Origin of the sequence: Brachyspira suanatina, from assembly GCF_001049755.1 — a bacterium.
Taxonomy (GTDB): Bacteria; Spirochaetota; Brachyspiria; order Brachyspirales; family Brachyspiraceae; genus Brachyspira; species Brachyspira suanatina.
Genome location: NZ_CVLB01000001.1, coordinates 1,153,283 through 1,210,953 on the forward strand (window position 1 = coordinate 1,153,283; position 57,671 = coordinate 1,210,953).

Annotated in this window: 48 protein-coding genes (2 of these 48 running past the window's edge); 28 read left to right on the forward strand and 20 right to left on the reverse strand. The window is 26.8% G+C overall.

Translation table 11 applies throughout. The features are described from left to right. On the forward strand, positions 1-928 hold the 3' portion of the coding sequence (locus tag BRSU_RS05075) for a glycogen synthase (RefSeq protein ID WP_048594202.1). Its footprint begins 569 nt before the window's first position; 928 of the gene's 1,497 nt are visible here — the last part of the coding sequence; its start codon lies off the left edge, out of view; its stop codon occupies positions 926-928. Positions 929-1,013: 85 nt separating this feature from the next. Next, positions 1,014-1,511, forward strand: coding sequence for a YajQ family cyclic di-GMP-binding protein (locus tag BRSU_RS05080; protein WP_048594203.1), 498 nt, complete (start codon positions 1,014-1,016; stop codon positions 1,509-1,511). A gap of 61 nt (positions 1,512-1,572) precedes the next feature. Here the strand turns inward: BRSU_RS05080 and lexA are convergent, their stop codons facing one another. Continuing rightward, positions 1,573-2,199 (reverse strand): transcriptional repressor LexA, encoded by a 627-nt coding sequence (gene lexA / locus BRSU_RS05085; protein WP_048594204.1) that lies wholly within the window; start codon positions 2,197-2,199, stop codon positions 1,573-1,575. Between the two features lie 324 nt (positions 2,200-2,523). On the opposite strand from lexA, the gene BRSU_RS05090 reads away from it, so the two are divergent. Then, entirely contained in the window at positions 2,524-3,201 is a 678-nt protein-coding gene (locus BRSU_RS05090; RefSeq protein ID WP_014488107.1) for an N-glycosylase/DNA lyase, read from the forward strand. An 18-nt stretch (positions 3,202-3,219) separates the two neighbouring features. On the opposite strand, the gene BRSU_RS05095 is transcribed toward BRSU_RS05090, so the two are convergent. Continuing rightward, positions 3,220-4,461: a tetratricopeptide repeat protein gene (locus tag BRSU_RS05095; RefSeq protein WP_048594205.1), complete on the reverse strand. Its 1,242-nt coding sequence runs from the start codon at positions 4,459-4,461 to the stop codon at positions 3,220-3,222. Between the two features lie 179 nt (positions 4,462-4,640). Here BRSU_RS05095 and BRSU_RS05100 point away from each other — a divergent pair, with 179 nt between their 5' ends. From BRSU_RS05100 to BRSU_RS05110, 3 genes are all read left to right on the forward strand, one after another. Beyond that, the gene (locus BRSU_RS05100) at positions 4,641-5,411 is read left to right on the forward strand and encodes a hypothetical protein (RefSeq protein ID WP_048594206.1); all 771 of its coding nucleotides are present in this window, start codon (positions 4,641-4,643) and stop codon (positions 5,409-5,411) included. A 102-nt stretch (positions 5,412-5,513) separates the two neighbouring features. Further along, positions 5,514-6,629, forward strand: coding sequence for a sialidase family protein (locus BRSU_RS05105; protein WP_048594207.1), 1,116 nt, complete (start codon positions 5,514-5,516; stop codon positions 6,627-6,629). Between the two features lie 72 nt (positions 6,630-6,701). Continuing rightward, positions 6,702-7,130 (forward strand): hypothetical protein, encoded by a 429-nt coding sequence (locus BRSU_RS05110; protein WP_048594208.1) that lies wholly within the window; start codon positions 6,702-6,704, stop codon positions 7,128-7,130. A 263-nt stretch (positions 7,131-7,393) separates the two neighbouring features. Here BRSU_RS05110 and BRSU_RS05115 read toward each other — a convergent pair whose 3' ends face one another. Further along, complete coding sequence (locus BRSU_RS05115) at positions 7,394-8,461, reverse strand: M42 family metallopeptidase (RefSeq protein ID WP_048594209.1); 1,068 nt, start codon at positions 8,459-8,461, stop codon at positions 7,394-7,396. A gap of 347 nt (positions 8,462-8,808) precedes the next feature. Here BRSU_RS05115 and BRSU_RS05120 point away from each other — a divergent pair, with 347 nt between their 5' ends. The 3 genes from BRSU_RS05120 to BRSU_RS05130 are packed head-to-tail and all read left to right on the forward strand — an operon-like array spanning position 8,809 to position 11,351. After that, positions 8,809-10,062 carry a hypothetical protein gene (locus tag BRSU_RS05120; RefSeq protein ID WP_048594210.1) on the forward strand — a complete coding sequence of 418 codons (1,254 nt, stop codon included), beginning with the start codon at positions 8,809-8,811 and terminating at the stop codon, positions 10,060-10,062. A 12-nt stretch (positions 10,063-10,074) separates the two neighbouring features. Then, positions 10,075-10,650 carry an OmpA family protein gene (locus tag BRSU_RS05125; protein ID WP_048594211.1) on the forward strand — a complete coding sequence of 192 codons (576 nt, stop codon included), beginning with the start codon at positions 10,075-10,077 and terminating at the stop codon, positions 10,648-10,650. Positions 10,651-10,679: 29 nt separating this feature from the next. After that, the gene (locus BRSU_RS05130) at positions 10,680-11,351 is read left to right on the forward strand and encodes a hypothetical protein (RefSeq protein ID WP_048594212.1); all 672 of its coding nucleotides are present in this window, start codon (positions 10,680-10,682) and stop codon (positions 11,349-11,351) included. A 63-nt stretch (positions 11,352-11,414) separates the two neighbouring features. Here the strand turns inward: BRSU_RS05130 and BRSU_RS05135 are convergent, their stop codons facing one another. From BRSU_RS05135 to BRSU_RS05150, 4 genes are all read right to left on the reverse strand, one after another. After that, positions 11,415-12,530 (reverse strand): M24 family metallopeptidase, encoded by a 1,116-nt coding sequence (locus BRSU_RS05135; protein ID WP_048594213.1) that lies wholly within the window; start codon positions 12,528-12,530, stop codon positions 11,415-11,417. 20 nt (positions 12,531-12,550) lie between these two features. Then, positions 12,551-12,994 carry a type II 3-dehydroquinate dehydratase gene (aroQ, locus tag BRSU_RS05140; RefSeq protein WP_014488121.1) on the reverse strand — a complete coding sequence of 148 codons (444 nt, stop codon included), beginning with the start codon at positions 12,992-12,994 and terminating at the stop codon, positions 12,551-12,553. A gap of 144 nt (positions 12,995-13,138) precedes the next feature. Beyond that, positions 13,139-14,026 carry a tRNA pseudouridine(55) synthase TruB gene (gene truB, locus BRSU_RS05145; protein ID WP_048594214.1) on the reverse strand — a complete coding sequence of 296 codons (888 nt, stop codon included), beginning with the start codon at positions 14,024-14,026 and terminating at the stop codon, positions 13,139-13,141. Between the two features lie 9 nt (positions 14,027-14,035). Next, positions 14,036-14,779: a hypothetical protein gene (locus tag BRSU_RS05150; RefSeq protein ID WP_044555212.1), complete on the reverse strand. Its 744-nt coding sequence runs from the start codon at positions 14,777-14,779 to the stop codon at positions 14,036-14,038. An 87-nt stretch (positions 14,780-14,866) separates the two neighbouring features. Between BRSU_RS05150 and BRSU_RS05155 the strand changes: the two genes are divergently transcribed. The 5 genes from BRSU_RS05155 to thrB all read left to right on the forward strand — a co-directional run bounded on the left by BRSU_RS05155 (position 14,867) and on the right by thrB (position 22,296). Beyond that, positions 14,867-15,496, forward strand: coding sequence for a hypothetical protein (locus BRSU_RS05155; RefSeq protein ID WP_048594215.1), 630 nt, complete (start codon positions 14,867-14,869; stop codon positions 15,494-15,496). Positions 15,497-15,626: 130 nt separating this feature from the next. Further along, entirely contained in the window at positions 15,627-16,436 is an 810-nt protein-coding gene (locus BRSU_RS05160; RefSeq protein ID WP_048594216.1) for an undecaprenyl-diphosphate phosphatase, read from the forward strand. A 24-nt stretch (positions 16,437-16,460) separates the two neighbouring features. After that, positions 16,461-20,048: a DNA translocase FtsK gene (locus BRSU_RS05165; protein WP_048594217.1), complete on the forward strand. Its 3,588-nt coding sequence runs from the start codon at positions 16,461-16,463 to the stop codon at positions 20,046-20,048. Positions 20,049-20,299: 251 nt separating this feature from the next. Continuing rightward, a complete protein-coding gene (gene thrC / locus BRSU_RS05170) occupies positions 20,300-21,355 on the forward strand; it encodes a threonine synthase (RefSeq protein WP_048594218.1) in 1,056 nt (351 codons plus the stop codon). Then, on the forward strand, positions 21,352-22,296 hold the full coding sequence (thrB, locus tag BRSU_RS05175) for a homoserine kinase (protein ID WP_048594219.1): 945 nt from the start codon (positions 21,352-21,354) through the stop codon (positions 22,294-22,296). Before thrC ends, thrB begins: the two co-directional genes overlap by 4 nt. Before the next feature lie 66 nt (positions 22,297-22,362). Here the strand turns inward: thrB and BRSU_RS05180 are convergent, their stop codons facing one another. The 4 genes from BRSU_RS05180 to pepF all read right to left on the reverse strand — a co-directional run bounded on the left by BRSU_RS05180 (position 22,363) and on the right by pepF (position 26,475). Beyond that, complete coding sequence (locus tag BRSU_RS05180) at positions 22,363-22,566, reverse strand: TM2 domain-containing protein (protein WP_048594220.1); 204 nt, start codon at positions 22,564-22,566, stop codon at positions 22,363-22,365. 68 nt (positions 22,567-22,634) lie between these two features. Next, entirely contained in the window at positions 22,635-23,213 is a 579-nt protein-coding gene (locus BRSU_RS05185) for a hypothetical protein (protein WP_048594221.1), read from the reverse strand. Between the two features lie 16 nt (positions 23,214-23,229). Next, positions 23,230-24,549: a PDDEXK-like family protein gene (locus tag BRSU_RS05190; RefSeq protein WP_048594222.1), complete on the reverse strand. Its 1,320-nt coding sequence runs from the start codon at positions 24,547-24,549 to the stop codon at positions 23,230-23,232. A gap of 105 nt (positions 24,550-24,654) precedes the next feature. After that, on the reverse strand, positions 24,655-26,475 hold the full coding sequence (pepF, locus tag BRSU_RS05195) for an oligoendopeptidase F (RefSeq protein ID WP_048594223.1): 1,821 nt from the start codon (positions 26,473-26,475) through the stop codon (positions 24,655-24,657). A gap of 194 nt (positions 26,476-26,669) precedes the next feature. On the opposite strand from pepF, the gene BRSU_RS05200 reads away from it, so the two are divergent. The 4 genes from BRSU_RS05200 to BRSU_RS05215 all read left to right on the forward strand — a co-directional run bounded on the left by BRSU_RS05200 (position 26,670) and on the right by BRSU_RS05215 (position 30,615). Beyond that, entirely contained in the window at positions 26,670-27,026 is a 357-nt protein-coding gene (locus BRSU_RS05200) for a hypothetical protein (protein WP_048594224.1), read from the forward strand. A 74-nt stretch (positions 27,027-27,100) separates the two neighbouring features. After that, positions 27,101-28,951, forward strand: coding sequence for a bifunctional metallophosphatase/5'-nucleotidase (locus BRSU_RS05205; protein ID WP_048594225.1), 1,851 nt, complete (start codon positions 27,101-27,103; stop codon positions 28,949-28,951). Positions 28,952-29,111: 160 nt separating this feature from the next. Then, positions 29,112-29,693: a nicotinate (nicotinamide) nucleotide adenylyltransferase gene (gene nadD, locus BRSU_RS05210; protein WP_048594226.1), complete on the forward strand. Its 582-nt coding sequence runs from the start codon at positions 29,112-29,114 to the stop codon at positions 29,691-29,693. Between the two features lie 22 nt (positions 29,694-29,715). Continuing rightward, positions 29,716-30,615 carry an ABC transporter substrate-binding protein gene (locus BRSU_RS05215; protein ID WP_048594227.1) on the forward strand — a complete coding sequence of 300 codons (900 nt, stop codon included), beginning with the start codon at positions 29,716-29,718 and terminating at the stop codon, positions 30,613-30,615. 64 nt (positions 30,616-30,679) lie between these two features. Here BRSU_RS05215 and BRSU_RS05220 read toward each other — a convergent pair whose 3' ends face one another. From BRSU_RS05220 to gyrB, 3 genes are all read right to left on the reverse strand, one after another. Next, positions 30,680-30,982: a PTS sugar transporter subunit IIB gene (locus BRSU_RS05220; protein WP_048594228.1), complete on the reverse strand. Its 303-nt coding sequence runs from the start codon at positions 30,980-30,982 to the stop codon at positions 30,680-30,682. A gap of 26 nt (positions 30,983-31,008) precedes the next feature. Further along, the gene (locus tag BRSU_RS05225; protein WP_048594229.1) at positions 31,009-31,980 is read right to left on the reverse strand and encodes an NAD(P)-binding domain-containing protein; all 972 of its coding nucleotides are present in this window, start codon (positions 31,978-31,980) and stop codon (positions 31,009-31,011) included. A 92-nt stretch (positions 31,981-32,072) separates the two neighbouring features. Further along, positions 32,073-33,983 (reverse strand): DNA topoisomerase (ATP-hydrolyzing) subunit B, encoded by a 1,911-nt coding sequence (gene gyrB, locus BRSU_RS05230; protein ID WP_048594230.1) that lies wholly within the window; start codon positions 33,981-33,983, stop codon positions 32,073-32,075. 215 nt (positions 33,984-34,198) lie between these two features. Here gyrB and BRSU_RS05235 point away from each other — a divergent pair, with 215 nt between their 5' ends. From BRSU_RS05235 to BRSU_RS05275, 9 genes are all read left to right on the forward strand, one after another. After that, positions 34,199-36,739 (forward strand): helicase C-terminal domain-containing protein, encoded by a 2,541-nt coding sequence (locus BRSU_RS05235; RefSeq protein WP_048594231.1) that lies wholly within the window; start codon positions 34,199-34,201, stop codon positions 36,737-36,739. 11 nt (positions 36,740-36,750) lie between these two features. After that, positions 36,751-37,371: a GNAT family N-acetyltransferase gene (locus tag BRSU_RS05240; protein WP_048594232.1), complete on the forward strand. Its 621-nt coding sequence runs from the start codon at positions 36,751-36,753 to the stop codon at positions 37,369-37,371. A 101-nt stretch (positions 37,372-37,472) separates the two neighbouring features. Then, entirely contained in the window at positions 37,473-38,513 is a 1,041-nt protein-coding gene (locus tag BRSU_RS05245; protein WP_048594233.1) for an alcohol dehydrogenase, read from the forward strand. A 98-nt stretch (positions 38,514-38,611) separates the two neighbouring features. Beyond that, positions 38,612-39,814 (forward strand): hypothetical protein, encoded by a 1,203-nt coding sequence (locus BRSU_RS05250; RefSeq protein ID WP_048594234.1) that lies wholly within the window; start codon positions 38,612-38,614, stop codon positions 39,812-39,814. A gap of 31 nt (positions 39,815-39,845) precedes the next feature. Beyond that, a complete protein-coding gene (locus BRSU_RS05255) occupies positions 39,846-40,934 on the forward strand; it encodes an ankyrin repeat domain-containing protein (protein WP_048594235.1) in 1,089 nt (362 codons plus the stop codon). Between the two features lie 138 nt (positions 40,935-41,072). Then, positions 41,073-42,173 carry an ankyrin repeat domain-containing protein gene (locus tag BRSU_RS05260; protein ID WP_048594236.1) on the forward strand — a complete coding sequence of 367 codons (1,101 nt, stop codon included), beginning with the start codon at positions 41,073-41,075 and terminating at the stop codon, positions 42,171-42,173. 133 nt (positions 42,174-42,306) lie between these two features. After that, positions 42,307-44,001, forward strand: a complete 1,695-nt coding sequence (locus BRSU_RS05265) for an ankyrin repeat domain-containing protein (RefSeq protein ID WP_048594237.1) — start codon at positions 42,307-42,309, stop codon at positions 43,999-44,001. 170 nt (positions 44,002-44,171) lie between these two features. Then, positions 44,172-45,422, forward strand: a complete 1,251-nt coding sequence (locus BRSU_RS05270) for a hypothetical protein (RefSeq protein ID WP_048594238.1) — start codon at positions 44,172-44,174, stop codon at positions 45,420-45,422. A gap of 31 nt (positions 45,423-45,453) precedes the next feature. Beyond that, complete coding sequence (locus tag BRSU_RS05275) at positions 45,454-46,557, forward strand: ankyrin repeat domain-containing protein (RefSeq protein WP_048594239.1); 1,104 nt, start codon at positions 45,454-45,456, stop codon at positions 46,555-46,557. Positions 46,558-46,571: 14 nt separating this feature from the next. On the opposite strand, the gene BRSU_RS05280 is transcribed toward BRSU_RS05275, so the two are convergent. The 5 genes from BRSU_RS05280 to BRSU_RS05300 are packed head-to-tail and all read right to left on the reverse strand — an operon-like array spanning position 46,572 to position 51,217. Next, positions 46,572-47,360 (reverse strand): riboflavin biosynthesis intermediates N-glycosidase, encoded by a 789-nt coding sequence (locus tag BRSU_RS05280; protein WP_048594240.1) that lies wholly within the window; start codon positions 47,358-47,360, stop codon positions 46,572-46,574. Positions 47,361-47,408: 48 nt separating this feature from the next. Then, a complete protein-coding gene (locus BRSU_RS05285; RefSeq protein ID WP_048594241.1) occupies positions 47,409-48,578 on the reverse strand; it encodes a CapA family protein in 1,170 nt (389 codons plus the stop codon). 38 nt (positions 48,579-48,616) lie between these two features. Beyond that, entirely contained in the window at positions 48,617-50,008 is a 1,392-nt protein-coding gene (locus BRSU_RS05290; protein ID WP_048594242.1) for a hemolysin family protein, read from the reverse strand. Positions 50,009-50,032: 24 nt separating this feature from the next. Beyond that, entirely contained in the window at positions 50,033-50,707 is a 675-nt protein-coding gene (locus BRSU_RS05295) for a peptidoglycan recognition protein family protein (protein ID WP_048594243.1), read from the reverse strand. 9 nt (positions 50,708-50,716) lie between these two features. Further along, positions 50,717-51,217, reverse strand: coding sequence for a chemotaxis protein CheX (locus tag BRSU_RS05300; RefSeq protein ID WP_008726787.1), 501 nt, complete (start codon positions 51,215-51,217; stop codon positions 50,717-50,719). 282 nt (positions 51,218-51,499) lie between these two features. Here BRSU_RS05300 and dnaE point away from each other — a divergent pair, with 282 nt between their 5' ends. Then, the gene (dnaE, locus tag BRSU_RS05305) at positions 51,500-55,210 is read left to right on the forward strand and encodes a DNA polymerase III subunit alpha (RefSeq protein WP_048594244.1); all 3,711 of its coding nucleotides are present in this window, start codon (positions 51,500-51,502) and stop codon (positions 55,208-55,210) included. A 93-nt stretch (positions 55,211-55,303) separates the two neighbouring features. Here dnaE and clpB read toward each other — a convergent pair whose 3' ends face one another. Then, positions 55,304-57,671, reverse strand: the 3' portion of a protein-coding gene (clpB, locus tag BRSU_RS05310; RefSeq protein WP_048594245.1) for an ATP-dependent chaperone ClpB. 212 nt of this gene lie beyond the right edge of the window; only the last 2,368 of its 2,580 coding nucleotides appear in the window; the start codon falls outside the window, past its right edge; the stop codon is at positions 55,304-55,306.

Here is a 57,671-nt window from a genome sequence, read left to right on the forward strand (position 1 = left end):
TATATATACGCTTCTTAATGTATCTTGGAAATTTTTTGTTCATAGCAGATTAGAGTTTTATGGAAATGTAAGTTTTATTAAAGCTGGTATTATACTTTCAGATATAGTTACAACAGTTAGTCCTTCTTATGCTAAGGAGATACAGGGAGAAGAATTCGGATGCGGAATGAATAGTCTTCTTGAAGGAATATCTCAAAAATTATACGGGGTGCTTAATGGAATTCATTATGAATCTTGGAATCCCAAAACTGATAAACTTATAAAAAATAATTATGATATTAATTCAGTAGAGAAGAAAAAACTTATAAGAAATTCTTTATATAAAGAATTAGGATTTGCCAATAAAAATTATCCTCTTGTAACTATGATATCAAGATTCGATACGCAGAAAGGTCTTGATTTAATATATTCTTCATTCTTTGAAATTTCTACTTATGATGCCAACTTTATTTTTCTTTTCAGTAAGAATAATTATTTCAAAGATTTTGAAAATGAATTTACTAAAAGAGCTAGCAGAGCTAAAAATATAAAAATACTATTTACATTTGATGAATCATTAGCGCATAGATTAACAGCAGGAAGTGATATGTATTTAATGCCTAGCCGTTTCGAGCCTTGCGGGCTCAATCAAATATATAGTATGAAATATGGAAGCATTCCTATAGTTCATGCAGTAGGCGGGCTTAAAGATACAGTTGTAAATTACAGCGGAAATAAAAGTGTTAATAAAGCTACAGGATTTGTTTTCAATGAATATTCTGTAAAAAGTTTCGTTGATACTATGGACTTAGCTTTTGATTTATATTATAATAAAAAAGATGTATGGGATAAGCTTATATTTAATGCTATGAGTAAAGATTATTCTCTTCATAAAACCGTTTTGGAATATACTAAACTTTATAAAAAATTATTAAATACCGAAAAGTAATATTGCTTTTATATAAATATTATTGTTTGAATTAATATAATTCTATATTAGAGTTATAAATATTATATTTTAAAGGAGTTTAAAGATGGCAAAAGATCCAAGTTTTGATATAGTTTCTGAGGTTGATATGCAGGTTATAGATGACTGCGTTAATGTTGCTGTTAAAGAAATAGATAATAGATTCGATTTCAAAGGACAGAATATACAAATTGAATTAAATAAGGGTGAAAAAACAATAACTATATTAGCACCTGCAGATTTTGTTCTTAATCAGGTTAGAGATATTTTATTTCAGAAATTCATTAAAAGAGGCTTAAATCAAAAGTGCTTAAGAGAAAAGAAAAAAGAAAAAGCTGCTGGAGATGCTATTAGAGAGATTAATGAAATAGTTCATGGTATAGATAAAGATTTAGCTAAGCAAATAGTTAAAGATATTAAGGATATGAAATTAAAAGTTCAGGCTAGCATACAAGATGAACAAATCAGGGTATCAGGAGCTAAAAAAGATGATTTGCAGGCTGTTATTAGTATGATTAAAGGAAAAGATTATCCTATACCTTTACAGTTTACAAATTACAGATAATATTTATAAAAATGCAAAATTAAAGGGAGCTTTTAAAAGCCCCCTTTTTTATTATTATCAATCATATTTTTAATCTTATTAATCCTATTACTTTACCGACTATAGATACGCTTTCTTTTTCTATAGGAGGATAATTATTGTTTTCAGATACTAATTTAATACAATCTTTTTCTCTGAAAAATCTTTTAATAGTTATTTCTTCATTTCCATTATCATCTATTTTAGCAACTACAATATCTCCATTATCAGCCTCATTTGAAGGGTGAACCAAAACCATATCACCTTCTTTTATATGGGCATTTATCATAGAATCGCCAATTACTTTCATAAGAAAATTATTCTCATCTTGTGCTATAGATTTAGGAAGCGAATAAGTTTCTTCTACAGTTTCATCTGCAACATCCATTAAAAGACCTGCTTTAACTTCATTAGCTAGAAGCGGTATTTTTATCATATTATGATTACCTTTACCAGATGTGTCTATAGGTACACTGCCTCTTGCTCTTTTACCTGTTTTCTTTACATATCCTTTTTTTTCCAATGCTGTCAAATGTGTTGTTACTGCAGTAGGAGAAGCGAAATTAAAATGAACCATTATTTCTTTAACAGTAGGAGGATAGCCGTTTTCATTGGTGAATTTTTGCAGAAAATTAAAAATATCTCTTTGTTTATCTGTCAATTCAGTCATATTATACCTCTTTATATTAACATACCGTATTTGTTATTATACTATACAAAAATATGATGTCAAGTTTTAATATAAAAAAATAATATTAATTAATAAAAAATTACTTTTTGTTAATTAATATTACATAATAACTTAAAAATAATTTTTTATAGTATGAAATTAATTTACATTTTATAATGAATAAATAGAATTATTTATTAAAATTATTTAAGCTATATAAAAAATTTTTTTATGTATTTTTATTATAATTTTATATATTGAAATTTAATTTATATAATAGTATCATCTATATAATTTTATATAGTTTCAATATAGGGGCTGATTATGGATAAGGAATATGCTAAACATTTGATGGGAATATATAAAGATAAAGTACTTCATGAAAGAATGAAAAGAAGACTTGAATATTTTGAAAGAGTTTTTAAAAGAGATAATGATAAAAGATTATTTGCTGAATTGGCATTTTGTATATGTACACCTCAGACAAAGGCAAGAAGCGGTGCTGCTGCTATAATTGATTTATATAATAATAATTTGCTTTTCAAGGGAAGTGCTGAAAAAGTAGCGAATATATTAATAAAGCATGTAAGATTTCATAATATGAAGGCTGAAAATATAGTATTGGCTAGGAAATTATACTTTCCGAATGAAAAGTTTGTATTAAAAGATAGAATTAATGAAGCTTTAAAAAATGATACTATGGTAGAATTAAGAAATGAGCTTGCCAAAGAAGTAAAAGGCTACGGACTTAAAGAGGCTAGTCATTTTCTTAGAAATATAGGATTCGGACAAAAGATTGCTATACTTGACAGACATATAATGCGTGTAATGGATAAATTAAGTATTTTGCCTGAAGGTATGACTCCTAAAACAAGCCTTACAAAAAATAATTATCTTCAATGCGAATCAAATTTAGTTGAATATTCAAAAAGCGAAAAAATACCAATGGAATATTTAGATTTCGTATTTTGGTATGATGCCACTAATGATATTTTTAAATAAATATTATAATTAAAATAATTAAGATAGAATATTTTTTATCCTATCAAATAATGATTGCTTTTCTTCTTTCTGCTGTAATGATTTATAATCTATATTTTCATTATCGCAGAAGAGTATTGCAATTTCTATATTATTATTTGCAAGTTCTATTATATTTGTTAATATTAAACTTTTTATTTCATTTGATTTATTATTATTGTATAATGTTATAAGTTCAAATGCACATTTAGTATAATTGTTAATATAATAATAGGCTATTGCTCTATTATAAATTGCATGTGTAACACTATTGTTTAGCTCTAAAACTTTATCATAATAAGATATGGAAGTGTTATAATCTTTATTATCAAACGCAATATTTGCTAAGTTATAAAAACTATTTATTTGCAAATTGTTTTCACTTTCTTTTTTTAGTTTTTTAAACTCAATTACTTGTTTTTTCATTGTGTTTAATTTTTTATTGTATTCTCTATTAAATTTATTAATTCTTTTTTTGGAAGTTTTTATTATTCTATTGTTTATTATTATTCCTAAAAGAGTGAATATTATTATTATTATACTTAAAAATGCAAACCAGAAATTAATAATATTAGTAGATGATTTTATAGTTTCATTTAATGAAGTTTGAAGATTTCTATTATAATTATCTAGTACGTTTTTTAATGATTCTTCTAAATCATTAATAGATGAACTTTTTAATATTATATTATTAGTAGCAGTTTTATTACTTGATATTTGTCTTATTATCATATTTGTGTAATAATCTTCTTTCGCTACTATTATATTATTCAATGATTGGTTATAATTTGTAATTGAATAATTCAAGTTTTTTTCTACTTCTTGGTTATGAGTGATATATATATTTCTGAATACTAGTATTGCTATTATAAATAAAATAGAAAAATTAAGTATATAATGTTTGTGTAAAAAAATTAATAATCTGCTTATATATCTTTTTTTTGAATGCTCTTTTATTTTATCCATTCCAGCATTTGCCATATTTTGAAACTTTTCTTTAAAATTTTGTTCATCCAAATATTTTTGAAATTTATCTATATTTTCTGATGTGAAATTTTTTGCTTTTTCAAAACTTTTTCCAGCAGTATCTTTTATTTTTTGTATATTTTCTTCATTTATGTATTCTTTTGCTTTGCTTGCAATATTTTCCTGTAAGTTTTTTATTTTATTATTTTTATTATTTTTTTTATGATGTTTTTTTCTTCTTTTGGGATTTACTATTTTTCTATTTTTTCTATTCATAAAAGTATCCTTAAAATATTTTACTACTAAAATGTATTTGATATTAATAATTTATGCAAATGGAATTTAATTTTTTTGTATTTATATTATTATTTTTATATTTTAGATATTATGCTATATTGATTTTTTTATGATTTAATATATTATTGCACTATGTAATTTTATAATGGAGATTTTTTATGAAGAAGGTTATTTTTTTAGTGATGCTTATTTTTACTATAAGTACTACATCATTATTTTCTCAGAATATAGGAGAGCCTACAGGAAATGCATTTTTAGATTATATGCACGGAAGGAGTTTATTTGGTATTAACTTTGGACCTACTTTGTATGCAGGTTTATTTGATATAGGTATTGGCATACTTGAACCTACATTTCAGGAAGCTATTAATAATATGACTCAAGGTCAGGCTAATAATTATATTAATACTAAACTTAAACATTATGCTTTTGGTTTAGGATTCAGCTATGATTTTGCCCCTCTTGATTTTATTACTGTAGGACTTGATATAGGTTTTGCAGTGGGTGAAATAAAAATGGATAAATATAATGTTGCTTTCAGTACAGTTCCATGGTCTTTAAATGTTAAATTTTTCTTTTGGAGAAATGCTCCATTTGGATTTTTCTTATCTCCTAGATTCGGAGGTACAGCACTTTCTATAAGCGGAAGTGCATTGGAAGCTGGAGGACTTTCTGATATATATTCACATGGAGGTTTTTACCTGTCTCTTGAACTTGGATGGAGAATACAACTGTTCCCTAAAACAGGAGCTAATTGGCCTGTACAGGTTGGCATAGATATTTCATTATTTGATATAGGTTACTATGTTGCTCCTTGGACTTCTCCATTATTTGCGGTATCCCATCTTAATAGCTTTAAACAGTATGAGCCTTTTGCTAATATAAGAGCTTTACTGCTTCCTAGAATTGGTATAACATTGAGATTTTAATTTAATATATCTATCTATCATATTTTTTTGGGCCTGTATATATTTTTATATATGCAGGCTTTTTTATACCGAAAATTATTCTATAAAAAATAAGGTTTTTTTATGAAAATTAATATTTTAAATGAGAATGTTATATTTGAAAATGAAAATTTATATCCTTCTTTTCCTAGCATTATTAAACTCAATAATAACAGATGTCTGATAAGTTTCAGAACAGCTCCAAAAATAAAAAAGCATTATTCGCATCTTCATTCATTGAGTAAAGCTATGCTTGCAATTGTAAATATAAAGAATAATATAGTAGAGAAAGTATTTGAATTTGGTGAGTATGATGAAGCAGCAAAACAGGATGCACAGCTTTTTAGAATAGATGAAAAAACTATAATGGCATACTATTTCAGATATACATTTCACCCTATGAATGAAAAAGAATTATTTAAAGATTATACTTTTATAGAATATAATAATACTATAGCTCTTTTAAGTGGAATAGGCGTATGCATAAGCTATGATAATGGAAAAACTTTTTCAAAATCGTATATTATAGAAGCTGATAATATGAAGCATTTTGCAGTTAGAGGAAGTATATGCAAAATTAATGATGAAATACTTCTTCCTATATATGCTTATAAAAAAAATATCAATAAAAATAACTGTAAATATCAATGTCATATAATATCTTCTAAAGATTCAATTAATTGGAAGTTAAAAAGTTTTTTATGCGAAACAGAGTTTAAAAAGATAAACGGAAAAAATTCAAGGATAGAATATGTTGAACCTTCTTTGCTTAATTATAAAAATAATATAATAGCATTTATAAGAACTCATATAAATAATGAATACGGACTTACATCTATAAGCTATTCAAATGATAAAGGAAAAACTTTTTCAAAACCTATGTTTACAGATATTAAAGGATATCCTCTTAATCCTATTATTTTAAATGACGGAAAATTACTTCTTACTTATGGATACAGATTAAAACCTTATGGAGTGAGGGCTATTGTTTTAGATAATATAGATGATGTATTTGATATAAATAAAATTAATTATAAAGCAAACAATGAAGAAATTATAATAGATTCTGATATGAAAAGCACAGACTGCGGTTATCCTTGGTGTGTTGAAAATAATGGTGTAATATCATGCGTATATTATGGTTATAAAGATAAGAATAAAATTAGAAAAATATATATGAAAAGGTTTACATTAATTTAAAAATATTGTATAAAGTAAATATAACTATATAATAATGAATATTAATAGTGATTTTACAGGAGGTATTTATTTATGGATGATAAAGATATTATGGATCCTAATGTTTATCAAATAAAAGAAAATGATTGGAAAGTGGAAGAAATCGGAGATATTATTATTTATAAACTTTTAGCGTACAAATTATCATCTTGGAGCGAGGATACATATTTAATTGTTAAGGTTAATAAAGAAAATAATACTAAAGAAATTATAATAGATTGGAATAGTAAAGATTTTGTATTTGCTGAACATAAAGCATTTTTCAGATTTGATGATGATTTGCCTGATAATTTAGATTGCAAAGCTAGTGGGGATAGATTAAGTTCTATAGTTTTAAAACCTGATTATGTTTATGATAATATTCTTGATTGCAATATGCTTATAATAAGGGCTTCACTTGAAAAGAGTAAAACTACTAGAATGTTTGATGTTTCAAAATTTAAAGATATAGTAAAAAAATAAATTATAAAATTTAAACTATAAAAAATGGTATTAGGTTTAAAAACTTAATACCATTTTTATTTTGTATATACCTAAACAAATATATTTTCTCAATAATAAATTTAATTTTTGTTTTTATATATGGGGCTTTGATAACCACGCTGTGTGCTTACGCAAGCTCCCAACTTCTTTTGTTGCCACAGGCGAAGACCGCCTAGCTGTGCGTGCGTTGGGAAAAAGAACAATAAAAACATTTACAAACTTAAAATTTTTTAGTATATTTATTAGAATTCTTTTATTTTTTCTTTGTTTAAAGTCTTTATTAATGCTTTTGCTATTTCTACAGAAGCAATTATATCATCATAAGATGCATAACAGTAATGACTATGAGCATATCTTGTTGCAACACCCAATACTACGCTTGGAGAACCTAAATTAGTTTTATGATAAACAGCTCCATTAGTAGAACCTTTTTCACGAACTATAACCTGATGAGCTAAATTATTTTTTTTAGCTATATCTATTGTGTATTTATTTAATCTAGGATTTGTTATCATACCTCCGTCAATAACTCTAAGCTGAGAGCCCCTTCCTATAGCACCATGAGCTCTATCTCCATAGTAGAAAGTATCATCTGCAGGAGAACCTTCAAAAACTATAACTAAATCCGGTTTTACTTTATTGGCAGCAACAGCAGCACCTCTAGTACCAACTTCTTCCTGAGCAGTCATCATTCCCACTAAATTAACATCTAATTTTTCATCTTTTAAAGCTTTTAAAGTTTCTATTACACATAAAGCACCGACTCTATTATCTATTGCTTTTGCACATATACTTTTAGTTCTGTCATCGTATCTGAAGTTAACATCAGGTACAATAGGGTCTCCTATTTGTATGCCGAATACTTCTTCTGTTTCTTTTTTGCTTCTAGTACCAACATCAATGTACATATCTTGTAGGGTAGGTAAGCGTCTTTTATCTTCATCAGTCATAAAGTGAGGAGGTTTTGATCCTATCACTCCTTTAACATATTCTCCTGAAGAAGATTTTATTACAACAGAATTTGATACTATATTTGGTATATGCCATCCTCCTAAAGGTATAAAAGATATTGTACCATTATCATTTATATGTTCTGTCATAAATCCTATTTCATCTATATGACAATCTAATCCAACTATAGGCTTACTGCTGTCTATTTTTTGAAGCCCTAAATATAAATTATTAATTGAATCTCTTTCATTGTCTATAAATGAAGTGTTCTTTTTTATAACTTCTATAACATCATCTTCAAAACCTGAAGGTCCGAATGCATTAGTTAAATCTTTCATTAAATTTAAAACATCATTCATAAAAAGTCCTTATATAAAATTAAATTTTAATTGCAAATATAATAAATCATTTGAATAAAATATCAATTATTAAAGTACAAATATTAATTTTTTATTAGAAAATTATTAAGCAGCAATTTTTATATTTACTTAGTAAATGTATAACTTTTATAAATTATGTTAATTAATACAAAAGGTATATCATCCCTGATCATTATACTGTATAGTCTATGTACTTATACGTTTATTGTAATTTTTATTGAAATAAAATTTCATATTATCTTGCATTAAATTAATATTAAAATATAATAAAAAATTATTTTATTAATTGATTTATTCATACTTGTTTTTTAATTATTTGTTTGTTTATGAAAAATATATATATAATATTTTCTTTGATGATTATTCTAGGCATCAATTTATATTCTCAAGTTATTCCAACTATTGATTATAAAACTTTTATTAATACTTATATAGAATATACAGCTACATATAATAATATTCCAAAAGAAACATTGAATATTTTAACCGACAGCAAACAAATGAATCAGCTTTTTAATGAAGGTATAAAAACTTTTACATTTGCTGAGCTTATAACAATAGCTCAAAATCCTGAAAAAATTCTTGATACTACAACTAATGAATCTGTTATACTGTTAGTAGGTACTACTTTGGGATTTTTAGAAGTTGCTAACATGCAGCAGGGGACGGCAACGGTAGTGCTTAATGCTTTAAAAAATAAAGTGGCTTTCAATGCAGCTTCTGGAAATAATACAGGACTTCTTATACCTATGCATACTCCTATAGGAAGTTTTGGAATTAATTTATATAGTGATGTGCCTCTGCTTCATATAAATGATATAGCGAATACTCCTGCAACTCAAAATGATTATGATTCATTAGCTAATGCTTTGGATATACTTCCTATACCTCATATAAATGCTTATTTTCAGGTTAATCTCGGACCTGTACCTTTGGCTTTAACTCTTAGAGGCGGTATGTCTTTAGGATTTAAAGAGATTTATGGGGCAGTTGTAAATGATGTTGAAATAGAGTCTCTTGGCTGGAATATAGGTGCTTCATTAAAGGCTTATCTTTTCAGAACTAAATATTTCTTTGGGGATTTAAGATTAGATGTAAATTATGGTGAAGGAAATTTAAAATTGAATGCAAATAATAGAAATGTATATGTGCCTCTTTATTTGGGTTTTAATGGAGGAACTGATACAGGTGTAGTATTCAATGGAAATGCTTTTTTAGAATCAAAATGGAAAACTTTTGCTTTAAGTCCTAAATTGGTATTCGGATTTAAAATGCAGGAGAAGGTTCCTGTTATACAATATTTAGCTGCTTATTTTTCTGTGGGTGCTGATATTGTATATGGAAGTTTAGAGTCAAAAATAGGTGTAAATGGTATAGGAAGCTATGCAAATATTGTTGGGCATGAAATAACAGTTAATGATTTGTATGTACCGAATTCTCAGGATCAAATGTCTTATCAGATTTATGATATGAGATTGGGTTTTCATTTTGATATATTCTATCAGTCATTTGCTATAGAGTATGGTATATTCACAAAACAATTTGCCATTTCTTTTATACCTATAAATATAAGGTTTTAATTGGTTAATTTTATGAAATATATAAAGATATTTTTTATTTTATTAATTCCTTTTATTTTTACTGCATGTTTTATACCTGAAAGAAGATTATATTTTTCTTGGAATAGACCAGCTGAACAAAAAGATCCATGCAATTATGAATTTAGTGTAAGCAGTAATATGAATTTGATTGAAACTGAAAGAGGAATGATGATAGATACTGATAAGGAAATATATTATAGATTGAATGAAGAAAAACCTTATAATACTAAAGATTATGTATATGTTATGAATGAGATAATAAGTTTTATGAGCAATAATAAAAGCTGCATTTTAGTTGTAGAAGGACATGCTGATATTATAGGGCAGGGTAAAGACGATATTAATTTTAGATTATCAGAGAGAAGGGCTAGTGTTATAAGAGATGTTATAGTTTCTTCTGGATTCTCTTATAAAAGAGTTAAAATTTTTGCATATAGTGATATAATGCCCAAATATACTAATGATATTGATAAAAACAGAAGAGTCAATTTTATAGCACTTAAATGCGAAATGGATCTTGACAATTATATAAAATACTATAATAATTATAATAATATTACTAATTAGTATATTTAATATTAGTTGGAGAAATAATCATGTTAAAATCATATAAAATAATATTTATAAGCATATTATTGATGTTGTTAAGTCATATTTCTTATGCAGATATAGGAGGATTTGAGATAATAGCAAATGTACCTATAGGAGCTGGTATTACGCTTTATGAACCATCTTCAAAATTTAAAACAGGCGGAAATTTTCAAATAGGTATAGAAGCTGATATAGGATATATGTTTAACATAAGAGAAAATATGGGTGTAAGTTTGCTTGGTTCTTTAGGATATGGTTTTACAGGATTTAGTTATTCAAGAGGCAATGATATGAATTTTAAAAGTTCAGTACATGATCTTTATATAGGTTTTTATCCTAAATTTAATATAAAAGGTTTTTCTATAGGTATTAATACAGGAGTAAAATTTGGTGTAGCTTCTTCCTCTTTATTAAAATATGATGGTTTAGAATTAAAAGCAGATACTAAGATTCAGCCTAGAACATATATAAAAGGTACTTTTGATTATTCTTTCTTTTTTGATGATAATAATGCTTTGAATATAGGTCTTTATATAGGTTATGATTGGGGATTCAAATGGAATTATACTATATCAGCTTCAAGTATTTCATCAGGTGATAGCTACGGAAATTTAGATATAGGTGTTCAAATAGGTTATAGGTTCGGACCTAGATTTGGGGAATTTATATTTAATTAATAAATTTAAAACAAATAAGGCATATAGAAAAACTATATGCCTTTTTATTATATTTTTTATAATTTATAAAACTATTAAATCTGTAGGGGTATCATTTATAGAAATGCCTCCATTTTTAGTTACTATTGCCATATTTTCTATTCTTATTCCGCCTAGATTAGGTACATATATACCAGGCTCAACTGTAACTACACATCCGCCTTCTAAAACATGATCAACAAGAGGAGATAGTCTAGGAGATTCATGTATTTCAAGTCCTACACTATGTCCTAAACCATGACCGAAATATTGACCGTATCCATTATTTTTTATTATTTCTCTTGCAGCATTATCTACTTCTTTTCCTGATACTCCTGAATGTATTGCTTCTATTCCTTTATTATGAGCTTCTCTAACTATATTATATATTTTACTCATTTCTTCGAAATTACTTCCTTTGCCGAAGAAGAAAGTTCTTGTTATATCGCTTTTATATCCGTCTCTTGATAATCCAAAGTCCATAAGTATATTGTCGCCTAATTTTAATTTTCTTTCAGAAGGAACTCCATGAGGAAGAGAAGTTCTTTCTCCAAAAAGCAAAATAGTATCGAATGCTGTTTTATCTCCGCCTTCTTTACGCATTTGATATTCTAATTCTGCGGCTAATTCCTGTTCTGTTACTCCTTCTTTTACAAAGGCAAGCATTTTAGTCATTGCTTTTTCTGCTCTGTTTAGATTATCTTTTATTATTTTTATTTCTTCTTTTTCTTTTACATTTCTTATAGTGTCTATATCAGCTTTGCTTATTCCTATTTTTATTGAATTATTAACCATTGAAGCGACTATATTCTCATAATCAGAAAGATAAAGTCCGTTTTTAGCTGTATATATTTCTTTGATATTATTTTCTTTACAGAATTCAGCCAAAGCATCATGATAAGTTCCAGCTACAAGTATAACAGTAGTTTTGTGTGTAACTTTAGAAGCATGTTCACAGTATCTTGAATCTACAAATAAATATTTCTTGCCTTTGCTAATAAGAAGCCATCCGGCACTTCCTTTAAAACCTGTCAGATAGAATATATTTTCATTTTTAGTGATAAGAAGATTTTCATTTGTTAATTTTAATAATCTTTCTAATCTTGCATCATAATTAAATTTTTTATTTTCTCCGCTTTCTGTTAAAGTTAATTTACACATTTTCAAACTCCGTAATATATTTAATTATTATTTCTTTTCTCTACTGATAATAAATGGGCCAAAGCTAATATATAACTATTATCACCAAAGCCAGTAATTACTCCCAATGCTATATCAGATAAATAGCTTTTGCTTCTAAAATCTTCTCTTGCATAAACATTGCTCATATGCACTTCTATAAATGGTATATTAGTTGCCAGAAAAGCATCTCTTATAGCTATAGATGTATGAGCATAAGCACCTGCATTTATTATTATATAGTCTATACTTTCATCATAAGCTCTATGTATTCTGTCTATAATAGCACCTTCATGATTTGATTGAAAGAATGATACTTTTGCACTACCCAATGCTGCTTCTTTAATTTTGTTTTCAATATCGCCTAATGTAATATTTCCAAATATCTTAGTTTGAGCTACTCCTAACATATTTGTATTAGGGCCGTTTATAACTAATATATTCATATATACGATAAAAACCTTTATTTATAGAATTTTTATTAAATAATATAATATACCTATTACAAAAAAAATCAAATGTTGATTTTGTATTATGTTAATTCATTTTAAGTTATTGGAATATGAATATTGTTTTTTTATAATTAAAATTTAATCAATATCTATGAATGCATATTTATTATTTTTATCAGTGCCGTTTTTTTCTATTATTGCAAGAAGGTTATTTTTATTATCTGTTAATGCCATATATTTATTATTGATTTTTATGTTTTCTATTGTTTTTGTATTACCGCATAGTATCTGCTTTATATCTGATTCATCTTCTATTATTGTTTTATCGAAATTTTTAAACATATCAAAGAAAGATAATATTTTATTTTGACTTATATCTTCAATATTACAAGACATATCAATATTATAATTTCCTATGGAAATTCTTTTTAATTCTTTTGTATAGGCTAGATTTCCTGTGATTTCCCCTATATCTCTTATTATTGACCTTATATAAGTACCTTTGCTTACTGAGGTTTTTATTTTGAAATAAGGATAATCATATTCTAATAATTCAATTTTTTCTATACAAACATCAACATCTTTTAATTCAAAACTTTTATTATCTCTAGCTAAATCATAAGCTCTTTTTCCATTTATTTTTTTGGCACTATATATTGGAGGCTTTTGTTTTATATTGCCTTTGAAATTCGTTTTTATAATACTTTCTAATTCTTCAAAACTTAATTTATTATTATTATCTGATTTTTTTATTGTATTGCCTTCTATATCGTCAGTATCTCTGCTTTCTCCGAATATTCCTGATGCTATATATTCTTTATTTAAATCATCGAATAAGAAAAATAGTTTTGTGTATCTTCCGAATGCTAATATTAATACCCCGTCAGCAAAAGGATCCAATGTGCCGGCATGTCCCACTCTTTTTTCTAAAATATTTTCTTTTTGCTTTAACATTATTTTTGTTTGTTTTATGGCATCAAAAGAAGTTATGCCTACAGGTTTATTTAAAATACAAAATCCTTTCACTATATTTCATTATCCTCTTATTATCTGAAGTGAGTTAAAATATATATTCAAAATGTTTTCTGATATATTAGAAAGATTGCTGTATTTTTTTGAAAATAAATCATTTCCTATTGATTTTACTAAGTCATCTATAGTTTCTATATTATGCTTCAAAGTTCCAAGCTGCTGCTGAGATAAATGAAGAAGATGAATATTACTTCTGTCGAATTCTGATATAGTATTTTTTACAGCGGCATCAAGTAGATAATATACTACTATTAATTTTTCTTCCTCTTCAGGTGAAAGTGTAGTATTAGAGCCTGCGTATATTTTTGAGAGTTCTCCTATTCTATATGCTATTTTATATATTGAGTTTAAATTATCAAAAAACCAATTAACATTATTTCTTTTTCTCAAATCCGAAAGTACATATTTAATATCATGCAGTATAGAATATCCTGCACTTTCATCTTCTCCGCTTGATATATAATAATGTGATCTTATAAGTATATCCTGCAAAGAATCAAAATCAGCCTTCCATTGAGGATCTTCTGTATTTGAATTATAGTATTGTTTTTTAAAATCATTCCATATAACTATAAATTTTTCTATAGATTCTTTTCTGTTTGGATTATTAACATCTCTTATTATTAATAATGTGTCCATATATGCTTTATCTAAAGAAGCCATATCTTCTAAAAAATTATCTTCTTTTTTCTGACAGGATGAAAATATGATTACAGTTAACAATAATATAAATATCTTTATATTCAATATGAAATCTCCATATATTTATTTTACAATTTTTATATAATAAAGTTAAAATAATTAATATTATAAAAGGATAATTTATTATAATTTATGGAAAAAAACAAGCTGTATTTTATCATTATTTTATTATTATTTTATTTAATTTCATGTTCAAAGAATAATATGCAAAAAGGTAATTTCTATTCAAAAGTTTATACAGATGTAAGTTTTGAAGCGAGCAGATCAAAGGCAATAGATTCTATATACTATTATATAGCTAAGGAAACTTCATCAATAATCAATAGAACAGATTTTAATATAGTTGCTGTATCTCTAAAGGATAATAATTTGATAGATTTTGATAATAAAGATATAGCTAATATAAAAGAATATAAAAAAGATGATAATTTTTATGTTGAGATAAAGGTAAAAGACAGCGATGTATATAACAGAACTATAGAAATATTACAAAGATTAAAGAAAGAGGGAAGTGTAGAAGATAAATTTTTCAGAGCTAATGCTTCAATACAAATGCCTGATTCAGGAAATCTTAGTGCTTATACAAAACAGATGCTTACTCAAAATGCTTTAAAAAGGGCTTATGAATCATTATTTAGAGTATTGAGAAGCAATGATATAGATGTTAACAGAGCCGTAAAATTGACAAATGAGGCTTATATATTGGAAGAAAGCTACAGTTCTAATGAATATAATGTGGTTGTTGAAACTATTTTGGAGTGATATTTTAATTATATATTATTTAAGTTATTACTGCAGATTATCATAATATAGTTGACATAATTTTTTACTATTTCTTTTTTTAAACTATCCGAAAATCATACAGATATTATGTAAACAATGGGGTAGTTTAATGATTAAAGCTGTAATACTTGGTTTTGTTCAGGCTATAACAGAATTTCTTCCGGTTTCTAGTTCCGGACATTTAAGAATAACAGAATATTTTCTAAATTTTCATGCAGAAAACATATTATCATTTGAAGTTGCACTTCATTTCGGTACATTCTTGGCTACATGCTTAATATTTCGTAAAGATATAATAAATGCTATTGTGGGATTTTTCTCAGGACTTAAAGATGTTAAAAATGCAAGTCAAAATAGCGAAGGTTTTAGAATATCTTTGATGGTGATAATAGCTTCTATACCTGTTGCTATAGTAGGATTATTATTAGAAAAATATTTAAGTAATTTGGATTTACAAAGAATAGGGCTTAATCTTATTATAACAGGTTCTATACTTCTTCTTACTAGAAAATTGGATAAAAATACTTACAGCAATGATTTAAAAGATGTATTTACTATGACTTATAGAAATGCATTTATAATAGGATTAGCACAGTCAATAGCAATATTTCCTGGTATATCAAGGTCTGGTATGACTATAAGTGTAGCTTTATTTTTAGGATTAAATAGAGATTTAGCAGGAAGATTTTCTTTCTTAATATCATTACCTGCCATATTTGGAGCTTTATTATTATCAATAAAGGATATTGCAGATTTTAATATTACTTATGCTTTAGTAGGATTTTTTACAGCATTTATATTTGGTATTATAGCATTGAAATTCCTTCTTTCATTTTTGAAGCAGGGTAAACTTTTCTATTTCGGCTTTTATTGTCTTATAGCTGGAATGGCGGTTTTCTTCTACTTTTTGCAGGTATGATTTTTTAGGTATTGGAGTTTTATTATGATGGGATTATTTAAAAGAAAATTAACAATACAAAAAAGAGCAGAACAAAAGAAATTTGAACAGAAATTAGATAATCAAAATTTTGATGATTATGTTCAAGAAGAATATGAAAATAGAAATCCTTTTTTTGATATAATGGGCTTTTTATGTCTTTTATTTGCCGGTATACTTCTTCTTTCATATTTTAGTATGAATATGGAAGATTTAAATTCTAGCGGTGAAATTAAAAATTTATTAGGTATATTCGGAGCTTATATATCAAGCTATTCATTTTTAGCATTTGGTTTTGCTTCCTATGTAATACCTGCATTTTTTATATATGCCGGAGTTAACATCATATTGAGAAACTCTACAGAAAGAATATTAGTATCTGCATTATCATCTTCTATATTGATGATACTTCTTAGCATACTATTAAATATATTCTTAGGAAGTTTAGATTTTTATAATAAAGGCGGTATGTTAGGCGAGTTTATAGGAGGTTCTTTAGTATCTATATTTGGAAAGACTGGTGCTATTATGATAGTAATTTCCGGACTTGTAATAACTGCTATTATATTTGCTAAAGTTTCTATAATGGATTTGGTTAATTATTTCAGAGATATGGTTAGAAATGTTGATTTTGATAAAATAAAAGATATAGAACAAAAAGTAGTTAATGGAATAAAAGATTTAGAAATAAAATCAATGAAAAATACTGAAACTTCTCTTCAGACAGATAATAAAGAAAAAACATATTCTAGAGATTATCTGCCTTTATTTGATACTAAAGAGATTTCAGAATTAGAATTCAAAACTATACCATTTATAGAGAAAGTAGAAAATAATGATTATAGTTTTGATGAAAAAAAATACAGAGAAAATTTATTGAGAAAAAATAACTCTTCTAATAACTTCTTTACTAAAACTGATTCATTCAGTAAAGAAACTGAAAATATTACAAATGAATTAAAAAATATGCATTTTAACGGCGGAATAAATGTAAATGCATTGGAGAACAGAGAAGAAGATTTGGGACTTACTTTGGCTGAAGTTGTTTTCGGAAAAGAAAAAGCTAATAGAAATAATCCAAGCCGTAAAAGTAGTATGGAAATGGAAGATGAGTTTTATAGAAATTATTATAATGATTTCATAAATAAAAAAAAAAATGAAGAATTAGAAGAAATAGAAAGCAATGATTATTATCAGGAATTTGAAGGACTTGATTATAATATTAACTATTTAAAAAAGTCAGATTTCAAAAGGGCTGCTTATGATGATTCATTTGATAATTATGCCAAATATAATGTTGAAGATCAATATAAAAGAGCCAACAGTGTAGAAAGCTATGATAATTATATGTATGATTATTCTAATATAAACAAAGAAGAAGAAACAAATGTTATTGAAAATGTTGAAGAAGAAGATAGTTTTGAGAAGCTTCAGAGATTAGTTGAAGAGAATAAAAGAAATAAAGAAATTCAATCTAATGAAGTTTATGAAGTCCATAATAATATTGATAACATTGTAGAAACTAAAAAAGAAGAAGAAAAAAAAGAATATGTTTTAACTTCAAATAATGTTGGAAATAGTATAAACAGCAGTAAGAAGAAAAAAGAAGCATTTGAATTTGGTATGGGATATGCCTCAAAAAGAGAATATAACAGAGCTGATCATATACCAAATTATAATAATCATCATAATAATTATACTGATAGTAAGATAGATGAATTTGATTTAGACGAAGAAGAGCTTTATAATGCTGATTCTAATATTGCAGATTCTAATATAGAAGATATAAGATTAAAAACTAGAAGTGTAAATACTGAAAATAATATTAATAATGAAAATTTATTAGAATCTAATAATAATTTGAATAATGCTTTAGAAAATGATAATATAGAAAATCATAATAGTATAATTGATACTCCTATATTAAAAGAATCAGAAGAAATAAATGAAACTGATAAAAAAATAGATAATAATGAAACTCATATAAATAATGCACCTCAGGAGGAAGCAGGATTTATAAATATAGAATCTCAAAAAACAGTTGATACATTAAAGCCTATGAAATCAGTTTTAGGTACTAAATCAATTAAAAATTTAGATACAGACCGTATACAGTCCAATTTTGATACTAAATATGTTGATAAGCATTATAAGCATCCGCCTTTTGATTTATTAAATAGATCAATACCTGTAAATGATGGTGCTATGATGGAGTCTATTAAACAAACAGCAATGCAGCTTGAGCATACTTTATTAGACTTTAATATTGAGGCAAAAGTTACAGGAGTATCAAGAGGCCCTGTTATTACTAGATATGAACTTGAAATTGCATCAGGAATAAGAGTTTCAAAGATATCAAATCTTACTGATAATATTGCTTTGGCATTAGCATCTGAAAGTGTAAGAATAATTGCTCCTATACCTGGACGTTCTGTTATAGGGATAGAGATACCTAATAAAGTGAGAAGTGCCGTTTATTTAAGAGATGTTTTAGAGAGTACCGATTTCAGACAATCAAAACTCGATATACCATTCGTACTTGGAAAAGGTATTTATGGTAATAATGTTGTATCAGATATGTCAGAGGCTCCTCACTTATTAGTTGCCGGTACTACAGGTTCTGGTAAGAGTGTATGCTTATCCACAATAATACTTTCACTTTTATATAAGTTTAGACCTGATGAGCTTAAATTTATATTCGTTGATAAAAAGAGAGTAGAGCTTTCTATTTATAACGGCATACCTCATTTGATGTCTCCTGTAGTTTCAGATGAAAAGAAAGCTACTATAGTATTAAGATACATTGTAGATATAATGGAAAAGAGATACGAGAGAATGGAAAGATTCTTCGTTAGAAATGTTAAAACTTATAATGAGAAGGTAAGACAATTACTTAAAGAGGGTGAAACAGAATTTAATGGAGAGCCTTTAGAGTTATTCCCATATATAGTGCTTGTAATAGATGAGCTTCATAACTTAATGGTTGTTGCTTCAAAAGAGGTAGAAGATTTAATATCACGTTTGGCTGGTATGAGTAGGGCTGTTGGTATACATTTAATAATAGCTACCCAAAGACCTTCTGCTGATGTCGTTACAGGAGTTATAAAGGCTAATCTTCCAACTAGAATAGCATTCCAAGTACCTAACAAAACTAACTCAAGAATTATAATCGATATGTCCGGTGCTGAACAGTTATTGGGTAAAGGAGATGCTTTATTCTGTGCTTCTGGAAGTCAAATGCCTGATAGAGTTCAGGGAGCTTTTGTTTCTGATAATGAAGTTAAAAAGGTTGTTGATTATCTATCTGGTCAGATGTCTCCTATGTTTGATGAGAGTTTAATTGCTGCTTTAGAGGGCAGTGATGCTGATGATAAAAATACAGATGAGGAAGATATACTTGATGAAGAGCTTTGGGAGGATGCAGTTCAGTTGGTTGCTAGAACAGGTAAAGCCAGTGCTTCATTCTTACAAAGACGTTTGAAAATAGGATATAACAGAGCAGCAAGAATAGTAGAGATAATGGAGCGTCAAGGTATAGTAGGGCCAGAAAACGGCAGTAAGCCTAGGGAGGTTTTAATAACTTTAGATGAATAATTATTTATATAATAATTATAAATATTAATTAAATTAATTAGAAGCTATCAAATATTTATATATATGTTTATACCTATCTTAAAAACAGGAGAATTAAAAAATATTAATTCTCTTGTTTTTTTATTAAATAATTATTTAATAAATTTATTATTATTATGTTAATTAATAACTTGAAAAATTATGATTTATATTATATTCTATATTAAATACTATCAAAGATAATTTTTAATTAAATTAAAAAGGATAAAACTATGAAATCTTGGAAAGGACTTTTAAGAGAATACAGAAAATATTTACCTATTACAAATAAAACCCCATTGATAACCTTGCATGAAGGAAACACCCCTTTAATTAAAGCTGAAAGAATAGGAAGGGATTTAGACATAGAATTATATTTGAAATATGACGGACTCAATCCTACTGGTTCTTTTAAAGACAGAGGTATGGTTATGGCTGTTGCTAAGGCACTTGAAGGCAGAGATACTAAAGCTATAATGTGTGCTTCTACAGGAAATACTTCTGCATCTGCTGCTGCTTATGCTGCTAGAAGCGGTATAGATTGTATAGTTGTTATACCTGACGGAAATATTGCTTTGGGTAAATTGGCTCAGGCTTTAATGTATGGCGCTAAAGTTATAGCTATTAAAGGAAATTTTGACGAGGCTCTAAAGGCTGTTGTTGATATTACTAATAAATATCCTATTACTTTGGTAAACTCTATCAATCCTTTCAGACTTCAGGGACAAAAAACTTCTGCATTTGAAATTTGCGATGTTTTAGGAAAGGCTCCTGATTATTTAGCTATACCTGTTGGAAATGCCGGAAATATATCTGCATATTGGATGGGTTTTAAAGAATATAAAGAAAATGGAAAAATAAATAATCTTCCAAAAATGATAGGGTTTGAGGCTGAAGGTTCTGCTGCTATAGTACAAAATAAAATAATAGAAAATCCTCAAACATTAGCTACTGCTATAAAAATAGGAAATCCTGCTAGTTGGAAACTTGCTGTTAATGCTGCTAATGAATCAGAAGGATTTATTGACTCTGTTACTGATGATGAGATATTAGAGGCTTATAAAATGCTTACAGTAGAAGAAGGTGTATTTGCTGAGCCTGCTTCTGCTGCTTCTCTTGCTGGTATAATAAAGAGCCGTAAAGCTGGAAAAATAAATAAAGGCGATACTGTAGTTTCTGTATTAACAGGAAACGGACTTAAAGACCCTGATAATGCAATCAAAATCTGCAATGAACCTATAAAAGTTGATAACAATATAGAAGAAATAAGAAAAGCTATAGGAATATGATAATGAATAAATCTGACAATAAAAAACTTGTAACTTTTAAAATACCTGCTACATCTGCGAATATTGGTTCTGGGTTTGATAGTGTAGGGCTTGCTTTAGATTTGTATAATGAAATACATATATATTCAAATGACAATTCCAAAAAAATAGAATTTGAAATAAGCGGAGAGGGTGAAAGTGAAATATCAAAAGACAATAATATGATACTCGATGCTATGAAATTAGTATATAAAAGATTAAAGTCAAAGCCTGATAAAGGATATATAATAAAATGTATAAATAGAATACCTCTTTCACGCGGACTGGGAAGCAGTTCTGCCGCTATAATAGGAGGTCTTCTTTCTGCTAATTACATACTTGGAAATAAGCTTTCAATTGAAGATGATATATTAAATATGTCAGTTCAGCTTGAAGGGCACCCTGATAATGTATCACCTGCAATATTGGGAGGTATTATATCTGGTGTAGTTCGTAAAGATGAAGATTTCAAATATGTAAAAATAAAACCACCTAAAGATTTAAAGGCTGTAGTTGCTATTCCTAATTTTTATTTGAGTACTGAAACTGCAAGAAATGCTTTGCCTAAAGAAATAAGTTTTAAAGATGCTATATTTAATATTTCAAGGGCTGCACTTCTTACTTCTGCATTATCCTCAAATAGATTAGAATTACTTGAGGTTGCTACAGATGATAAACTTCATCAGGATTACAGATCTAAATTCATACCGGGGCTTAAAGAGTTATTTAAGAATACTAAAGCTGCTGGTGCCTATTCTGTTACAATAAGCGGAGCAGGTTCTTCAATACTTTCTCTTGTTAAGAACGATGAAAAGATAATTAAAAAAGTTTCTGAAACTATGAAAAGCAGTTTCAATAAAAAGAAAATAAACTGTGAGATAAAAGTGTTGAATATACCTCAAAAAGGTGTTATAATAAAATAGATTTTTAATTATTTATTGAATATTAAAAAAGGTTAGTACTATAAAATACTAACCTTTTTTATTTAATTATTTTCTTAATTTTCTTCCTTGTTTATCAGTAAATTGGTCTAATAGTATCATTACAATATCTATAATGTACCATATACCCAAACCGCCTGCAGTGAGCCAGTATAATATACCTGTTCCTATTTTTCCTACATAGAATCTATGAACAGGTAGGAATATTGCAAAAAGCAATGTAACAACCCAACTTCTATCTGAAACTTCCATATGTTCTCCTTAAAAATTATTTATAACTTTAGTATATATTAAATTATAAAAAATAAAACTATTTTATATTATAAATTGCTTAAAATATCATCTAATTTTAAAATATTATCAGCAATTTCTTTTATATAATCATTATCATTACATCTTTCAGCATCTATATACCAATAATATAAATATGGTTTATATTTTTCTTCTTCTAAATCTAAATTAGGAAATTCTTCTATTAGTTTTTTTCTAAATTTATTATTTTTTATTTTATTGATAAGTGTTTCATCTGAATTATCATAATAAATACCAAATAATAACCACTGACCCTCATTATTGTATCCAACTTCTAAAATATTATATAGCCCCCCAAATTTTTCATAATGTTTATAAATACTATGACACCAATTTTGATTAATTATATCATTTATTATACTTTCTTTTTCCACACATACAAAATCATTATTTTTATTCATTATATTCTTAATATTTTCTATAAAAAGAAATTCATTTTTAAATTTTAATTCAATTTTTTTTATGTTTAAAACCTCTACCACACTATTAAATAATTGCAAATATTCATCTAACTTATCAATATCTATATTCTCATCTTCGTTTATTATTTCTTCATCTATTATTTTTAGTATTTCATTTCTTGTCATTTTAATCTCCTTAAAATTATCTTCTTCTAACAAGTAAATTATATAATTCAGTATAATCTTTATAGATTTCTTCTAATTTTTTATCAAAAGTTTCATCATTGAATTCTATATTTTTTGAATATAAAAGTTTTTTCTTATGATCTATAACTTTATTAAGTGTTTTTGATATTTCATTTTCTAATTTTAATAATTTTTGTTTATTATTTTCATCATTTGTATATAGACATAATTTTATATTATCATTAGTATTTAATATATACAATTTAGTATTAATTTTTTCAAAGTATCTACAATTACAATGATATTCTGTATTATATAATAAATGTTCATATATAGTGTCTTCATCTGTTTTTTCTATTTTTTCATTATATTGATTTAATATTTTTTTTTGCAATGATATCGTGAATTTAACATCTTCCTCTTTTCTGCTTTTTAATATCTCTAATTTTTTATCTCTTATTTTATCACTTATAATATCTTTTGCATTATTATATATATCTATATATTCATCATATTTTGCAGTCTCTTCTATACTTTTATATAATTCATTGAGCTTTTCATCATTGAGAAGAATTTTATTAATTGCTTTATTGTTAGGCTTGATTCCAGATAAATAATTTTCATTTTGAATAAATTGAATCATAGCAGATTCTAATACTTTATAGTATTTATCTTTTTCTATTAATTTAATAAACATATCATTTTCTAAAAGATTTTTAAGCCATGAAGCTATAAAACTATGAGGTATACAAAAAAGATTATTACCTATTTCTTTTTTTAATTCATTATTTAAACTATTTTCAGATGGTTCGTATCCATATCTAGTTAAATAAACTACATATATATTTTTTATCTTTCTACTTTTTATATCATTATAATAATCAGCAATTTGATTTTCACCATTATCTCCGCTGTTAATTTTATTTTCTATTATTACAGCATAACTTTTTTTATTATCCCATATAAGCAAATCTATAAATTTATTCTTTTGTGTTTGAAATTCTTTTTTTACTTCAATTTTACCTCCGTCTAACATATCATTTTTATATTCTACATTATGTTTATTAAATAAAAATTCTATAAACAGTTTGGCAAAATTTAATTTTATATTATCCACATCAATATTTTTGTCAATATTTACTTTCAATATATCATATAACATTTGAGAGTTAAATTTTTCTTGTTCTTCTATTAAAATTAAATTAAATATATTTATGTAAGGAGGATTATTAATAAGTTCTTCAAATATTGATTCTTTTTTTGATATTATATGTTTGAGTAATTTTGTTTTTATTTTTTCATCTTCTTGGAATTTTTCGATTATAGTTTTTAACATTATATTATCCGTATTAGCTTTTATATGTATTATATTATATTGTCAATAAAATAAAATGCTGGCATATAAAAAATGCCAGCCTTAAAAAATTAATAATTAATTAAATCAATTTAATGATTTTAATTCTTCAACTTCTTTAGCAAATAATTTCAAAGCACTTTCTACAACTTCAGGCTTAGTCATATCAACACCAGCAACTTTTAGATTTTCTATAGGTGTTCTGCTTCCTCCGCTCTTTAAGAATTTTAAATAATTATCTCTGTTTGTGTAGTCACCTTTAGCATTACCTTCAAGTACTCCATTAGATAAAGCAACAGCAGCAGACATACCAGTAGCATATTTATAAACATAGAACGAACGGTAGAAATGAGGTATTCTCAAAGCCTCTAAATCGCTTGTTTCCTCAAGTACAGCTTTATCTCCGAAATATTTTTTAAGTAAATCTTTATAAACTGTTCTTATAAGTTCTAATGTTGTTGGATTTCCTTCTTCAGCTTCTTTATGAATAATATGCTCAAACTCTGCGAACATAGTTTGTCTGAATACTGTAGCAACAAAGCCGTTTATATCTTTATTAAGTAAAAATGCTTTCACTTCTTTTTTGCTTTCATTTTGCATAAAATAATTAAATAAAAGTTTTTCATTGAAAGTAGATGCTACTTCAGCTTCAAATATACTATAATCATGATGCTGGAAAGGATTATTTTTTCTGCTGTAATAGCTATGCATACTATGTCCTGCCTCATGTGCTAATGTGAATACTGATTCAACGCTTTCATCTCTGAAGTTCATTAATATATAAGGTTCTGATGTATAGCATCCTGCAGAGAATGCTCCGCTTGTCTTACCTTTATTTTCATATTTATCAACCCATCTTGAATTAAGTCCATTTGTAAGAGTTGATACATATTCTTCTCCAAGAGGTGATAATGCTTTGCTTAAAACTGTTATAGCTTCATCAAATGTATGATGTATTTTTACGTCTTTAACTACTGGTGCATATTTATCATATTGTCTGAAATCAGTAATTCCTAATTTGCCAGCACAGTATTCATAGTAGCTATGCAAAGCAGGTAATGCATTATGTACGCTTTCAATTAAACTGTCATAAACGCTTACTGGTATATCATCACCGAATAATTCCATTTCACGTACACTATTGTAATTTCTTATTCTAGCATCAAATATATCCTGCTTGATTTGGCTTGCATAAAGTTCCGCAAATGTATTTTTATGCTTATCATATTCTTTATAGAATTGATTATAGCTGTTTTTTCTTAATTCTCTGTCTTGGCTTTCCTGAAAACTTGAGAATGTAGCATGAGTTAATGTTGTTTTCTCCCCGTTATGTTCTAATTCTCCGAAATTCAAATCAGCATCATTCAAAGTATCAAATATATTTGAAGCAGTTGAAGCTAATTCTCCCTGCAATGCTAATATTCTTTCCTCTTTTTCTGATAATGTATGCGGTTTGTATTTTAGTATATTTCTTAAATAAATTAAATAATCTTTTAGTACCTCATCCTTTAAAAAACTATTCATTTTTTCATCATCAATGCTCATTAATTCAGGATCAAAATAACTTAAATTAGCAGAAAATTCAGAAGCTAATTTTGAAAATCTTGCTATTTTTATATTTGAATCATTGTTAGTTAAATCTTCTGTTTGTTTTAGAAAAGCATAAGAACCTAATTTATCTAATATAATAGATGCATTCATTATAGAGTCTAATATATTTTTTAATTCAGATGCTGATTTTGAAAGATTACCTTTGAACTTTGCTGCTTCTTTTGAAAAATCTTCCATTGATTTAAAATCTTTTTCAAATTCATCATCATTTTTATATAGTAAAGTTAAATCCCAAGTATCTTCTATTTTCACATCTTTTCTTTCTATTAAAGTATTTAATTTATTTTCATTACTCATATGATATTTACTCCTTAATATTTTTTTATAAAAACATTTTTTATTAGTATTTGTAAATTATAACATAATATAGTTTTTTACAAAATAAAAAATAATTATATTTTATTATTATCAATTATTGTAAAAAATAAATAATTAATTGTAAAATTTAAATATATAATTGTTATATTAATAATATAGGAGAATTGTATTTAATGGAAAATTTTAATTTAAACGACATTGAGCAGATAATGACTTTTTATTTGATATTCAATTTTGTCATATTGGCTTGTATTATATATATCATATTATCTTTGATTTTTAGATTATTGCCTGAAAAACAGGAAGAAAACAATAAAGACAATAAAAAAAATAAATCTTTAAAGAAAAAGAAAAAGAAAGATATAATAGATTTATTTTGGACAGAAGATAAAGATAGTAAAACAAGAACAACCATTAAAAGAAGTGTTTTTGTAATATTCCTTGCTTTTACATTATATTATATATTTAATTCTATTAATTTTATAATAGCTAATATAGATGTAGTAAAAAAAGTTTTGAAAATAGAGTGATTTTGTATATTTCCGTATTTATTTTAATTTGTTATATATTATAATGAGATATAAGTAAATATTGGAGGCAATATATGAGAAGAGGTTATATAATAATGGGTATTTTTTTGTCAGCATTATTAACAAATGTATCTTGCAGTTCTAACAATAAAGAAAGAGTTTATCCGGAAGGGGAAGTTAATTTTACAATAGTTCAGACAACCGATATCCATGGAATGATTTTTCCATATAATTTTATAACAGATGAAGAAGAAGATACTTCTATGGCTCATGTATATTCCTATTTAAAGCAATTGAAAAATGAAGGTAAAACTGTTTTATTATTAGAAAATGGAGATTCTTTACAAGGACAGCCTACAGTTTACTATTATAATTTCGTAGCAACAAATGAACCTCATATATGGTCAGAAGTTTTGAACTATATGGATTATGATGTTATAGGAGTTGGAAACCATGATGTTGAGGCTGGACATAGCGTTTATGATAAACTTGCAAAAGAATTAAAAGCTCCTTTATTAGCAGCCAATCTAATAGATGAAAAAACTAAAGAGCCTTATTTTAAACCTTATTCTATAGTAGAAAAGAATGGTGTAAAAATAGCTGTACTTGGACTTATAGAGCCTGCAATAGACAGACAGCTTCCAAAAGTTTTATATGAAGGTTTAGCTACTGAAGATATGGTGGAATCTGCTAAAAAATGGATTAAAGTTATAAAAGATAAAGAAAATCCTGATATGGTTATAGGTTTATTCCATGCCGGAGCTAATCATACAGATGATAAAGAAACATATAAAAATGAAAATGCAAGTCAATTAGTAGCTGAGCAGGTTGATGGTTTTGATATTATACTTGTAGGACATGATCATCAAGGCTGGAGCGGATTAGGTTATGATGAAACTTCAAAACAAAAAACTAAAGAAGTTAAAAGTCCTAGCGGAAAAATAGTACCTATATATGGAGGAGTTAATGCAGCAAGATATATAGCTTCTATTGATGTTTCTATGATTTATAATAAAGATAATAAAGCTTGGGATATAAAATTTAATGGAAATTTATTAGATGTTTCAGAATTTGAAGCAGATAAAGAATTTTTAGAAAAGTTTGCTGATGCAAGAGTTAATATAGAAAAATGGGTTAGCAGAGATATAGGTAATTTAAATACTAAATTAGTTTCGGATGAAGCTATATTCGGAGATAGTTATTTTTTAAGTTTAATACATAAATTACAATTTACAATAGCAGAAAGAGAACTAGGTGAAAAGGCTGATATTTCTTTTGCAGCTCCTTTAAGTAAAGATGCTGTTTTGAATAATGGTATAATAAAAGTAAAAGATATGTTCAATTTATATCCTTATGAGAATTTCTTTTATGTGATGACATTAACAGGAAAACAAATAAAAGATGCTATGGAATATTCTTACGGAAGATGGTTTAACACTATGAATAATATTAATGATCATCTAATAGCTTTTAAGAAGGATGCTAATGGAGAATTAATATTTAATAACAGATATAATTCTTATGACACTGTAACACCTTCATATAATTATGAAAGTGTTGCTGGGTTAAATTATACTGTTGATGTAACAAAGCCTAATGGCGAGAAAGTTATAATAGAATCTCTTTCAGATGGAAGTCCTTTTGAATTGGATAAAGAATATAAAGTAGCTATTAACTCTTACAGAGGAAGCGGCGGCGGCGGACATCTTACTCAAGGTGCTGGTATAGATTTAAATACATTACAGAATATGGATTTAGTATTGAAATCTACTGATAAAGATTTAAGATACTATATAATAAATTGGTTTGAAGAACAAAATGGCCCTATAACAGTAGAAAAACTTAATAATTGGAAAGTTGTTCCTGAAAACTATGTTCAGGCTGGAAAACAAAAAGATTATAAACTTTTATATCCTGACAATTAATAGAATATAATTGAATAAAATTTTTATATAACATATAAAAAAGCCTGTTTGAATAATTAAACAGGCTTTTTTATTTAATTTTATTATAAAAATTATTATTGCAAATTATTAATCTAAATATTAAAATACAGGATAAAATTAAATATAGGTTTTATAAATTATGAGAATAGCTATTTTAGGAGGTACTTTCGATCCTCCTCATTTAGGACATTTAATATTAGCTGATACTGTTATAACAAACTGTGATTATGATAAAGTAATTTTTATACCGGCAAAAATTCCCCCCCATAAAAATATTAGTGGTGAGGTATCAAATGAGGATAGGCTCAATATGCTTAAACTTTCAATAGAAAATGATGGAAGATTTTTATTAGATGAATACGAACTTAATAATGACGGAGTTTCATATACTATTAATACATTAAATTATCTATATAAAAATTATGATATTGAAGGAAAAATAGGACTTATAATCGGAGCAGACTTAGTAAAAGATTTTGATAAATGGAGAGAACCTGAAAAAATAGCTGAAATATCTAATATAACTGTTGTAAATAGGGAAGAAGATAAAAATCTGTATAAAGAAAATATTGATAAATATAATATTAAAGTAATAATGGCTCCTCGTATAGATATATCATCAAGCCTTATAAGAAATAGAATAAAAGAAAAAAAAGGATTCAGATATTTTGTGAAAGAAAAAGTTTATGATTATATAGTATCAAAAAAATTATATTTATAAAATTTAATATAGGACAAATAAAATGAAAAATATAAAATTAATATTGATAATACTTTTTGTTTTTATAGGCAGTCTTTATTCTCAGGAAATGTATCTTCTTAGCGGCCCTACAGGAATAGGCGGTTTAAAAATGATGAAAGATTATAAAGGAGTAAATATTCATTTTGTAAATGCTCCTAATAATATGCTTTCATTAATAGTAAAAGGGGAGGCTGACATAGCGGCAATTCCTGCTAATATGGCAGCTATAATTTTTAACAGACAATTAGATTATAAAGTTATTGCTGTGATATCAGAAACTAAGCTTTTTATAGTATCAGCTAATCCAAAAATACAAACTATAAATGATATAAAAAATAAAACTGTATATTGCGGTACTAAATTGGCAGCTCCAGATTTAATGCTTCAATATTTAATATCAAAAGAAAATCTGCCTAAAGTTAACATTAATTATTCTTTGAGTAATCCTGATTTGGCAAAAGCAGTAGCATCAAAAAATGCCGATATTGCAATATTGCCTGAACCTTTTGTATCTTCTGCAATGCTTGAAAATAAAGATGTCCATATAGTAGTTGAAATGTCTAAGTATATTGAAAATTATCCTGTAGCAGTACTCATCGCAAAAAATACTTTTATTAATCATAATAGAGCATTAGTTCAGGAAGTTTTAAAAGAATATAAAAACTCAACAGATTATATAATAAATAATAAAAATGAAATAGAGACTTTAATAAAAGATTCATCTATGATAATTAATGCCAAAGCTGCTGTTTATGGTATGAATAGAATGGGATTAACTTTTTATACAGGTGAAAAGATGAAATTTGCTTTGAATAGTTATTATAATTTTTTATATAATTTTGATAAGAAATTAATAGGAAATAGAATACCTTCAAATGAATTCTATTATATAGAAAAATAATATATTGCTGCATAATTCAATTAAAAATATAAATTAATTTGAATTATGCAGCATATTTTAATAATTATTTATGTTTTAGTTCGTCTAAATATCCGGAAGATTCAAGTTTTTGTTTAAACTCTTCTTCAGATAATATATTTTTTATACCAATTAATTTAGTACCTTTTTTTTCAGTATGTTTGAAATCATCAATGAAGTTGGTAGGGCAGAAAATTAAATCATAATCTCCTGTTTTACAATGATTCATATCGCAATGGTCAATTGATAGATTTTCTATTCCTAATTTTATCAAAGCCATTTGAGCCTTTTCTTTCATCATTAAACTAGTACCTGTTCCATTTGCACAAACTACTAATACTTTTAACATAATTAACTCCTTAAATATATTAAATATTAATTACCGGATTTTTTCATTAACTCATGTATATGTTTAACTATGTCAAATCCAGCATTTAATGCTTTAGCAATAGATCCTCCTGATTTATATAATATATCTCCTGCTATAAATAAATTTTGAACTGAGCTCTCATGATTTTCATTAACCATAGGTACGCCATGTTCATCTAATTGTATATTACATCTCTTTAAGAAATCTACAGGAGCAACTCCTCCTAAAGCATATATTACTCTGTCATAAGTATCTTCTGTACCATCAGTATAATGTACTAATACTTTTCCTTCTTTATCTTCTATTGAAGTTATATCAATTCCAAGTTTTGCTTTTACTTTTCCGCTTGCTATATCTTCTTTAATAGTCTCCAAATTCTTTTCATTTGGTCTTGTAAACTCAGCTTTTCTATAATTTATTGTAACATTATTATCTTTTCCTAACAAGTAGGCATATTCAACAGCTGAATTTCCTCCGCCTACAACTAATACTTTTTCATTTTCTTTACATTTGTAAATATTGAAATTTACTACATTGTTTAAACTAGCAGGTATAGCATAATCAGGTTTATTAGGTCTGCCCATTTTACCAATAGAAGCTATAACATATTTTGCTAAATATTGTTTATTATCGGAAGTATTTACCTCTAAATATTCACCATTTTTTTTAATAGATTCAACTTCTGTATTAAACATAGCCTCTATATAGTTTCCGAATAGACATTCACTGAATAAGTCTAATACATCGCCTTTAGTTGCAGTTTCGAATTTGATATTTCCTTTTAGATCTAAAGCCTCGCCTTTATAATCTTTATCAACTCTTTTATCATCTTTATAAAATTTTCTAATAGTAGTAGAGTGATTATCACCTTTTTCTATTAAAAGAACTTTTTTCATTTCTAATATGGCAGCCTCAACTGAAGCAGCAATTCCTCCAGGTCCACCTCCAACAATAATTAAATCATATTTATTATCCATAATTTGTCTCCTTTTTTTAAAGTATACAATTAACCTATATTTGAAATAAAGATATTTAAGAAAAATACAAATATGGAATTATGAAGATATAATTAAACGTCTAAATTTTTAACATATCTTGCATTAGATTCAATAAAATCTCTTCTAGGCTTAACTTCATCACCCATAAGCATAGAGAATAACTGATCTGCTTTTTCAGCATCTTCTGTTAATACTTGATACATAAGTCTAGTTTCAGGATTCATGGTAGTTTCCCATAATTGGTCAGCATTCATTTCACCCAAACCTTTGTATCTTTGTATATCATATTTTTTATCTTTATTTTCAGCTAATATTTTATCTCTTTGCTCATCAGAATAAGCATAAACAAAATTTTTCTTGTCGAAACTTATTTTGTACAATGGCGGAACAGCTATAAATATATGTCCTAAATCTATTAAAGGACGCATATATCTAAAGAAGAATGTTAAAAGCAAAGTTCTTATATGCGAGCCGTCAATATCAGCATCTGCCATTATTATAACTCTGCCGTATCTTATTTTTGATATATCAAATGAAGCACCTACACCGCATCCTAATGCTGCTATTATAGGTTTTAAACTTTCATTATCTATAATTTTATCAAGTCTTGCTTTTTCAACATTCAATACTTTACCTCTAAGCGGTAAAATAGCTTGGAAATGTCTGTCTCTTCCGCCTTTAGCAGTACCGCCTGCAGAGTCTCCCTCTACAAGATATACTTCGCATTTATCTACTTCCTGTTCTGAACAGTCAGCCAATTTTCCAGGTAATGAGTCGCTTTCTAATGCATTTTTTCTTCTAGCTAAATCTCTTGCTTTTCTAGCAGCTTCTCTAGCCTGTGCCGCAGATATTATTTTTTCTAATATAGCTTTTATAACTTTAGGGTTTTGTGAGAAATAATCATTTAATCCTTCAACTACAAGTTTTTCTGTTACTGCTCTTACTTCTGTATTACCTAATTTAGTTTTTGTCTGTCCTTCAAATTGAGGATTAGGTATTTTTACAGATACTACAGCAACTAAACCTTCTCTTGTATCTTCACCCATAAATGTTATTTTATTTTTTTTATCCAATTCCAGCTTTTTAGCAAAATCAGTATAAACTCTAGTTAAAGCAGTTCTGAATCCAACTAAATGAGTACCGCCTTCAGTAGTATTAATATTGTTACAATATGTGAATATATTTTCATTATAAGCATCAACATATTGCATAGCAACTTCTACATCTGTTTTGTCTTCATTTTTATGAAGGTATATAGGCTTGTCATGCAATGCTTTTTTATTTTCATTGAGGTGTGTTATGAACATTTCTATTCCGCCCTCATAATAAAATTCATTGCTTACAACTTCTGCTTCTCTTTCATCTATAAGAGTGATTCTTATTCCTCTATTTAAGAAAGCTAATTCTCTAAGTCTGTTAGCTAATATTTTATAGTCATATACTGTTGTTTCAAATATCTCATCATCAGCTTTAAATGTTACAGTAGTTCCGGTTTTTTTGCTTGTTCCTACCTCTTTAACAGGCTCTTCCGGAATACCTCTATGATAAACTTGTCTGTATAATTTACCATCTTTATTAACTTCAGCAATAAGCTCTGTACTTAAAGCATTAACAACGGATACACCTACACCATGCAAACCGCCTGATACTTTATATGTTTCATTATCGAATTTACCGCCTGCATGCAGTTTAGTCATAACAACTTCTAAAGCAGAAATTTTAAGTTTCGGATGCATATCAACAGGAATACCTCTTCCGTCATCTTCAACTTGTATTATATTGCCTTTCTTTATAGTAACAGTTATATTCTTACAATATCCTGCCATAGCTTCATCTATACTATTGTCTACAACCTCATATACTAAGTGATGCAAACCTTGAGCACCTGTAGAACCAATATACATACCAGGACGTTTTCTAACAGGGTCTAGTCCTTCTAAAACTTGAATATTCTTCGAGCTATATGTTTTTTCTGCAGCCATATTTGTAATTTTCCTCTTATTTTATTTTCAAATTTTAATGTATATATTATACAATGAATGACTAAATATTACAAATCAAAATTACAGTATTTTTATCAAAAAATTAGAATATTCTAACTTTTTGATAAAATATTAATTTTTTTATATTTGTAATTTTAAATATAAAATTAAATAATTGACAAAGATTTCAATATATACTATATTATTATACTAATATGAGTAATAATTATGCAAAAGAAATAGACAATGTATTTTCCATAGATGCAATTAATTATATGAGAAAGGCTATAGTGGATGCCTATGGAAATGAAGTATATTTCGGAATAAATTTTAATGCTTATGGTATATTAGATTATATAGAGGTAATGGCTAGAGGAAATAAAGATTCTGTGCCTGCTATAATATCATTATCATTAGAATTTGATGCTGTTATTCATAATCACCCTTCCGGACAGCTTACTCCTTCAAGAGCTGACTTAGCAATAGCAAGTGAACTTGGAAACAATGCAGGGGTAGGTTTTTATATAGTTAATAATGATGTTGAAGATTATTATGAGGTTGTAAAGCCTATAAAATCTGAGAATGTAAAAACTATAGATGCTCCTGAAGCTTTATATATGTTTACAGAAAATGGTACTTTAAGCCAATTATTAAAAAAGTACGAATACAGACAGGAACAAACTGAGCTTGTTGAGGCTACCATAGAAGCATTCAATAATAATAAACATTTAATATCTGAAGCAGGAACAGGAATTGGAAAATCTTTTGCATATTTAATACCGGCTTTATTATGGCTAAAAGAAAATAAAACTAGAATAGTAATTTCTACTAATACAATAAATCTTCAGGAACAAATTATTTCAAAGGATATACCTTCTATTATAGGAGGAATTGCTCCTAGTGTAAAATATGCTTTGGTTAAGGGGCGAAATAATTATGTATGCATAAAAAAAGTTAAAGAAGGTTTAAATGATCATGATAAATTTGATTTTGAAGAGCAGATAAATTTCTTTGAGGATATAGATCATTGGCTTAATATAACCAAAGACGGTTCTATAACAGATTTAGGATATAAACCTAAAGGTGAATTATGGGAAATGGTTTGCTGCGATACTGATACATGCACTCATAGAAAATGCGAATATTTAGAAGATTGTTATTTTTATAAGATGCGTAAGCAGTTAAATGCCGCACAATTATTGATAGTTAATCATCATATACTTTGTGCTGATTTATCCCTTTATGCAGAAACAGCAGGAAGATACAGCCTCCTTCCAAGATATACAAAAGTTTTAATAGATGAGGCACATAATTTTGAGAATTCAGCATCAAGCTATTTCGGAGATGAGGGAAGTAAAAACGGAATTTTAAAAGCACTTTTCTATCTTTCAAGAATAAAGAAAAATAAAAGACTTGGGGTTATAGAAAGTATTAATAATATGCTTAATGAAAAAAGAGCATTAATTGAAAAGCATGAATATGATGAAATACTTGATTTGATAAATAAAGCACATGATCTCACTTCAAGGGTAAGAAATGTTGTTGAAGATAAATCAAAAGAATTCATAACATATTGTCATAAAAACATTCAGACTAAAGAAGGATTAGGTTATAAATTTAGAATAAGCCCTGAACTTGTTATGACTCAGCATTGGCAGAATGAAGGATTAAAACCATTAAGAGAAATGGTGCTTTCAATGACTTCTCTAGTTAATATATGCGATAAATTATATAAAAAGTTTTTTGATATTGCTATTGAAAAAGATTTTGATTATGAAGAAATAGCCCAAATGTCCAATGCTTATTTAGAAAGACTTAAAAGACAATTAGTATCATTAAACTCAACTATAGATTATAAAAAAGATGAATATATAAGATGGGTGGAAACAAGACTCACCAAGAAAGGAAATCTCATTCTTAATTGGCATTTAACTCCTGTAACTGTAGCAAAGAATTTAAATGACTTCTTATATTCAAGATTTGATACTGTGGCAATGTACTCTGCTACTTTAACAGTTTCAAAGAGTTTTAATTTCTTCTCAAATAGATTGGGATTTGATTTTATAGAAAAAAATAAAAAAATAGAAATATATTTAGAATCGCCGTTTAATTATGAGGATAATGCAAGACTCTATATAGCAACAGATATGCCTGATGTAGCTGCGGATACATTTAATGACTTCACTTCAAAAGTATTGCTTCAGGTATGCAATATAACAGGAGGAAGAGCTTTTATACTTTTCACTTCTTTTGCATCACTTATGAATGTATATGAAAACACATCAGAAAAATTGAAAAGTAAAAATATAAATGCCCTAGCCCAAACTGCTTCAATACATAGACATACTTTGCTTGATATGTTCAAAGCATCTTCAAACAATGTACTTTACGGAGTTGATTCATTTTGGGAAGGAGTTGATGTTGCAGGAAAGAATTTGGAAGTTGTTATAATACCAAAACTGCCTTTTGCTGTACCAACCGATCCTATAAGTGAGGGAAGATACAGATATATAGAAGAAAATGGAGGAAATGCATTTTTAGATTATGCTCTGCCTTTTGCAGTTATAAAGTTCAAACAGGGATTCGGACGTCTTATAAGAAGCAAAGATGATAGGGGAGTTGTATTTGTTCTCGATAAAAGACTTTATACAAAAACTTATGGCTCTCAATTCATTCAATCTCTTCCTAATGCCAAAATTTTAAGAGGAAGTATGAGAGAAATTTTCAATGATATGAATAATTTTTTTGATTATTAATATACTAAATTATGAGTGATGAAATTATTTGCAGAGAATATACAGAAAATGACCTGCCCTTTTTAACTGATATTGTAATAAAAGTTTGGGGATTCGATGATATATTATCAGAAAAAAATGCCAAACTAATAGCTGAATTAAATTTATACTCATTTCTTAATACTGCTTCATTTGCTAAAATAGTATTAAAAGATAATATACCTGTTGGTTTTTTAATAGGTAAAATAATAAATTCAGAAACAAATAATATATACGAAAATAAAATAAAAAAAATAAAATCTAAAATTTCAAAAAATATTGAAGGTATAATTTCTTTATTAGTATATAAAAAAATAAAATCAATAAATAATAATCTATACAAACAAGCTAACAAAAATTATGATGCTGAACTTTCATTTTTTGCAGTAAGCAAAGATTCTCAAGGACTTGGTATAGGAAAAGCACTTTTTCAGCAATTTAGTGATTATTTGAAAGAAAATAATATTAACGATTTTTATTTATATACTGATACTTATTGTAATTATAAATTTTATGAACATTTTGAAATGCATAAAAAGAAAGAAAAACATTTTTCAATACCATTTACAAGTAAATTTGATATAGATTTTTATTTATATGACAAAGAATTATAATTTCTTATTGTTTATGATAAAATATTATTGTAAAAGTTTTATAAGAGTATATTATTAAATTATTAGATATTTTATAAATAAAAATGAATTAGGAAGTAAATATGAAAGGCTTAGTATATTTAGGAAATAAAAAAATAGAATTAAAGGAAATAGAAAATCCAAAAATTATAGATAGTAAAGATGCTATAGTAAAAGTTACATTATCTAGTATATGCACAAGCGATTTTCATATAATAAACGGAGCAGTACCAAGAGCAAAAGAAAATATAGTTCTTGGACATGAATTTGTAGGTGAAGTTATAGAAGTAGGAAGCGATGTAAAAAAATTAAAGAAAGGCTACAGAGTTTCAGCAAACTGTATAACTTTCTGCGGTGAATGTTATTATTGTAAGAATGGTTTTATAAATAATTGCGAAAAAGGAGGCTGGGAAATAGGCTGCCGTATAAATGGATGTCAGGCTGAATATGTGAGAGTTCCTTATGCTGATATGGCATTAAATATACTTCCTGAAAATGTAACTTATGATAATGCATTATTTGTGGGTGATATTTTAGCCAGTGGATATTTCGGTGCTGAGCTTTGTGAAATAAAAAATAATGATACTGTTGCTGTAATAGGTTCAGGACCTGTTGGGCTTTGTGCTATGATGAGTGCAAGAGTTTTCGGTGCTGAAAAAATAATAGCTATTGATATAAATGAAGATAGATTGAATATTGCAAAAGAAAATAAATTAGCAGATTTTTTTATTAATCCTAATAAAGTTAAAAATATAGAAGAATATATAAAAGATATGAATAACGGCAGACTTTCTGACAGCACTATAGAAGCTGCAGGAGGAGAAAATACATTTGAATTAGCTTGGAAGATTGCAAGACCTAATTCTGTTGTAGCTTTAGTTGCTATGTATGAAAAGCCTCAAATACTGCCTTTAAATATAATGTATGGAAAAAATTTGATATTCAAAACAGGTGGAGTAGATGCTGTTCATAGTGATGAAATTTTAAAGTTAATATCAGAAGGAAAATTGAATACTGATTTTCTTATAACTCATAGAATAAAATTAGATGATATATTAAAAGGATATGATATTTTTGATAATAAAAAAGATAATTGTATAAAAATAGCCGTACATTCCAATTAAATAATTATATTAATATGCAAATACTTTACAATTTCTAATTATAAGTTATAATCCATTTTCAAGTATTAATAAAAAATACCTATAAGGGGTTATAAAAAATGTCTGAAAATAAGTTAATTAATTCAAACAGTAAAAAAATAATATATTTTATATTAGTATTTGCATTAATAATAATTTCTTCTATTCCAGCAAATGTATATACATTATTATTTGATACTACATACGATCTTGAAAAATTAATTTACAATATGATTTTTAATAGTTTTTATTTTCAAATATTTTACTTTTTTTGTTATTCATTTTTATTTAGTGTAAACAGCAATTTTGAAAATGTTAATAAAAGAACAATACTAATAACATTTTTATCATTTTTACTTTTATTTTTACTTAGCATATTTACTTCAGCACCATTAAAAGATTCAATACCTGATATGCTTAATTTTTTTATGTCTAATATAATGATTAATAAAAGTATATTAGCTTCTATAATGTTTTTTATTATAATACTTTTAGCTGATAATAATTTTAACATGAAAAATAATACATATAATAGTTTTACTAAGCTAGGAGATATAATTGTATTTTCTACAATAGCTGAAATTATTGCATTTGTATTTTGGGTATTTATTGCTTTTTTATATGATAAATTTATTTTTAGAACTGATATAGCAGCTGATTTTGAATCGTTAATTGAAAAACTTCTTTTTATGTCTATTATATTTGTTATTTCTATAATACCTTTTATATTTTTCTTTGTGCAAAAGAGATTTAAAACTGTTTTATCAATATATATTTCTCGAGGATTATTATTTTTATATTCATTTTTAATATTTGCTTTATTTTTTGCATTACTATATGAACCTATAAGACCTTTTGACAATACTAAGTCTTTTATAATTTATAATGCATTATTAATTTTATCTGTTCTTACTTTATACTTTATAAGAGCTGACTATAAAGCTGGAGTCATAACAAAAGCAATGTATATAATATTTCCTATACTGGCATTTTTATTTAATATATTGGTATTGTGGGCAAGCATATACAGAGTAATTATTTCTGAAAATAAAATAAATGAAATTTCTATTGCAGTTCTTAATGCGATAATAATTGTTAATTTAATATATATCATAATACAAAATATAAAGTCTATAATAAAGATATTTAAAAATAATATTAATATAAATGAGGCAGTGATTGGAAATAATAAAATATACAGTTTTATTTATATTTATGGTATCTACTCATTTATTTTTTCTTTTATAGCTCCAATTATAATGGTATTTTTAAAAGATAAATAAAAGTTTAATAATTTAAAGAGGTTTATGAATTATGAAAAAGCTAATATTTATTTTATTTTTATTTAGTCTGTATTTATATAGTCAAACTGATAATAAAAGTAAAGCTTATGAAAGATTAAGAGAATATGTGAATGAAGGCAATATTAGAGAAGCTGAAAATATTCTTAAACAACATAATGTCAATATTAATAATCTTGATTATGAAGATTTTACATTATTATCGATTGCAGTTATGGATAATAATATAGAAATGGCTGAGCTTTTTTTGAAATATAAGGCAGATGTTAATACTGTAGTAGGTGATGGAGATACAGCATTGATACTTGCAGTTGATAATAATAATATGGAAATGGTTAAACTACTTTTAAGTCATGGTGCTGATATTGATTATCAGGGCTTTAGAGGAAGAACTGCATTATTTTGTGCTTTAGAATATAATAGAAAAGAAAATATTGAAATGGTAAAACTATTAATAAAAAATAAAGCAGATGTTAATATAGCTTATGATGGAGATTATGGAAATGAAAAAACACCTTTAATGTATGCTGCTATGAAAGGCTATAAAGAAACAGCAAAAATATTAATTGAAAATAAAGCCGATATAAATAAAAAAAATATTCATAAAGCCAATGCTTTGATTTATTCTTATATGTATGGACATGAGGATATAGCAGATATTTTACTTCAAAATGGTTCTGATTCTTTGGATAAAAGTTTGAAAGGTTGTAAGCTTCTTAATAAAGAAACTTTATTTAGTTATAGATTAATAAATGCAGCAGAGTATTCTACCAATGAAGTTTTTTTACAAAATCTTATTGATAATGGTGCAGATGTAAATTATAAAAATTATGATAAGAAAACAGCATTAACAGAAGCAGCTTCTTATAATAATATTAATGCTGTAAAAGTACTTCTTAAAAATAATGCCAATGTAAATGTTCAAGATTACTATGACATGACAGCATTGATGAAGGCTTGTCGTAACGGAAATTTAGAGATGACAAAAATGCTTTTAGATGCTGGTGCTGATAAAAGTATAAAAAGAGGTAATCATGATGCATTGTATTATGCTAGAGAATACGGAAAAAATGAAGAAATAATAAAATTACTTACAAAATAGTTATAATCTTTATAAAAAGTGCATGCATATTTTTTATATGTATGCACTTTTTTTATTCTAATAATATTTCATAATTGAAATTTTAATTATTCTAATTTATGATATGTTAAAATAACAATACATATGGATGGTACTATTATGAAAAAATTGCTTATATTATTTAGTGTGTTTTTATTTAGCCTATGTTTATACAGTCAAACTTCTGATGAAAGTGAAGTTTATAAACAATTAAAAGATTATGTAAACAAAGGCAATATCAAAGAAACTGAAAATATTATAAAAAAATATAATGTTGATTTAAATCATTATTATGATGAAAATTATACATTATTAGCGTATGCAGTTACGAATGATAATATGGAAATGACTAAGCTTCTTTTAAAATATAAAGCAGATGTTAATGCTCCGTCATACGAAGGAATGAGTGCGTTAATACTATCAGTTATTTATCATAAAAATATAGAAATGGTTAAACTACTTTTAAGTTATGGTGCTGATATTAATCAAAAATGCGATTTAGAAGGTAATGCATTATTTTATGCTTTAGATTATTATACTAAAGAAAATATTGAAATGGTAAAATTTTTAATTGCAAATAAAGCTGATGTTAATATATTATATCATGGATTCGATGGAAATGAAGAAACACCTTTAATGTATGCTGCTATGAAAGGCTATAAAGAAACGGTAAAAATTTTGATCGCAAATAAAGCTGATGTTAATAAAAGAAATAGAAATAATGCGAATGCTTTGCTTTATGCTTATATGTTCGGGCATAAAGATATAGTAGATATTTTACTTCAAAATGGTTCTGATTCTTTAGATAAAACTTTGGAAAGCTGCGATCTTAATCAAAGAACTTTCCTTAGTATGAGTATTCCATTAGTTACTGCAATAATACATTTAGATGATGATGCGTTTTTACAGAAGTTAATTGATAATGGTGCAGATGTAAATTGCAGAGCTTTTGATGACAATACTGCATTAATGGTGGCAGCTTCAGTTAATGATGCAGGTGCTGTAAAAGTGCTTCTCAAAAATAATGCTGATGTGAATCTGAAAAATAGATATGGTATAACTGCATTGATTAATGCTTGTATGAACGGAAATTTAGAAATAGCAAAAATGCTTTTAGATGCTGGTGCTAATAAAAGAATAAAAAGTAATGAGAAAAAAGATGCATTATACTATGCCAAAATAAAAGGAAAAAACAGAGAGTTAATAAGACTTCTTGAATAATAGTTAGAATCTTAATTCTAAAAAGTGTATGCATTATATGTATGCACTTTTTTATTCTTGAAATATTACATAATTGAAATTTTGATAATTATAATTTATTATATAAAACAACAATACATACAGAGGGTTTACTATGAAAAATTTTATTTCTATAATTGCAAGCATTATTTTAATGATTGCTATAATTTCATGCGGAGGCGAAAACAAAGAAACAAATCAATCAGAACAAAATACTCAAACAAATGAACAAGTATATATCAATCCAACAACTACAAATAATAATAATACAGATATTGATATCAATGTTAATGAAAATAATGATATTAATAAAACTAAATATACTAATGAATATATTCAAGGTACAGAGTTAGATCCTATGCCTACAGGATATAGCAAAATAGATGAAATACTTAATGAACATAAATATAAAGCACCAATATATGAAATATCAAAATTATTAGCAGAGGAAGGACTAGAAGGAAAAATCACTGAATATACAAATTTTAGTGATAAATATATATATAAAGTAAATAAAGATTCTACTCCTTTGTTTTTGGCGGTACAATTCGGATATAATGATTTGGCAAAAGAACTTATAAAAGAAGGTGCAGATGTTAATGCCAGAGCAAATGATATGGAAACAGAAGACGGTATTGATATGCTTTATTATGCTGTTGAAAATAATAATGTTGAAATGAGTAAAATCTTAATTGATGAAGGACTTGATGCAGGCAGAGATTATGGTTTTGAATATACTTATTATTTAACAGATATTGCTATTGACAACAATAATCTTGATATGCTTAAAATACTTGTAGAAAGCGGAGATATTGATTTGGAATCAAGCTTAATTCCTGATGCCATAGAAGAAAATAATATAGAAATAGTTAAATATTTAATATCTATAGGACAAGATGTAAATGCTCAAATATTTGCAGATGGACTTTGGATTAACTCTCCTATGAAAGTAGCAGCTGAAAATGGCAATATAGAAATAGCTAAACTTTTAATTGATGAAGGTGCCAATTTAAACTCAAGCGATGATTATATAGGTCCAGCTATTGATTATGGTAATTATGATATAGCTAAATTATTAATAGATAATGATGTTTTTAATCTTAATACTAATACAACTAAAGAACAAGCTATAACATTAGCAAAAGATCAAAAATATTATGAAATAGAAAAATTATTATCAAGCGAAGATTCAAACAATATAGCTGGATATGATGAATTAATGAATGCTGTATCAAAAGGAGATATGAAAGCATTAGAAAAACTTATAAAAGATGATACCGATTTAAATAAACAATATGATAATATTACACCTCTTAATTTAGCTGCTGCTAGAAATGATAAAGAAATGGTGAAATTTTTATTAGAGAAAGGTGCTGATATAAATTTAGAAGATGGATATGGATATACTCCTTTAATAATAGCAATTAAGTATCGTAATATTGGTTTAGCTAAAAATATTATTGATTTAAAGCCTGATTTAAATGCTATATGTTCAGCAACAGGGGATACTCCTTTAACATATTTAGTAAATGCCAACAAGTACGGCGGTGTAGCAGATCTTTGTTATTATATGATAAAAAATGGTGCTGATATAAATAAAAAGAATAAGGAAGGAAATACTCCATTAATGATTGCAGCTGCAAGTTATAATTATTCTATTGTGGGAGTTCTTGTAAATATGGGGGCTGATTATAATATTAAAAACAAAGAAGGAAAAACAGCCATTGATATTGCTTCAGCTAGAGATGATAGTTCAGCACTTCATCACATGACTAATCCAAGCGATTTAGAACATTATCTTAGTTATTAATAAATAATAAAAAAGTGTATGCATTATATATGTATGCACTTTTTTATTTTCTGTTTAAAAATTTTTAGTATATATAATTTATAAAATATAACTATTTTAACAATTTACAATTATAAATTATAATCAATTTCTTAGTATTAATAAAAAATACCTATAAGGGGTTATGAAAAATGTCTGAAAATAAGCTTATGAATTTGAGCAGTAAAAAAAGATTATATCATATATTAGTATTTACCATAATAATAATATCTTCTCTTCCTATAAGTATACAAATATTATTATATGATATTGATCATAATGCTGACAATTTCTATTCAACAATTATTATTAATAGTTTTTATTATCAAGTATTTTACTTTTTTTCTTATTCATTTTTATTTATTATAGATAGTAATTTAGAAAATATTAATAAAAGAACAATACTAATAATATTTTTGTCATTTTTACTTTTATTTTTGCTTGGCATATTTACTTCAGCACCATTAAAAGATGAAATACCTGCTATGCTTGAATTTTTTAAATCTAATATAATGATTAATAAAAGTATATTATCTTCTATAATCTTTTTTATTATAATAGTTTTATCTGATAACAATTTTAATATAAAGAATAATACATATAATAGTTTTACTAAATTAGGAGATATAATACTGTTTTCTGTAGCATCAGAAATTTTATTAGCAATAATATTATTCTTAATTATTAAATTGCTAGAATTAGTAGAATCGCTAGAATTTTTGGCATTTATGGTATTTTTATTTTTTGGTTTAATGTTATCTGTTTTTTCTGAAGAACATGGAAATACCTTAGCCTTAAAACTGATTTTGATTTTTATTGTATATTTATCTACTTTAATACCGTTTATATTTTTCTTTGTGCAAAAGAGATTTAAAACTGTTTTATCAATATATATTTCTCGAGGATTATTATTTTTATATTCATTTTTAATATTTGTTTCATTTTTTGCCTTACTATATGAACCTATAAGACCTTTTGACAATACTAAGTCTTTTATAATTTATAATGTATTATTAATTTTATCTATTATTACTTTATACTTTATAAGAGCTGATTATAAAGCTGGAATCATAACAAAAGCAATGTATATAATATTTCCAATAATAGCATTATTATTTAATATATTAGTATTAGGAGCAAGCATATACAGAGTAATTATTTCAGAAAATAAAATAAATGAAATTTCTATTACAGTTCTTAATATAATAATAGCTGTTAATTTAGTATATATTATAATACAAAATATAAAGTCTATAATAAAGATATTAAAAAACAATATCAATATAAATGATGTTATAATTGGGAATAATAAAATATACAGTTTTATTTATGTTTATGGTATTTACTCATTTATTTTTTCTTTTATAGCTCCTATGATAATGGTATTTTTAAAAGATAAATAAAAGTTTAATAATTTAAAGAGGTTTATGAATTATGAAAAAGTTAATATTTATTTTATTTTTATTTAGTCTATACTTATACGCTCAAAATAATGATAATAATAAAAGCAAAGTTTCTGAAAAATTAATAGATTATGTTAATGAAGGTAATGTTAAAGAAGCTGAAAATATTCTTAAGAAATATAATGATTATGTAAACAATCGTAATTATGAGGGATTTACATTGTTATCGCTTGCAGTTATACGTAATAATATAGAAATGGCTGAGCTTCTTTTGAAATATAAAGCAGATGTTAATGCTAATGTAGATCTTGGAGATAGCGTATTAATAGGTGCAGTTGATAATAAAAATATGGAAATGGTTAAACTACTTTTAAGTTATGGTGCTGATATTGATTATCAGGGATTTAGAGGAAGGACAGCATTATTTTCTTCTTTAAACAAAGGCGGTGAGAATAAAGAAAATATTGAAATGGTAAAACTCTTAATAAAAAATAAAGCAGATGTTAATATAGCTTATGATGGAGATTATGGAAATGAAGAAACACCTTTAATGTATGCTGCTATGAAAGGCTATAAAGAAACGGTAAAAATATTAATTGAAAATAAAGCTGATATAAAAAAAAGAAATATTTATAATGCAAATGCTTTGATTTATGCTTATATGTATGGACATGAGGATATAGCAGATATTTTGCTTCAAAATGGTTCTGATTCTTTGGATAAAAGTTTGAAAGTTTGTAATCTTAATAAAGAAACTTTGCTTAGTTATGATGTTCCATTAATAACTGCTGCAGTGTATTCTACTAATGAAGTTTTTTTACAAAAGCTTATTGATAATGGTGCAAATGTAAATTATAAAAATTATGATGAAAAAACCGCATTGATAGAAGCAGCTTCTTATAATAATATCAATGCTGTGAAAGTGCTTATTAAAAATAATGCTGATCTTAATGTTCAAAATAAACAGGGCAAAACTGCATTAATGTGGGCTTGTCATAGCGGAAATTTAGAAATGACAAAAATGCTTTTAGATGCTGGTGCTGATAAAAGTATAAAAAGAGGTAATTATGATGCATTGTATTATGCTAGAGAATACGGAAAAAATGAAGAAATAATAAGGCTTCTTACACAATAATAATATTCATTATTTTAATCTTTATATAAAAATTTACTCCAATCTACAAAATCATAATTTTTATATACTCTTTTTATTTCATCTCTTACTTCCATTAAAGCAAAGCCTAATAAATTTTCTCCTTTCCAGCAAAAAGGATTTTCTATATTCTCATCATCATATTTCATTTTTATTCCCCATACTTTATCATAGGGACTTGCTTCAACTAATACTTTGTTTTTTGTACTTAATAAAAAATTTCTTAAATCAGTGTTTTGTGAAAATTTATAATAATTGCCTGTAAATACTATTTTGTATTTCATTTTATCCCACAATTCATCATTGAAATTCTTAACTTTTCTTCCAAGTTCTTTTATAGCTTTCGGCTGATTATTATTCAAAATTTCATTAGCAATATCTTTATCATCAAATAATAATGCCTTATTATACATCATATATTTTTCCATACAATTAAATACCAAATCATTTTCTTTAAAATCTTTAATATACCATTGACTCAATGATGATTTAGTAACTTCTTTTTTATCATTAGTATGCCCGTAGAAAAATAAGAAGTCAATTTTCTTTCCGGAATTAAAATCTTTTCTAAGTTTTTCTAAAGAATATTTTTGTTCTTTATTATTTGAAAATATATCTTTATTTATCGAGTTATTATCATAAAAGCCTTTAAATATTATAGGCTCTTCAAAAAGTTTTTTATATTCTTCTTTGTCATCATTTGAAAGTTTATTAAAATAATTTATAAATACTTTATTATAATAACTGCTGTTTACAAACCATATAGGAGGCATTATATTTTGCATAATAATCCTTAAAAGTTTTATAGGAAATAAATAAAATATTTCTAAATATTAATTATGTGCTAAACTATTATTAGATACAATGCTGTTATTAGTTATGTTATCAGCAAACATAGTTTTTACACTCTCATTTGTAAGAGGCGAATAAAAATCATGTATAAGTTCATAACCTTTTTTTATAGCATTAGTATCATAAGTGTTATATACATAATTGCTTGCTAGAGTAGGCATGTTAATGTTAGGATCTTCTTTTATAGGTTTCATTATTACTTCAAAACCATTTTTCCTAAAGAAAGCATAATAAGTTGGTACATAAGAAAAATTAATCTCTTTGTTTTCATTTATCTCTAATGATACAACTGTACCTATATCAAGATGAGGATATCTTCCTTTATGATTTGCAATGAAGTTTCCTAATGAATATATTATTATACCGCTATGATTAGTTCCTTCATAAATTTCTACAGGTCTTGGTACATGAGGATGATGCCCTACTATTATGTCAACTCCATTTTCTATCAAAGCTCTCGCAGTTTCTTTTGTTTTTTCTTCAGGAGCAGTTGTATATTCTAATCCGAAATGAAGAGAGATTATTTTTATTTCATTGTTTGTGGCAAGTGCTAAATCAGATTTTACTTTTTCCACTAGATCTTCCTGTTTAGGAAAGAAATTCATAAAATAGAAATGATCATTTTTATTTGTTTTATGACTTAGTCCATTGTCAAGCATAGTATATGCAGATATAAAAAGCGGCACGTTATTAATATTTGTTATGATAGGTGCTATGCTAGGGGAATTAGTTGAACCTCCTAAAGTTAATTTATCATTTCTATGAAGCTCTGCTACAGTTTCAGCTTCAGCTTGAGCTCCCTGATCATAAGCATGGTTATTGGCTATTGAAAAAGTATTGAAGTAATTAAAGAAATACTGTAAATAATCTAAAGAACCATTAAATTCAGGATAAGGCATAGGAGGTTTATTGGTATTAACAACAAATTCTAAATTTGCAAATACAATATCACCTTGAAAATAATCTTTCAAATCTATTAAAACATCATTGCTTTGAAATGCCTCTACAATAGTAGGATGCGTCATTATATCACCTGTGAATACTAATTTGATACTTTGAGGAGGTTGAGGCTTTTTTTCTTCTTCCTGCTTATTATCAGCACATGAATATAATAGTATTAAAGATAAAGCAACGATTATTTTTTTTATCATAATTATTTTCCTAAGTAGTAATTATTTTTTATATTATCTTATTCATTTAAAATTTCTAAATCATTTTTTTCCAAATCAGATGTATCTGGCATCATATCAGAATTATCACTTTCATTTGTTCTTGTATATTTTAAAGGAGTGAATTCCATCTCAACTATTCTTCTATCTTCAACTTTCATTATCCTTACTCTGTAGCCTTTAAGTATAAAACGCTCATTTGTTTCAGGTATATGATCAAGCATATCGATTACATATCCCGCTATAGTCTGATATTCTTCATGCTCTAATTCTAATTTTAAAGTTTTATTAACATCTTCTATAGGAGCATTTCCATTTATTATAATTCTTTTTCCTTTGAATCTTATTACATCAGCTTCTCTTTTATCACTTTCATCTTCTATGTCTCCCATTATTTCTTCTATTATATCTTCCATAGTAACAAGTCCGGCAGTTCCGCCATATTCATCAATAGTAATTACCATTTGAAGTTTTTTCTTTTGCATATCATTAAATAAACTGCTTATAGTCTTAGTTTCAGGTACGAAGTATGGCAGCATTATATAATCAATGGCTTTCTTTTTGATTTTGTTCATTTTTCCGCCGCCTTTAACATACTCTTTAAATAAAGCCCTAGTATGAAAAATCCCTATTATATGATCAACAGTTTCCTCATAAACAGGAAATCTTGAAAGCCCTGATTCTACAGTAAGTTTTATAATTTCATTAACATCTGTTTCAGCTTCTATACATACCATATCAACACGAGGAGTCATTATTTCTTCTACAGTTTTATTTCTGAAATCTATTACACCTGTAAGAAGTTCATGAGTAGATTCTTTAATTATACCTTCTTTATGTCCCAAATGTATTATTGTTGTTATATCGTCCATACTTGATAATGCACTTCTTTTTTCAGCATTCCTCAATTTTTTAGGCACAAAATAATTCATTATGAAAGTTGTTACTTTATCCATCAAAAATGTTATAGGCTTGAATATAAAATGACAAAACTTCATAAAATATAGAAGATAAGGCATTACTTTTTCAGCATTAACTCTCATAAGTACTTTAGGAAGTATCTCACCGAATATAATAATAAGTATTGTTATTGTAGCAGTTGATATTGTAACCATCACATTTGTTGATACATGAGGCAGAATGTCAGCAAGCCTTACGGCAAATACTGTTATAATGGAACTTGCTGATATATTAACTATGTTATTCCCAACTAATAGGGTAGGTATCATAGAACTTGATTTTTCCCAGTACTTTTTATCTTCTTCTTTTATTTTTTTCTCTCTTACTAAACGCATTAAGGTAACATCATCAATGGAAGTATATGCTGTTTCGCTTCCTGAAAATAATGCTGAGAGCATAATAAGAATAATGATTATAAATATTTCAAATAAATAAACCAGTAGTATTTCCATAAATAATATGCCTTATATCTTTTATTAAATTCTTTTTCTTAATTCCTGCATAAAATTAGTACCTGGATCTCTTTTACCAGGATTTATATATTTAGTATTTAATTCTTTATATAGAGAGTAATGAGGCAGAGTTTTATCTTTATATTCATAATGTGCTATTATGTATTTTATGCTTTTATATTTGCTTTTTATATAATTTATTAATTTAACATTAGCTTCCAACTGTTCTTTTGTTAATTTATCAGCATATCCTATATTCTCTATACTTATAGACGTATAATTAAATCCTACAGTATGCCTTGCTATATATTCAATAGGAGTATTTGCATATATAGTGCCATCAAAATCAACTAAGAAATGAGTTCCTACATTTACTTCTCCACCTGCTTCTATATCAGGTCTGCCTATCAAAGTGTCGTTTTTAAATATATTTACAGCTATACTGAGATTAGGGGTTTCTGTAGAATGAACAACTATTATTTGAGGATTATCCAAATATATTAGTCTGCTTCCATAATGTGTTTGTGTATATTCAGATAATAATTGTAATCTAAGAGCATTAGGAGTGATTTTGTATTTATCGCTTATATCTGGCTTTAATACTATATCATTAGTTTGTACAATATTGTTATTTACTGTATTAGTACATGATAATAATAAAGATATTATAATTGATATATAAATAATGTTTTTTATCATTTAATATTATTATGCATCCATAGCAATATTAACACTGACAAATCCAAGTGATGATTGGAAAGGAATAATTATAGTTTGTAAATTTTTAGGAATTATTTGTATTTCTTTTCCAAAATAAAGTATAGGAGGAGTGATATCGCAGCTTATACCTTCTTCAGCTAATTTAGTAATTGCAAGACCGCTTATAGTGTTTCCCATTTCATTGATAACACTTCTCATCATATCTTCAAAATCATCTTCAGAATCATACTCTCCGCGTTTTTTATCTGTAAGATTTTCAGTAAGAAGCTGAGAGAAATTTTCAGGAAATTCATAAAGCACTTGTCCATTAACATCGCCGACAATTCCTATAGCAACACCATATCCAGAGAAAAGTTTACGGCCTTGTCCTTTAACTAAAGTACCTTTTTCCATTGTAAGACCAGCCATCTCTTTGAATATTGATACTAAAGATACAATAAATGGATTGATGAATCTAACGTCCATAAATTTTATAGGTGTTGTAGCCATGTTTATTTCCTTTTGAATTTTATTTTTATATTTTAATTATAACATAATTGAGTATTATTTCAATTAAAAAATAAATCTAATTAAAATTATAGTACTAAAAGAGAAATTGTCAAATTTAAAACTAAAAAATTATATATATTTTACATAGTGTATATTAATTTTATAAATTAAGTACCGTAAATATTTATAGTGAATAAATAAAAACTATTTATATATTTTTTAAATTTAACTTGCTATTTAACTTAAATAATATAGAATAATAGAATCAAATAGGGGTTTATTATGTCATTTGTTCATTTACATGTACATACACAATATTCAATACTTGACGGAGCTGCCCGTATTAAGTCTTTATATTCTAAAAAGGATAAGACTAAAAGACTTATACCGGGATTAATAGATAGAGCTAAAGAATTAGGCATGCCAGGCATAGCTATGACAGATCATGGCAATATGTTTGGTGCTATGGAATTTTTCTCTGAAGCAAAAGATAAAGGTATTATACCTATTATCGGATGTGAAGTATATGTTGCCCCTAAAACAAGATTCGATAAAAAGATAGAAAACTCTGAAGAAAAAAGTGCTATGCATTTAGTTCTTCTTGCTAAAGATAAAGAAGGCTATAATAATCTATGTAAATTAGTTACTTTCGGATATACTGAAGGTTTCTATTATAGACCTAGAGTAGATCATGAATTAATAGAAAAATATAATAAAGGTCTTATTTGTTTATCAGCATGTATGGGCGGAGAGATTCCTATTGCTATAAGAAAAAAAGATTATAAACAGGCTTCAAAATTAGCTGAATATTATAAATCTATTTTCGGAGAAGATTTTTATATAGAACTTCAGGATCATAATATACCTGAAGAGAAATCTTTAAATAGTGCATTATATAAACTTGCTAATCATCATAATATAGAGTTAGTTGTTACAAATGATGTGCATTATGTATCAAAAGAAGATGCTAAAGCTCATGAAATACTTTTAGCAATACAAACTAAAGCTACTTTGGATTCTCCAAGAAGATATAAATTCCCAAGCAATGAATTCCATCTAAAAACAGAAGAAGAGATGATGAAGTCATTTGCTAAACTTCCTAAAGCATTTGAAAATACTGTGAAGATAGCAGAACAATGCAAAGATTTAAATATAATGACTAAGACTTATTATATGCCTAATTATGAGCTTCCTAATGGTGAGACAGAAACATCAGCATTAAGAAATATGTGTATAGATGGGCTTAATAAATATTATAATAATAATATTCCAAAAGAGGCTATGGATAGACTTGAAATGGAATTAGGTGTTATAGGAAAGATGGGATTTGAAGGATATTTCCTTGTAGTTCAGGATTTCATTAACTATGCAAGAAATCATGATGTTGCAGTAGGACCTGGAAGGGGAAGTGCTGCTGGTTCAATAGTTGCATTTGCTACTGGAATTACAAAAGTTAATCCTCTTGATTATGATTTGCTTTTTGAAAGATTTTTAAATCCAGAAAGAAAAAGCATGCCCGATATTGACGTTGACTTCCAAGATGATAAGAGGGAAGTTATAATAGATTATGTAAAAGAAAAATATGGTAAAGATAATGTTTCTCAAATAGCCACTTTCGGAGCTTTGGGAGGACGCTCTGTTATAAGAGATGTTTGCCGTGTTATGGGTATAGATTTAGCCACTGCTGACAGACTTGCTAAAAGCATACCTGATGATGTTAAAAGAGTTGTAGATATATATGAACATCCTGATTGTGCTGCTTTAGTTAAAGAAATAGAAGGCAACAGAGAATTAAAAAACATGTATGAAATATCTACAAGACTTGACGGTTTAGTAAGGAATGTAGGCTTACATGCTGCTGGTGTTATTATATCATCTCATCCTATAGCTGATTTAGCCCCAGTTTATCAGGATTCTAAAACAGGTACTAGAGCTTGTCAGTATGAAATGACTTATGTTGAAAGTGCTGGACTTATAAAAATGGACTTTTTGGGTATTAAGAACTTAAGACTCATAAAAGATGCTATAAAAGATATAAAAGATAGATATGGTATTGAAATAGATATAGATAAAATTCCTTTAGATGATGAAGCTGTTTATGAGATATTTAGAAAAGCTGATACAGGCGGGGTTTTCCAGTTTGAAAGTCCTGGTATGCGTCAAATGCTTATAAATATTCAGCCTACAGGTTTTGATGACTTAGTATCAAGTGTAGCATTGTATCGTCCTGGTCCTTTAAACTCTGGAATGGATAAAGACTATGCAGACAGAAAAAATAAGAGAAAAGAAATAGTATATAAGCACCCTGATTTAGAGCCTATACTTAAAGAAAGTCAGGGAGTATTAATATATCAAGAGCAGATTATGGCTATAAGCCGAGTTATAGGCGGATTTACTGCTGCAGAAGCAGATGATTTAAGAAAGGCTATGGGTAAAAAAATCGTAGAGAAAATGAACTCTATGGAAGAGAAATTTATTAAAGGCGGACTTGAAAGAGGTTATGATAAAGAGTTATTAACTTATTTATTTGATACAATGAAAGGTTTCGCTGAATATGGATTCAACAAATCTCACTCTGTTTGCTATGCATTAATAGCCTATCAAGAAGCTTATATTAAGGCCCATTATCCTATGGAATATTATGTGGCTTTACTCAATACTGTTATAGCTGATACTGATAAAATTTCTCTATATCTTAATGAAATTAAACAGAAAAATATAGAGATAGTTACAGCAAGCGTATTTGAAAGTGATGCTTTATTCTCTCAAAAAGATGGTAAGATAGTTTATGCTTTACATGCCGTTAAAGGTGTAGGTCTTCATGCTGCTTTGGCTATTCAGGAAGAGAGAGAAAAAAACGGACAATTCAAGAATTTAGAAGATTTTGTAAAACGTGTTGATGTTCATTTAGTTAATAGAAAAGTTTATGAAACTCTCATAAAATGCGGTGCTTTTTCTGAATTCGGACATACTGAAAGTGCATTGCTTAGTTCACTTGATGCAATACTTGCTCATGCTTCTAATTATCAAAAGGAAACTTTATCAGGTCAAACTATGTTATTTGATTCTATGTCTGAAGATGACAGCGGAAGTGCTTCTTTGGTGATAGAAAAACAAGTGGAATATGCTTCTAATATTTTAATGGAAAATGAGAAAGAAGTTTTAGGCTTTTCATTAAGATATCATCCTTTTGCTAGATACATTACTAAAATTGATTATAAATATTTCCACAATACTTTAGATATTGATAATCTTAAAGATAAAGATGAGTTTTTACTTCCTTGTGTTGTTATGGCAGTTATTGAAACAACTACAAAGAAAAATACTCCTATGATTACATTAAAAGTTATGGATATATTTACTGAATATGTATTTTATATCACAGCTAATAGTCAGATAGAGAAATATAAAGATATGCTTGAAGAACAAGCTGGAATATTAATAAAAGGACGCAGAGATAAAAATAGATTCTCTGAAAAAATATATAATAATATTGTTGATATAAAATTATTAGATTCTTTCTTAAAAGATAAAAATCTTAAACTCAAAGAAGTAAAAAGAGATAATATAAAAAGAGAGAATAATTCAGAATCAACACCTGAAAATAGACAGGTGCATGTAAATAAGAATGATGCTCCATTTAAAAATACTTCTAATAAAGAGAATGATATTAAAAGATCTGATAATGTTGTTTCTAATGCTCCATTTACAAGCAGACCTAATAACAGCATAGCAGTAAAACATAATAACAGCGGTAAGAAGCAATTAGCATTATATATGAATAAAAATATATTTGATGATATGGATTTATTATGTCTTCAAAATGCTATATCTTCAAATCCTGGAGATTATACAATATTCTTAAAATTGAAATCTGAAAGCGGTATGGAAATATTTAAAATAGGTGAGGATTATAAAGTTGATCCTAATCCTAGATTCTTAAATGAAGCTAAAAGTGCATTGAGATCATTAATAGAAATTGAATATGCTTAAAATAATTTAATTAATTTAAAATAACAAAAGGCTTACTGATATAAACAGTAATCCTTTTGTTTTTATGGAATTAATTATTGAGTTTATTAAATATTATTTTTCAAAAGTTAAACCATCTCCTGATTTTTTTACCTTTATAGTATCTCCTTCTAAATATTTTCCTGCTAGCATTTCTTTAGCTAAAGGATTTTCTATAAAGTTTTGTATAGCTCTTTTCAATGGTCTTGCTCCAAACTGAGGATCATAACCGATATCAGCAATATAGTCTATAGCTTCATCGCTTACATCTAAAGTTATTCTTCTATCTTTAAGTCTGTTAGCAACTCTTGCTATTTGATTTCTTACTATCTCAGCAATGTATTTTTTGTCAAGTCTAGTAAATGTTATTATCTCATCTATTCTGTTTAAGAACTCTGGTCTAAATGACATCTTTAATAGTTCCTGAATCTTTTCTTTGATATCATTAGTATCATTAGCTTCAAGAATAAGATCAGAACCTAAATTACTTGTCATTATGATAATAGCATTTTTGAAATCTACTATTCTTCCTTGTCCGTCAGTAAGTCTTCCGTCATCTAATACCTGAAGTAAAACATTAAATACATCAGGGTGAGCTTTTTCTATCTCATCGAATAGTATAACAGAATAAGGTCTTCTTCTAACTGCTTCTGTTAATTGTCCGCCTTCATCATAACCTACATATCCCGGAGGAGCTCCTATAAGTCTAGTAACAGAGAATTTCTCCATATACTCACTCATATCTATTCTTGTTAAAGCATGCTCATCACTAAATAAGAAATCAGCAAGTGTTTTAGCAAGTTCTGTTTTACCAACTCCTGTAGGCCCTATAAATAAGAAACTTCCAAGAGGTTTATTTTCATCAGAAAGTCCTGCTCTGTTTCTTCTAATAGCATCAGCAACTGAAGTTATAGCTTCATCTTGTCCTACAACTCTCTTATGTAATACTTCTTCAAGCTGTAAATATTTTTGTTTTTCACTAGCAAGCATTTTGCTTACAGGTATTCCAGTCCATACAGATATTACTCTGGCTATATCATCTTCAGAAATTTCCTCTCTTAAAAGTCTTTTCTTATCAGAGTTTTTAGCCTCTTCCATAGATTTAGTAGCTTCTTCTAATTTTTTCTGTAGTTCTGGTATTTTACCATATTTTATTTCAGCAGCTTTTGCTAAATTTCCTTCTCTTGTATATTGAGTTTCTTTTATATTTAAAGCTTCAAGTTCTTCTTTTAATTTTCTTGTTTCTTCAATTCTTCCTTTTTCATTATCCCATTGAAGTTTCATAGCATTACGTTCTTCAGAAAGTTCAGATAATTCTTTTTCAAGCTTTTCTAATCTCTCTTTAGAAGCAGCATCATTTTCTTTTGAAAGAGCTTGTTTTTCTATATTAAGCTGTAAAATTTTTCTTTCAATTTTATCTAATTCAGTAGGCTGACTGTCTATTTCTATTTTTAATTGGCTTGCAGCTTCATCTACCAAGTCAATAGCTTTATCAGGTAAAAATCTATTAGTTATGTATCTGTTAGATAAAACAGCAGCAGCAACTAATGCATCATCTTTTATTCTAACACCATGATGAACTTCGTATTTATCTTTTAAACCTCTAAGTATTGAAATAGTATCTTCAACACTAGGCTCTTTACAATAAACTTGCTGGAATCTTCTTTCAAGTGCTTTATCTTTTTCAATATATTTTCTGTACTCATCTAAAGTAGTTGCCCCTATTGCTCTTAATTCACCTCTAGCTAATGCAGGTTTTAATAGGTTAGAAGCATCCATTGCACCTTCAGTAGCCCCAGCTCCTACAAGAGTATGAAGCTCATCTATAAATAATATTATGTTGCCTTCAGATTTTTCTATCTCTGTAATAACAGCTTTTAATCTCTCTTCAAACTCTCCTCTGAATTTAGCACCAGCTACTAATGCACCTAAATCCAAAGCTAATAATCTTTTATTTTTAAGTCCGTCAGGTACATCTTGAGAAACTATTCTTCTTGCAAGTCCTTCAACAATAGCAGTCTTACCAACACCAGGCTCACCTATAAGCACTGGATTATTTTTTGTTCTTCTTGATAATACCTGCATAACACGTCTTATCTCTTCATCACGTCCTATAACAGGGTCGATTTTTTCTGCCTCTGCTAATGATGTTAAATCACGGCAATATTTATCAAGTGCCTGCATTTTAGCTTCAGGGTCTTGGCTATTAACGCTTTGTCCTTTTCTTAAATCTTTTAATGCACTTAAAACTTCTTTCTTACTTATTCCGCTTTTTCTAAGCATGTCGCCTGCTTTGTTATCAGCTTCAACAAGTGCTAAGAATATATGCTCTGTAGATACATATTGGTCTTTCAAAGCATTAGCTTCTTTTTCTGCTTTTGCCAAAACTTTACCGGCATTAGTAGATAGATGTAATTGTACATTTTCGCCTGTAACCTTTACA

Excerpts from the sequence above, each read along its gene's own strand:
- BRSU_RS05080 (WP_048594203.1), top strand. The coding sequence starts at position 1,014 with ATGGCAAAAGATCCAAGTTTTGATATAGTTTCTGAGGTTGATATGCAG.
- lexA (WP_048594204.1), bottom strand. The coding sequence starts at position 2,199 with ATGACTGAATTGACAGATAAACAAAGAGATATTTTTAATTTTCTGCAA.
- BRSU_RS05090 (WP_014488107.1), top strand. The coding sequence starts at position 2,524 with ATGGATAAGGAATATGCTAAACATTTGATGGGAATATATAAAGATAAA.
- BRSU_RS05095 (WP_048594205.1), bottom strand. The coding sequence starts at position 4,461 with ATGAATAGAAAAAATAGAAAAATAGTAAATCCCAAAAGAAGAAAAAAA.
- BRSU_RS05100 (WP_048594206.1), top strand. The coding sequence starts at position 4,641 with ATGAAGAAGGTTATTTTTTTAGTGATGCTTATTTTTACTATAAGTACT.
- BRSU_RS05105 (WP_048594207.1), top strand. The coding sequence starts at position 5,514 with ATGAAAATTAATATTTTAAATGAGAATGTTATATTTGAAAATGAAAAT.
- BRSU_RS05110 (WP_048594208.1), top strand. The coding sequence starts at position 6,702 with ATGGATGATAAAGATATTATGGATCCTAATGTTTATCAAATAAAAGAA.
- BRSU_RS05115 (WP_048594209.1), bottom strand. The coding sequence starts at position 8,461 with ATGAATGATGTTTTAAATTTAATGAAAGATTTAACTAATGCATTCGGA.
- BRSU_RS05120 (WP_048594210.1), top strand. The coding sequence starts at position 8,809 with ATGAAAAATATATATATAATATTTTCTTTGATGATTATTCTAGGCATC.
- BRSU_RS05125 (WP_048594211.1), top strand. The coding sequence starts at position 10,075 with ATGAAATATATAAAGATATTTTTTATTTTATTAATTCCTTTTATTTTT.
- BRSU_RS05130 (WP_048594212.1), top strand. The coding sequence starts at position 10,680 with ATGTTAAAATCATATAAAATAATATTTATAAGCATATTATTGATGTTG.
- BRSU_RS05135 (WP_048594213.1), bottom strand. The coding sequence starts at position 12,530 with ATGTGTAAATTAACTTTAACAGAAAGCGGAGAAAATAAAAAATTTAAT.
- aroQ (WP_014488121.1), bottom strand. The coding sequence starts at position 12,994 with ATGAATATATTAGTTATAAACGGCCCTAATACAAATATGTTAGGAGTA.
- BRSU_RS05155 (WP_048594215.1), top strand. The coding sequence starts at position 14,867 with ATGGAAAAAAACAAGCTGTATTTTATCATTATTTTATTATTATTTTAT.
- BRSU_RS05160 (WP_048594216.1), top strand. The coding sequence starts at position 15,627 with ATGATTAAAGCTGTAATACTTGGTTTTGTTCAGGCTATAACAGAATTT.
- BRSU_RS05165 (WP_048594217.1), top strand. The coding sequence starts at position 16,461 with ATGATGGGATTATTTAAAAGAAAATTAACAATACAAAAAAGAGCAGAA.
- thrC (WP_048594218.1), top strand. The coding sequence starts at position 20,300 with ATGAAATCTTGGAAAGGACTTTTAAGAGAATACAGAAAATATTTACCT.
- thrB (WP_048594219.1), top strand. The coding sequence starts at position 21,352 with ATGATAATGAATAAATCTGACAATAAAAAACTTGTAACTTTTAAAATA.
- BRSU_RS05180 (WP_048594220.1), bottom strand. The coding sequence starts at position 22,566 with ATGGAAGTTTCAGATAGAAGTTGGGTTGTTACATTGCTTTTTGCAATA.
- BRSU_RS05185 (WP_048594221.1), bottom strand. The coding sequence starts at position 23,213 with ATGACAAGAAATGAAATACTAAAAATAATAGATGAAGAAATAATAAAC.
- BRSU_RS05190 (WP_048594222.1), bottom strand. The coding sequence starts at position 24,549 with ATGTTAAAAACTATAATCGAAAAATTCCAAGAAGATGAAAAAATAAAA.
- pepF (WP_048594223.1), bottom strand. The coding sequence starts at position 26,475 with ATGAGTAATGAAAATAAATTAAATACTTTAATAGAAAGAAAAGATGTG.
- BRSU_RS05200 (WP_048594224.1), top strand. The coding sequence starts at position 26,670 with ATGGAAAATTTTAATTTAAACGACATTGAGCAGATAATGACTTTTTAT.
- BRSU_RS05205 (WP_048594225.1), top strand. The coding sequence starts at position 27,101 with ATGAGAAGAGGTTATATAATAATGGGTATTTTTTTGTCAGCATTATTA.
- nadD (WP_048594226.1), top strand. The coding sequence starts at position 29,112 with ATGAGAATAGCTATTTTAGGAGGTACTTTCGATCCTCCTCATTTAGGA.
- BRSU_RS05215 (WP_048594227.1), top strand. The coding sequence starts at position 29,716 with ATGAAAAATATAAAATTAATATTGATAATACTTTTTGTTTTTATAGGC.
- BRSU_RS05220 (WP_048594228.1), bottom strand. The coding sequence starts at position 30,982 with ATGTTAAAAGTATTAGTAGTTTGTGCAAATGGAACAGGTACTAGTTTA.
- BRSU_RS05225 (WP_048594229.1), bottom strand. The coding sequence starts at position 31,980 with ATGGATAATAAATATGATTTAATTATTGTTGGAGGTGGACCTGGAGGA.
- gyrB (WP_048594230.1), bottom strand. The coding sequence starts at position 33,983 with ATGGCTGCAGAAAAAACATATAGCTCGAAGAATATTCAAGTTTTAGAA.
- BRSU_RS05235 (WP_048594231.1), top strand. The coding sequence starts at position 34,199 with ATGAGTAATAATTATGCAAAAGAAATAGACAATGTATTTTCCATAGAT.
- BRSU_RS05240 (WP_048594232.1), top strand. The coding sequence starts at position 36,751 with ATGAGTGATGAAATTATTTGCAGAGAATATACAGAAAATGACCTGCCC.
- BRSU_RS05245 (WP_048594233.1), top strand. The coding sequence starts at position 37,473 with ATGAAAGGCTTAGTATATTTAGGAAATAAAAAAATAGAATTAAAGGAA.
- BRSU_RS05250 (WP_048594234.1), top strand. The coding sequence starts at position 38,612 with ATGTCTGAAAATAAGTTAATTAATTCAAACAGTAAAAAAATAATATAT.
- BRSU_RS05255 (WP_048594235.1), top strand. The coding sequence starts at position 39,846 with ATGAAAAAGCTAATATTTATTTTATTTTTATTTAGTCTGTATTTATAT.
- BRSU_RS05260 (WP_048594236.1), top strand. The coding sequence starts at position 41,073 with ATGAAAAAATTGCTTATATTATTTAGTGTGTTTTTATTTAGCCTATGT.
- BRSU_RS05265 (WP_048594237.1), top strand. The coding sequence starts at position 42,307 with ATGAAAAATTTTATTTCTATAATTGCAAGCATTATTTTAATGATTGCT.
- BRSU_RS05270 (WP_048594238.1), top strand. The coding sequence starts at position 44,172 with ATGTCTGAAAATAAGCTTATGAATTTGAGCAGTAAAAAAAGATTATAT.
- BRSU_RS05275 (WP_048594239.1), top strand. The coding sequence starts at position 45,454 with ATGAAAAAGTTAATATTTATTTTATTTTTATTTAGTCTATACTTATAC.
- BRSU_RS05280 (WP_048594240.1), bottom strand. The coding sequence starts at position 47,360 with ATGCAAAATATAATGCCTCCTATATGGTTTGTAAACAGCAGTTATTAT.
- BRSU_RS05285 (WP_048594241.1), bottom strand. The coding sequence starts at position 48,578 with ATGATAAAAAAAATAATCGTTGCTTTATCTTTAATACTATTATATTCA.
- BRSU_RS05290 (WP_048594242.1), bottom strand. The coding sequence starts at position 50,008 with ATGGAAATACTACTGGTTTATTTATTTGAAATATTTATAATCATTATT.
- BRSU_RS05295 (WP_048594243.1), bottom strand. The coding sequence starts at position 50,707 with ATGATAAAAAACATTATTTATATATCAATTATAATATCTTTATTATTA.
- BRSU_RS05300 (WP_008726787.1), bottom strand. The coding sequence starts at position 51,217 with ATGGCTACAACACCTATAAAATTTATGGACGTTAGATTCATCAATCCA.
- dnaE (WP_048594244.1), top strand. The coding sequence starts at position 51,500 with ATGTCATTTGTTCATTTACATGTACATACACAATATTCAATACTTGAC.